Raw genomic sequence first — 42,106 nt, 5'->3', positions numbered from 1 at the left:
ATCCGCGGCGTTCTTGACGGGGAGAGGGAGCGCTTCAATCGCGCCTTTGGTAGTGGGTAAGTCGGGCACTCTTGGACGTCCTTGGACGGGTATTGGACGGATGCAGCCGTCCAGCCGCTGACATCAAGAAGCATCGTGAAACGCAATCGTCAACAAAACAAGGGTTTCGATAGTGTTTTGACACCTAGGAAACTCTCTGAAACAATTCTTCCTATAGCTTCCCAAGCTGGATGTCGTGGGTTCGATCCCCATCGCCCGCTCCAACATGTCCTCCGCTCTTCCCCGACGCTTACTGGCCGAGAACCCGACCTTCATCGGCATGACGCCCAACGAGGATCAGGCGTCGTTTTTCCGTCACGAAGCCTCTTGCATTCCGGAAGGGGATGGCGCATAAGCCGCTCATCCGCAGCGCCTTCGGGTGGCGGATACGAGAGCGGGCGGGCGTAGCTCAGGGGTAGAGCACAACCTTGCCAAGGTTGGGGTCGTGGGTTCGAATCCCATCGCCCGCTCCAGTTTTTTCCTAGTACAATTCGATGTTTTTGGACTGGCCTGCATGGCTGGTGTCGCGCTTTGCGAGGCGTCGACTGATTTGCTCGGTGTCGGCGTCTGACCGCGGCGGCTGGCGCGCACTCTCTTGCCCGTTCATCACCCGAAAAAGGCGCGAGATCGCGCATCGTCCGCCTTCGAGGGGCGCTCTGGCAGGGGGGCGTCCGTTGATGCTCGGCATGATCGCGGCTCGGCGCCGAACGCGTCAACGCCTTCCGCTCGCAGGAAAAGAGTCCGTGCGAGCGAAAGGCGCTTCTGCGTTCCTGTCCGAGGCCGCGCCGCCGGGCGTCCGTCGCCCGGCCGCTTTCGTCGAGGCGCCGGCGGGTCTCCTCCCGCCCGCGCGGTCGAATCAGGGCTGGCTGACCGCCACGCGGCGCGGTCCGTCGAAGAGGTTGGAGCCCCAGGCCCGCGCCGAGACCATGGCGGGGAAGGGGGAGGCGGGCCACTCGGCGCTCGGGGCGACGCCGAGGATCGGCAGGACGCGGGAGATGATCTTGCCGGTCACCGGCACGACGTTCCAGCCGGACGTGCGGAAGCCGTAGGTCTCGGGCAGGGGCTTGGGCTCGTCGAGGATCGTCATGAAGAGATAGCGGGGCGCGTGGGCGGGCGCGATTCCCATGAAGGCGGTCAGCACCGTGCCACTGTCATAGCGACCGTTCACGACCTTCTCCGACGTGCCCGTCTTTCCGCCGATGAAATAGCCTTCCACATCCGCCTTGCCGGCCGAGCCGACGCGGGCGTTGAGGCGCATCAGGAAGCGCAGCGCCTCGCTCGTGCGCTGCGACACGACGCCTTCTGTCACGATGCGCTCCTCTACCTCCGCGCCCTTCACGAAGGTCGGGCGCAGGAGGCGGCCCCCGTTCACGACGGCGGCGATGCCCATGCTCGCCTGAAGCGGCGTCACGGCGATGCCATGGCCGAAGGAGATCGTCGCGGTGTTCAGATCCCCCCATTTGGCGGGGTAGAGCGGGCTGGCGGTCTCGGGAAGCTCGGTGACGAGCCGGTCGAGCTGCCCCAGCCGCTTGAGGAAGGAGCGGTGATGCTCCGGGCCGACCGCCATGGCGATCTTGCCCATGACGATGTTGGAGGAGTGGATGAAGGATTCGGGAATGTTCAGCGGCCGGTTCTGGCCGCGATAATCCCGGATCGAGAAGCGCCCGAAGCGCAGCGGGGTGCTCGCATCCACCACGGAGCGCAGGTCGAACTGCCCCGATTCCAGCGCCATCGCCGTCGTCATGGCCTTGAAGGTCGAGCCCATCTCGTAGGTGCCGACATTGACGCGATTGATGCGGTCCGGCTTCAAGGCGTCCGTCGGCGTGTTGGGATCGAAATCGGGCAGCGAGGCAAGGGCGATGATCTCGCCATTCGTGATGTCCATGATCACCCCGGCGCCGGCGATAGCCTGGAATTTCTCGACGCCCGCGGCGAGCTCGACGCTCAAGGCATGTTGCGCGCGCAGGTCGAGGCTGAGCTGGATCGGCTCCAGATTGTCGCTGTCGAGGTCGAGCCCCGCGCCGCGCAGCGCCTGAAGCCCCTGGCCGTCCACCCATTTCTCGATCCCGGCAATGCCGATATTGTCGACATTCACCGCGCCGAGGACATGCGCCGCCGCGCGTCCGTTGGGATAAAGGCGGCGCAGCTCGTCGCGAAAGCCGACGCCGGGAATGCCGAGCGCCCAGAGCGCGTCGCGCTCGGCACGGGTCGTGGTGCGCTTGATCCAGGTGAAGGCGGAGCGGCTGGACAGGCGCTTCTGCAGATCCACCGGATCGAGATCCGGGAAGACCCGCATCAAGCCCTCGATCGCCTCGTCCACGTCCACCATCTTGCGCGGCTCGGCATAGACGGAGGCGCTCGGAACATCCATCGCGAGAACTTCGCCGTTGCGGTCGAGAATGTCCGGCCGCGCCTTCGAGGGCGGGGAGGGCCAGGCGACGGGCGTCGGCTCCTCCAGGGCGCCGAGCATGACGAGGCGCCCACCGATCACGAGATAGATCGCCGCAAAGAGCGCGACGACGAGACTGGTGCGAAGGCGCACATAGGCCGGGCGGCGCGTCAGGAGCTCCGGCGCGGAAGCGGGAATCAGGCGGGCAAGGAAATCGAAGCGCATGGGGAGGGCGTCCGCGAGGGGAGGTCGAGCGGCCCGGTGGGCCAACGGCATCGCGGAAGGCGCGGGGGGAAGGATGGGCTCGCGGGGATCGAACGCGTCAGGCGAGGGCCTGGCCGGGCGGGACGGGCGGACGGGTCAGGCCTCCCGTTGGGGGAGGCGTCGTCCGCAGGCGGTCCGGCCTGTTTCGATATCAGCGCGGCTCAGAGAATCCCGAGCGGTCCGCTCCGAAAGTCGGAGCCGGCGCGCGGAGGAGGGCGGTCGGGGCCGTAAAGGCGGGGGGCCGCGCCGAGCCGATGATGAAGGGACGCGACGACGGCGCGCGGCGGCGGAGACAGGTGCCAGACCGGCGGCGTCACCGCGTCGTGGCTATGCGTGTCGTCCTGATCGGCCTGGGCTTGCGCGGCATGATCGGAAAGCGGCTCGCTGTCGTGCGATGCGCTCTGGAGAAACGGTGCCGTATCGAGCGCGAAGCTGCCCGGCGACGTCACGAAGCCGACCAGCATCAACGCCGCGAAGGCGAAGAGCGTGCTGGCGATCCGGATCGAGACGCGAGCGAGCAAGGGCGACATGGCCGCAGACTCGCTCAAGTCTGGTTAACGCGCGGTAAACGCGGGCGGGCGCTTTCGCGCGCCGGCCCGCGTCGGACATTTAGGGATTGCCGCTCGGGTTGGTCGGCGCGGTCGGCTGCGACATGGAAATGCGTGCCGTTTGCGGATCGGTGGTCGGGCTGCCCGCAACGAGCGTGGTGATCATGGCCGCGAACAAGGCGGCCAGGAACGCGACGATCGCGATGCGCAGCTTCGGCCCCATGGGCTTGCCATGCGAGATCACGCGATCCTGTTCGACAGAGGGAATGGTCATCGGCTGATCCTCCAAACCGTATGGGAGGAAAACGCGAGCGCTCTTCCAAGCGTTCCATGACCGAATTTTAAGGAGTGGCTCCCCGGGCCGGATTCGAACCAGCGACCGATCGATTAACAGTCGATTGCTCTACCACTGAGCTACCGGGGAATGACGCGCTGTTACCAAGGATGACGGCGGGACGCAATCGGAAAATGACATTTTCATGCCAAAGACGATGACCCCGTCGCAGGGCTGTGTCTTGCGCAAGGTCTGCCGCCCGGCCCAGACAGACACAGTCGGGCGGAGCGGCAGGAGCCAATCCATGGGAGGACCTCGCGCCAGGACGATGACGGCTCGAGCCCCGCAAGTCCAGGCTTTTCCCGTCGGGACGATCCCGACAGGACGCCGTGTTCTCCGGTCCGATCGCCGCGAGAGCTGCGGGGAGGGAACCCTTCACCCACCGGCCGCTTTCCAGTGGGAAGCCAAGGAGAACGGTTCCATGAACGACAATCGCAAGCGCGTCGGACCGGAAGACGAGTCGCGGGAAAGCCAGGTCGAGCACGCGCCCGGCTCGTCCTCGGCGGGCGATCTCGAGCCTTCCGACGAACGCGGCCGTGTCGATCCGAAGGGCGACGGCAATCCCTATGTGACGGGCGACGTGCGCAAGGGCTGACGGCCCTCCAAACGAAACGGGGCCGCTTGGCGGCGGCCCCGATCCAGACTGCTTGAGGAGTGGCGCGTCACGCGCTGAGGCGTTCGAACGCTTCGCCGCTCGATCCTTCGGGGGCGAGGTCGAGATCGAAGCCGGAGGAAGAACGGGCCTTCGGACGCGGCGCGAGGGCGGGCGTCGCGGCTCTCCTGGTCGGAGGGCGCGGTGTGGCCTTGGGCGAGGCGGCTTCGGGCGAGGCGGCCTTGGGTTTTGCGGCTTCGCTGCGAGGCGTGGCGGCGGCATGGCCGGTCTCGGCCGCAGTCGATTCCCGAGCCTGCGTTGCGGCGATGCGGAAATAACCCGCGCGCTCTTCCAGCTGCCCGGCTTCCTCCGCGAGTTGCTCGGCGGTCGCCGTCATCTCGCCGGCCGCGCCGGCATTGGCCTGCGTCACCTGATCCAGCTGCTGAATGGCCTGGTTGATCTGCTCCACGCCGATCGACTGTTCGCGGCAGGCGGCCGAGATCTCGGAGACGAGTTCCGCCGTCTTTCGGATATCGGGCACCAGACGCTCCAGACGCGAGCCCGCTTCCTCGGCGACCACCAGCGTCTTGGTCGAGAGATCGCTGATTTCGCTGGAGGCCGCCTGGGAGCGCTCGGCGAGCTTGCGCACTTCCGACGCGACGACCGCAAAACCCTTGCCATGCTGGCCGGCACGGGCCGCCTCGATGGCGGCGTTCAGGGCGAGCAGGTCGGTCTGGCGGGCGATCTCCTGCACCACGGCGATCTTCTCGGCGATCTCGCGCATCGCCTTGGTGGACTGCGCCACGGCCTCGCCGGTCGTGCCGGCGTACTCGGAGGCCTGGGCGGCGATCTTCTCCGTGGTCGAGGCGTTGTCGGCGTTCTGGCGGATATTGGCGCTCATCTGTTCGATCGCGGCGGAGGCCTGTTCGGAGGCCGCCGCCTGTTCCGTCGAGCCCGACGACAGGCGCTCGGCGGTCTCGGCCGAGCGAGCCGAACCGGCGGCGACGAGCGAGGAGGAGGAGCGCACGCCCGAGACGATCTCGGAGAGTTTCACGGTCATGTCGCCCATCGCCCGCTGCAACTCGGCGATCTCGTCCCGGCCCTTGGACGCTTTCACGCCCTGCGAGAGATCGCCCCCCGCCATGCGCAGGACGTCCTCGCGCAGGACGCCGAGCGGGCGCAGCATCGGTCCGGTCAGGACATAGGTGAGAAGGCCGACACCGACGAGAATGGCCGCGTTGAGGACGGCCATATGCGTCAGCAACTCGTTCACGCGGCCGAGCAGGGTGGCCATCTCCACACCGACGAAGAGAATGCCGATCGTGTTGCCGGCCTCGTCCTTGATGGGATCATAGGCGGTGGAATAGGGCTTGCCGAGAATGTCCGCCATGCCGCGATAGGGCTTGCCATTCTTGAGCACGGCGTCGATCACGGCCGGCGAGGTCAGCTTGGTGCCGACCGCGCGGGTGCCGTCCGCCTTGATGACATTCGTGGCGATGCGGGTGTCGCCCGAAAAGATCGTGGCCACACCGCCGACCAGTTCCTTCACCTTGTCGACCGGCTCGAAGAATCCGTCGAGCTTGCGCAGACCGATATAGAGCTCTCCGTTGACGCTGCGGTACTGCGTTCCGTAGCGTTGGAGCACCTCTCGGGCCACCCGCAGATTGGATTCCTGCTGCGTGTCCGCCTTGGCCTGCGCGTCGTCCAGCAACGTATTGCGGACCTGCCAGAAACTGATGCCGGACAGGAGAAGCAATCCCGCCAGGATCAGCATCGTCATCTTGAGACGGACGGTCAGTCTGGGAAGCCGGAACATGGGCAGCCTTGTCATCGGGTTGGGAACACACGACCATGTGCGATACCAGGACCTCGAAGACTGCCCGCGGCTGGTTGGAACTTGATGAACGACCAGAGGCCTGTAACCACAAGTTTTGGAACAAGCCTAATGCTGCCTTACTGATCGTCGGGCGCTTCACCCATCCGCGTTCTCGCTGGCCGCTTCCGCCAGGGGTTGGCGCGTGAAGCCGGCAAGATCGCCGCTCTGCTTCAAGTCGCGCTCGATCTCCAGCGAGGACACGGCATAGGCGGTGAGAAGCTCGGCGAGCGAGCGCAGCGCGTCCATATGAATACGCTCCCAGCCGTGCGAGGCATCGACGCCGAAGGTGACGAGCGCGGTGCGCACGTCGTGCCCGGCTTCGACGGCTGAGGCGGAGTCCGAGCGGTAGTAGCGGAACACGTCCTTCTGGAAGCGAATGTCCTCGTCGCGGCACAGGCGCGCCAGCTTGCGCGTCAGATGATAGTCGAACGGGCCGGTCTGGTCGGCCATGGCGAGCGTGACGCCGAATTCCGACGAATTCTGCCCCGGCGCGCTGGTGCCGTTGTCCACCGCCACCATGGAGGCGACCTCGGGCTTCAGGATCGAGGCGGCACCGACGCCCACTTCCTCGGCGATGGTGAAGAGCCAGTGGATGTCCACCGGCGTCTGCGAACCCGCGCGCTCCATGGCGTCGAGCGCGGCGAGCATGACGGCGACGCCAGCCTTGTTGTCGAGATGGCGGGACACGATGAAGCCGTTGTCGAGGAATTCCGGCTGCGGGTCGATCGCCACCGTGTCGCCGACATCGATGCCGAGCCGCGCGACGTCGGCCGCGTCCCGCACGATCTCGTCGATGCGCAGCTCCACATGCGGCCAGCCGATCGGCGCGGTGTCCACTTCCTCGTTGAACGTGTGGCCCGACGCCTTCAGCGGCAGGATCGTGCCGCGATAGGTCGTCTCCTCGGCAAAGATCGTCGCCCGCGCGCCCTCCGCAAAGCGTGCCGACCAGGTGCCGATCGGCACGAGTTCCAGCCGCCCGTTGGATTTGAGGCCCTTCACCTGCGCCCCGAGCGTGTCGAGATGGCTGACGATGGCGCGCGCCGCCGCGCGGCGCGAGCCTTGCCGGACCGCGCGGATGGCGCCTCGGCGCGTCAGCTCCACGTCGAGGCCGAAGCGCTGAAGCTCCTCAGTGACGTGCCGCACCACCGTGTCGGTGTAGCCGGTCGGGCTCGGGATCGCGAGAAGGGTGCGCAGCTGCGCTTCCAGATAGTCGGTGTCGATGGAATGGCGGGCCATGGGCGTGAGGTCAGTCCAGACGGCGCTTCAGCCGCGCGGTGCGCGCCGAAGCGGGGATGGAAAGCGGGAACAGGAGGTCGATGAAGCGCTCGGCGGTCGGCTGCGGCTCGTGATTGGCAAGGCCCGGCCGCTCGTTCGCCTCGATGAAGACATAGGGCTCGCGCGAGGGGTCCTCGACCATGAGGTCGATGCCGCAGACAGGAATGTCGATGGCGCGGGCCGCCGCGACCGCCGCTTCCACGAGGCGCGGATGCACGATGTCGGTGACGTCGTGGATCGTGCCGCCGGTGTGGAGATTGGCGGTGCGGCGCACGGTCAGGCGCTCGCCCTCGGGCAGAACCGCGTCCATCGCAAAGCCAGCCGCGCGCACGGTGCGCTCGGTCTCGGCGTCGAGCGGCACGGTGCTTTCGCCTGATGTCGCGCTCTGGCGACGGCGCGACAATTGCTCGATCAGCTCGCGCACCGTGTCCGACCCGTTGCCGGTGACGGCCGGCGGCTCGCGGATCGCGGCGGCGACCAGCCGGAAGTCGATCACCACGAGGCGAAGGTCGCGCCCCTGGAAGCAGCTTTCCACCAGCACCCGGTCGCATTCGCGCCGGGCCGTCTCGATCGCGGCTTTGGCGTCCTCCAGCGTCGAGAGGCCGACCGAGATGCCGCGACCCTGCTCGCCGCGCGCGGGCTTCACCACGATCTGGCCGTGGCTGTCGAGAAAGGCCTGAAGCTCCGCCTCGTCGCCCGCCACGATCTGCTCGGGCACCACCACGCCGGCATCGGCCACGAGGCGGCGCGTCACGCTCTTGTCGTCGCAGATCGACAGCGCTACGGCGGAGGTGAGGTCCGACAGGCTTTCGCGGCAGCGCAGGCTACGCCCGCCATAGGTCAGGCGGAAGAAGCCGCCCTTGGCGTCGAGCAGTTCGGCATGGATGCCGCGCCGGCGCGCCTCGTCCACGATGATCCGCGCATAGGGGTTCAGCGCCTCGTCGGCGCTGGGCGTGCCAGTGAAGAGGCGCTCGTTGATCGGGTTGCGCCGCTTCACCGCGAAGGTCGGCAGGCGGTGGAAGCCGAGCCGCTCGTAGAGGCCGATCGCGGCCGCGTTGTCATGCATGACGGAAAGATCGAGCGTGCGGCGCCCAGCCTTGTGGAACCGGCCGGCGAGCCCGCGCACCAGGGCTTCGCCGAGGCCGGGATAGACGGCCTGCGCGTCGATCGCCAGGCACCAGAGCGAGGTGCCGTTGTCGGGGTCGCCGAAGGCCGCGACGTGATCGACGCCCGTCACCGTGCCGATCACCGCGCCGGTGCGCTCGTCCTCGGCCACGAGATAGGTCAGCGCCGATCCCTCGCGATGGCTCCAGAGAAAGCCGGGATCGACCTCCACCATGTTGCGCACCCGGTAGATCCGATTGATCGCCGCCGCGTCGCTTTCCCGCTCGATGGGGCGGATGCGAAAGCCCGCCGGGCTGCGCAAGGAGGGCTTCAGCGCGTCAAGATCGAGCCGATAGGTGTGCGAGGGATCGAGAAAGAGATCGATCGGCGCCTGCGCCAGAAGGACGTGCGGTTCCGAGACGTAAAAGGCGATGTCGCGCCGGGCCGGGCCTTCCTCCTCCAGCGAGCGGGCGAGATGCGCCGGATCGGCGAAGGTCTGGGCAAAGCAGAGCCGCCCCCAGCCGCAGTCGAGAGACACGTCGGCGGCCGGGCCGGCGGGGTCGGAAGCTTGCACCATCGGGTCGGGCGTCCTTGTCGCGGCCATGCTCAAAGCCCCTGCTCCTGAAGCCAGAGTTCCAGAAGCGCCACCTGCCAGAGCTCGGAGCCCTGAAGCGGGGTGATGTGGCTCGCCGGATCGGCAAAGAGCGTGTCGAGATAGGCGGGGTCGAACAGGCCGCGCTCGCGCGCCCGGGCCGAGCCCATCGTGTCCCTGACCATGTCGAGCGTCGGCCCCGACAGGTATTTCAGCTGCGGAACCGGGAAATAGCCCTTCTTGCGATCGATCACCTCGGAGGGGATGATGCGCCGGGCCACGTCCTTCAGGATGCCCTTGCCGCCGCCCTTGAGCTTCTCGGCGGAGGGAATGCGGGCGGCGAGTTCGGCCAGTTCGTGGTCGAGGAAGGGCACGCGCGCTTCGAGGCCCCAGGCCATGGTCATGTTGTCGACGCGCTTGACGGGATCGTCCACCAGCATGACCTGCGCATCGATGCGCAGCGCCTTCGCCACGGGGTCGTCCGCGCCGGGCAGGGCGAAATGATCGCGCACGAAGGCGCCGCTCGCATCCGCCCCGCCGCGCCAGCGGGGGCCGAGCTGGCGCTGCAGCGTGTCGTGCGAGCGGTCGAAGAAATGGCCGCGATAGGTCTCGAACGGGTCGGCGGCGCCCGCCATCGGCGGATACCAATGGTAACCGGCGAGAATTTCGTCCGCGCCCTGGCCGGACTGCACGACCTTGATGTGCTTCGAGACTTCCCGCGACAGAAGGAAGAAGCCGATATTGTCGTAGGAGACCATGGGCTCCGACATGGCGCGGATCGCCGCCGGCAGGTTTTCGAGAAGCTCGGAGCCGGGCACGAAGATGCGGTGATGCTTCGTGCCGTAATGCCGGGCGATGAGGTCGGAATATTCGAACTCGTTGCCGACCTCGCCATTGGCGTCCTCGAAGCCGATCGAGAAGGTCGAAAGGCCCGTCTGTCCGGCTTCGGCGAGAAGGCCGACGATGAGGGAGGAATCGACGCCGCCCGACAGGAGGACGCCCACCGGCACGTCCGCCACCATGCGCCGCTCCACCGCGCGCCGGAGGTGAGCCAGAAGCTCGTCTTCCCAGTCGCGCGTGGTCTTGCCGGCATCATCTGCCGCCGGGCCGAAGGCGGGCGCCCAATAGGTCACGTCGTCGAAGCGCCCGTCCGGCTCGACCAGGCGGGTCGTCGCCGGCGGCAGCTTGCGCACGCCCTTGAGGATCGTCAGCGGGGCGGGCACCACGGCGTGAAAGCTCATGTAATGGTGGAGCGCGTCGGGGTCGATCGAGGTGTCGACACCGCCCGCCGCCACGATCGAGGGCAGGGAGGAGGCAAAAAGCAGCCGGTCCTTGTCCTGCGAGAGATAGAGCGGCTTGATGCCGAAGCGGTCGCGCCCCAGGCAGACGCGGCCCGTTTCGCGCTCGTGGATGGCGAAGGCGAACATGCCGTGGAAGCGCTTCACGCAGTCCCGGCCCCAGGCGTGGTAGCTCTTCAGGATCACTTCCGTGTCGCCATGCGAGAAGAAGCGATATCCTATCCCTTCCAGTTCGCGGCGCAGCTCCGGATAGTTGTAGATGCAGCCGTTGAAGGCGAGCGTCAGCCCGAGATCGGGGTCCTCCATCGGCTGGGCGGACTGTTCGGTGAGGTCGATGATCTTCAGCCGGCGATGGCCGAGGCCCACCCGCCCGCGCACCACCACGCCCGATCCGTCCGGCCCGCGCGGCGCGAGACAGGAGGCCATGGCGCCCAGCGTTTCGGGAGAAGCGAAGCGGCCGTCGAAGCGGATCTCACCGCAGAGTCCACACATGAGTTTCCTTTCCGTGGGAGGTCTTTGGGATGGTCGGTCGCGCCCCTAGCTAGGGCAGGTTTCGCGGCGACCCAGAGAAAAACCGGACGTTTCGCGAAAGGGCAGGCGTGGCCATCGCGCGGCGGACGCTCTATGAACCCCGAGCGAACCGGACGTTTCAGGACAGGCCATGACCGCGACGACCGCCCCGAAGGGCCCCACTCTCGTGCCGATCGAGACCTATCGCACGCATCTCGACGGCGAGAGCTTCGTGTCCGACTGGCTGGTGGTCGACCAGCGGATGATCGACACGTTCGCCGACGCCACGCACGATCATCAGTTCATCCATGTGGACCCGGAGCGCGCGGCGGCCGAGACGCCCTTCGGCGGCACGATCGCCCATGGCTTCCTGACGCTCTCGCTCCTGTCGATCCTCGCCTATGGCGCGATGCCGGGTGTCACCGGCACGAAGATGGGCATCAATTACGGCTTCGAGAAAGTCCGCTTCATCACGCCGGTCAAATCCGGCGCGCGGGTGCGCGGCCGCTTCCGGCTGGTCGGGCTGACCGAGCGGGCCGTGTCGATCCAGTCCGCCTGGGAGGCGGCGATCGAGATCGAGAACGCGCTGAAGCCGGCGCTGACAGCCCATTGGATCACGCTCGCCGTGATCGAACCGCCCGCCGACTGAGGAGACATTCATGTCCGACGCATCCTGGCCGAAGGCCGTCCTCTTCGATCTCGACGGCACGCTGATCGACTCGCTGCCCGATATCCATGCGGCGCTGAACGAGACCCTGGCGAGCTACGGCGAGCCGCCCTTCATGCCGGAGGCCGTCGCCGCGATGGTGGGCGCGGGCGTGCAGGCCTTGATCGAGCGCGCCTATGCCGCGCTCGGCAAGGCGATCGACCCGGCCTCGCGCGACAAGGTCGTGGCGCGTTATCTGTCGATCTACGGCGCGCGCGCGACCGAGCTGACGACGTTGAACGCCGGCGCCAGCGACGCGCTCCGGCTTCTGGACGAGGGCGGCTTTCGCCTGGGCGTCGTCACCAACAAGCCGCGCGTCGAGACCGACGACATCCTCCGCCATTTCGGCATTCTCGACCGCATGGCGCTCGTGGTCGGCGGCGATGCCGGCCCGCGCAAGAAGCCCGCGCCCGACCTCCTGCTTTTTGCGGCCGAGGAACTGGCGCTGGAGCCCGCCGACATCGTGTTCGTCGGCGATTCCGAGAACGACGTGGAAGCCGCCAAGGGCGCCGGCATCAAGGTGATCGCGCTGCGCGGCGGCTACACGACGCTCGGCGCTGATGCGCTCGGGGCCGATCTCGTGCTCGATCGGCTCGACGAAATCCCGGCCCGCCTCGCCGACCTCCGGGGCTGATCGCCGCTTTTTCGCCGCAATCGGACTCGCCTCGCGCCGCCTCGCCGCTATCGTTTCTCTTGGCAAGCGAAGGAAACGGGAGAGGGCGATGACGGATACGGACGGACATGCCAGGCTGAAACGCGCGGTCGGCCTGCCGCAGGTCGCCTTGTTCGGGCTCGGCTCCATGCTGGGCGCGGGCATTTACGGGCTGATCGGCGAAGCGGCCGGGGAACTCGGCAGCGCGATCTGGATCGCCTTTCTCGTCTCCATGGTCGCGGCGCTCCTGACCGGCCTGTCCTATGCCTCGATCGCCTCGCGCTATCCCCGCGCCGGCGGGGCCGCCTATGTCACGCAGCGCGCCTATGGCCGGCCCATGCTGTCCTATCTCGTAGGGCTCGCGGTGGTCTGCTCGGGCCTCACCTCGATCGCCACCCAGAGCAATGTCGTGGCGCGCAATTTCATGGGCGTCACCGGCATCGACGCGCCGCAGAGCGTGCTCGCGATCGGCTTTCTCGTGCTTCTCGCCGGCGTCCTGTTCCGGGGCATCTCGGAATCGCTCTGGCTGAACGCGCTCTGCACCGTGATCGAAGCCTTCGGCCTCATCCTCGTGATCGCGGTCGGGATGTCCTATTGGGGCGAGGCCGATCTTCTGGAGTTCCCGACCGGCGCGGGCGGCGAGCCGCTGAGCGGGTCCGTGGTGCTTCTCGTCGCGCAGGGCGCGGTTCTGACCTTCTTCTCCTTCATCGGCTTCGAGGACATGCTGAACGTCTCGGAGGAGGTGCGCGAGCCCGAGCGCACCATGCCGATCGCCATTCTCTCGGCGATGCTGGCGGCCACCGCGATCTATATCGCCGTCGCGATCACGGCGGTCTCGGTCGTGCCCTGGCGCGAGCTTGCCGAGGCACCCGGCCCGCTGATCCTCGTCGTGGAGCGCGCCGCGCCCTGGTTCCCGACCGGCATCTATGCCGCGATCACCATCTTCGCTGTCGCCAACACGGCGCTCGTCAACTACGTGATGGCCTCGCGCCTTCTCTACGGCATGTCGCGCCAAGGCCTTCTGCCGGAGGCGTTCGGACGGGTGCATCGCACGCGCCACACGCCCTATGTCGCGATCGGCGCGCTGCTTCTGATCGTGGTCGCCCTGTCGCTCGTCGGCGATATCGGCGCGCTCGCGGCCTCCACGGTGCTCCTGCTTCTCACCGTCTTCACCGTGGTCAACATCGCGCTGCTCGTGCTCCAGCGCCGCAAGGGCGAGGCGAAGGGCCGGTTCGAGATCCCGAGCCTCGTGCCGATTCTGGGCGCGGGTCTCTGCGCGACGCTGATCGTGGTGCGCATCGCGGAAGGCGACTGGGCGGCGCCGCTGATCGCCGGCGGTCTTCTTCTGGCGATCCTCGTTCTCTACTTCGTGACGGGCGCGGGCCGGAACGGGCGCATCGACGCCTTTCTGGAATCGGAAAAGGCCGGCTAGGCCGGCCTTCGTGTCGCACCGCGATGCAACGGGCCGCCTTCGGGGCGGCCCTTCTCGTTCGAGCCAGACGCTCGTTCGGAATCAGATATCCTGGAAGTCGTCGCCGCCGAAGCCCGGATCGTCGTAACCCGCGTCCTGCATGCCGTTGCCGTCGATGCCGCTATCGAAATTGCCGCTGTCGAAATTCCCGTTGTCGGACACGTCCTGGGGGGCGGGGGCCTCGTTGATGACCTCGACATTCTCGACATTGGTGTTTTCCACGATGCCGCCTTCCGCGCCGGGATTGAGGAAGGAATGCGTGCCGCCGAACATGTTGCCGAGCATGTTGCCGAGCACCACGCCGCCGGCGACGCCCACCGCCGTCTGCGCCGCGCCGGCCAGGAACCCGCCGCCGCGCCCGCCCTGCATCGGCGGCTGGTAGCCGGCCGGCCCACTGTAACCCTGCGGCGCGCCGTATCCGGTCTGCGGCGCCCCGCCATAGGCCGGTTGGCCGTAGGGCGCGGCCTGGGGAGCGGCCTGCGGCGCGCTGCCCCAGGGGCCGCGCGGCGGCGGGGCGCCGTAGCTCTGGTCCTCGCGGCCGCGATAGCCCTGAGGGACGCCCATCGGGCGCGTGTCGCGCGGCGTGGAGGAGGAGCCGAACAAGCCGCTGAGGAAGCCGCCGCCGCCGCTGCTCGGCGCGGGGCGCTCGCGCTCGGCGCGTTCCAGTTCCTCGATGCGCGCCTGGGCGGCCTTCAGCGCCTCGTCCTGCACGATGATCGTCTGCGCCATGTAATAGGGCAGGTGCGGCGCGCTGGAGACCCGATCGCGGATGAAACCTTCCGCCTCGCCATCGCGCGGCGGGGCGCCCCGCTCCGTCTCGCTGAGGCGCGAGAAGAGGCTTTGCAGCATCTGACGTTCTTCGCTGTTCATCTCGGTCGCTCGCTCGCAAGCCGCCCCAGCGGCTTTCCCTTCGTCCTCGGCCGGGATCGGGAATCGCCGGCGGACGGGCCAGAAGATGGGCGCGCGATTGTGGCGCTTCCAGCAGCCGGACGCAGATTCTTCACAAGCGCTTGATCGGACCCTGCCCGAAGGTGGAGCCTCGCGACCCGAGCCGCGCCACGTAGGGCCTCGCGGGTGGCGCGGGGGGCGGGGCTGGTCTATCGCTCTCCCGCAGACCCCTTGCGGCCTTTCGCGACCCCCTTGGGATTCCTCAGGCCGCGCCTTGATTTCGGGAGTGCTTCGCGATGCGTCTTCGCCGAACCGGGCTTGCCGCCGCCGCTTGGGCAACGAGCGGACTTCTTCTTTTCGCTTCTGTCGGGCACGCGGCCCCGCCTTCCGCCCAAGCCCCCGTGTCGCGCGAGGCCCCCGTTTCGCGCGAGGCCGTCGTGCAGCGGGCGATCGAGGGCGTGATCCGGCCGGGCTACGAGCAGCTCGACAAGGCCGGCGAAGCGGAGGCGAAGACTTTCGCGGCCCTCTGCGCCAAGCCGAGCGCGGAGGCTTTGCGCGAGGCGCGCGAGGGTTTTGCGAGTTTCAGCGAGGCGTTCGGCGCGGTGGAGTTCATCCGCTTCGGTCCGATCATGGAAGGCGAGCGCTTCGATCGTTTCCTGTTCTGGCCGGACCGGCGCGAGGCGACGCAGCGCCAGGCGCAGATCATCGTCAACCGGCGCGACGTGGACGCGACGACGAGCGATCTCCTGCCGCGCAAGAGCGCCGCCGTTCAAGGCCTGACGGCGCTGGAATATGTCCTGTTCGGCCGGGGCTCGGACATGCTCGCCGACCGGTCCGGCGCGTTCCGCTGCCGCTACGGCGCGACGATCGTCGACAATCTCGGGCAGATTTCCGACGCGGTGGCCGAACAATGGCGCGATCCGCACGGGATTTCGGAGCGTCTTCTCAAGCCGAGCCCGTCCGATCCGAGGTTCCGCAGCGAGACCGACGCGCTGAAGGCGATCCTCGACGCCGCCATCTCGGGGCTCCGGACGATCCGCGAAGAGCGCATCGTTCCCGGCCTCGACGCGCGCGACGGCGCGACGGCGGCCAATCTCTTCCTGTTCGGCCGCAGCGGCCATGCGACGGCCATGCTCGCGGCCGATCTCGGCGGCATCCGTGCGCTACTCGAGGGATCGGGGCTTTTGGACCTCGCGTCGGCTCCCGCCCCATCGCCCGGCGCGGAACTCGGGGCGATCGCCCTGTCCTTGCGCACGCTCGGTCCCGAACTCGGCGATGTCTCGGAAACCTCGAAGGGCGAGGCGGTGCTGCGCGAGGCGCTCGCGCGGATCGAAGCGGTGGAACAGTCGCTCACCACCGAGGTCGCGCTTGCCCTGGGTCTGCCCGCAGAATCCCAGCCTTGAGGAGCGGCGGGCCGGAACGCCGGCCCGCGAAAATTTTGGTGTCAGGCGAGGGCGCGTCTCGACGAGCGTCGGAACGCCCGCTGTTCCAGGGCGCGGGCGGCGACCTGAAGCTCCAGGGGCTTGGCCAGAACCGGCAGCACCGCGCTTTCCCAAACCTGTCGCTCGTCCGGCGTCAGCCGTCGCTGGCCCTCGACCGCCACGCGCCGGGCGATCTCGATTTCCCGCGAACCGGGCGCCAGAAGACCGGCGTCGATGACATCGGCTATAAGCTGGGACAGTTCGGGGTCGGCGCGCATGGGAAACTCCGGAAACACACCCCCTTTGATGTAGGGCCGGCCTTGCGGTTTTCCACAGCGCGAGGCGGGGTTGCGACGCCGCCTCGCGCTGAATTTCCAGCCTCCTAGAACTCGATCTTGCGGGGCACGTAGCCGCCGCGCTGGACGATCGAGGCGATCGCCAGCTGTTCGCGGATCGGCTTGGCGAGAATCGGCAGGACGCGCGTCTCGAACAGGTCGCGCTCCTCCGGCGTCAGGGCTCCCAGACCTTCACTGCCGACGCGCATCGCCACGACGTGCTCGGGCGAGCCGGGCTTGATCAGCCGGGCCTCGATCACCTCACGGATCAGCGCGTTCAGTTCGGGGTCTACGATCTTCGTCATATGCGATGCCTTGCGATTGCGCAGCGAGAGGTAGCGAGCGAACGTGGCGCTGTCGAGAAAGCCGGACGGCAGTTTTTTAACGGTGCCCTCCATCGCCCTTGCGCGAAACTTTGCCGCTGCGGGGGAGCCAATCGCGCCGCGCTCCATTCGTTCCCTTGAACGCCATCACCCAGAAGGAACGCTTTCATGAGCCAGCAGACCCTTAGCGATCACGCGCTCTCCATCCTCACCTTCGCCGCCTATCACTCTCTTGTCAGCGGCGAAGTGGTGACGCGCGTCGTGCTCGACGACGGCAAGGGCCACAAGGCCGATTCGGCCGGCGTCGAGGAAATGGAAAAGGCCGGCCTCCTCGAGGCGGAAGGCGAGCGCGGCACGCTGACCGAGGCCGGCTCGCAGCGCCTCGGCCAGCTGATCGACGCCATTCGCCAGAGCGCCGCGGTCTGACACCTATCGGCAGCGCACGGCGGGCGGCGTCAGCCCTCGCCCGCGAAGTCGCGACGGCTGATGCCGTGGCGCTGGAGCTTGTCGTAGAAGGTCTTGCGCGGAATGCCGAGGGCTTCGATCGTGCGCTTCACGTCGCCATTGGCCTCTTCGAGGGCGGCGCGGATCGTGTCGGCCTCGAACGCGTCCACCCGCTCGGGCAGCGTCAGGCCGGCGCGGGCCGGCTCGCTCGCCTCCGCGAGGTCCCCGATGCCGAGCGCCACGCGCTCGGCGAAATGGACGAGTTCGCGCACATTGCCCGGCCAGTCGTGTTCGCGCAGATGGCGCGCGACGGAGGGCGAAAGCGGCGGCGGCTCGCGCCGGAATCGCTTGGCCGCCCGGTCGAGAAAGGTCGCGAACAGAAGCGGCACGTCGTCCCGCCGCTCGCGCAAGGGCGGGATCTGCACGGTGACGACGTTCAGCCGATAGAACAGGTCCTCGCGGAAATAGGCGCGCGCCTCGACCGAGCCGAGATCGACCTTGGCGGCGGCGACGACGCGCAGGTCCACCGGCCGGCGCTCGTTGGTGCCGAGCGGGTCCACCTCGCGCGTTTCCAGAACCCGCAGGAGCTTCACCTGCAGCGCCGGCGGCATGGATTCGATCTCGTCCAGAAACAGCGTGCCGCCGCTCGAATGCTCGATCCGCCCGACGCGCCGCTTGGCGGCGCCCGTGAAGGCGCCGCTTTCATGGCCGAACAGCTCGCTTTCGATGACCGTTTCGGGCAGCGCGCCGCAGTTCAGTGCGACGAACGGGCGGGTGGCGCGCCGGCTCCAGCCATGGAGAGCGCTCGCCACGACCTCCTTGCCGGAGCCCGTTTCGCCTTCCACCAGAACGTCCACATCGGCATCGGCGATCTGGCGCAGCGTGCGGCGAAGGCGCTGCATGGCCGGGCTTTCGCCGATCAGGGGCGCGTCCGCCTCGCCCCCCTGGCGGGCGAGTTCGCGAAGGCGGCGGTTTTCGAGAACGAGCCGCCGCTTCTCGCCCGCGCGCCGCACCGCGTCCATCAGCCGGGCGGCCGGGTAGGGCTTGGCGATGAAATCGTAGACGCCCTCGTGCAGGGCGTCCACGGCGGTCGCGACGTCGCCATGACCGGTGACGAGGATCACCGGCAGGTCCGGGTCCACCTCCTTCAGACGGCGGAACAGGTCGAGGCCGCTGAGACAGGGCATCCGAAGATCGGTGACGACGACGCCCTCGAACTCCGGGCCGATCGTGGCAAGCAGCGCTTCGGCGCGGTCGAACAGAAGGGGGCGATAACCGGCCAGAAGCAGCGACTGCTCGTTGGCGGCTCGAAGCTCGGCCTCGTCGTCCACGAAGGCGACGGGCAGGGAAGGGACTTCGCTCATGAGGATGATCCCGGTTCGGGCGCGCGCCGGAGGCGGGCCGTGAAGCGCGCCCCCTGGCCCGGCTCGCTTCGCGCGGTGAGTTCGCCGCCCCATTCGGCGAGAATGTCGCGCGAGATGACGAGGCCGAGGCCGAGGCCACGCGGCTTGGCGGTGGAGAAGGGCGTGAACAGGCGGGGCAGAACGGCGGGGTCGATGCCGGGGCCGTTGTCGCAGACGCTGAGATCGATCGTCTCGCCCCGTCCCGTCGCGCGCAAGGCGATGCGCGGGGCGGGACGGTCGGCCACCGCGTCGAGCGCGTTCTGAAGGAGGTTCACGAGAACCTGTTCCAGGCGGATCGGCTCGGCGAGGACGCTGGCGCCCCAGGCGTCGCCCTCGCGCAACAGTGTCACGTCGGCCCCCGAAAGACGGTTGTGTAGGAGCATCTCGGCCCCCTCCGCCGCGCTTTCCAGCGAGACCGGGCCGAGCGGCTGCGAGCCGCGCCGCGAGAAATTGCGCAAGGTCGCGGTGATCGCGCCGATGCGATCGGTGAGGCCGACGACGAGCTTCAGATTGTCGGATGTGCGCGCCATGTCGCCCCGGTCGAGAAACAGGCCCGCATTCTCGCCATAGGTGCGGATCGCGGCGAGCGGCTGGTTGATCTCGTGCGCGACGCCGGCCGCGATCTGGCCGAGCGTCGCCAGCCGGGCGGCCTGGTCGAGTTCCTCGCGCAGCTCGCCCGCCCGCTGCTCGGAGCGCTCGCGCGCGTCCATCTCCTGCCGCAGCCGCTGGTTCGCCTCCGCGATCTCGGCCGTGCGCTCACCAACGCGCCGCTCCAGCTCGGCCGCCGTCGCGGCGAGCTCGCGCTGGCGTCGCTGCGAGCGCTCGCGCCGCCGATACAGCGCGATGGCCGGGCCGGCGACGGCCAGAAGCAGGGCGTAGCCGACGAGCCGCGCCGAGCGTTGCGCTTCGCCCAGCGTGTCGTCGGCAGGCAGCATGACGTAGAGACGCCAGTTGAGCATCGGGTCGGCCAGCGGCCGGTCCGCCTCGAAGACGCGGTCGCGCATGCCTTCCTCCCGCAGGACCCAGTAGCGCCCGTCGCGCGCGGCGAGCGCCTCCAGCGGGGTGAGCGGTGCGGCGCCGAACTGGAGCGTTTCGCGAATGGCGTTGCGCTCGTCCGGGGGCAGGGGCGCCAGCGTGTGGAAGCGCCAGTCCGGCTCGGTGGTTGCGAGGATCACGCTGTCCGGGTCGGCGGCGATGATCCGGTTGCCGCTGGCGCGCCAGGTGTCCTCGACCGAATCCAGCTCCATCTTCAGGACCACGACGCCGAGCGGCACCGCCGCGCTGCCCACCCGCCGCGCGATGTAGAGGCCCGGCCGGCGGCTCACCGAGCCGAGCGCGTATTGCTCGGCCGCGCCGTTTTTCATCGAGGCGGAATAATAGCTGCGGAAGCGGTAGTCGTTGCCGACGAAGCTCTGTGGCTCGTCGTAATTGCTGGAGGCCACCGCGAAGCCCGTTCCCGAAACGAGATAGATGACGCTCGCGCCGGTCGTGTCGGTGAGGGTCGCGAGACGGCGGTTGATGCGGAAAAGGCCGGCCTCGGTCGGCCAGCGCAAGGCGCTGACCACTTCCGGGTCCTCGGCGAGGACGCTCGGCACGGCACGCTGCTTGGCGATCTCGCTGCGCAGAACGGAGGACGAGGCGGCGAGCGCGCTGTCGGCGCGGGTCGCGAGCTGCCCTTCGGCCTGCCGCCGTCCGACCTCGCCGCCCGCGATCCAGACGAGGGCGACCATCGCGAGCGCGGCCAAGGCGACAAGCGCCCGCCGGAACGACGAGCGGCGCGCGAAAGCGAAAGGGAGGGATAGGTTGCGATCCATCTGTGCGGATTATCGCACAATCATGCCGGTTCGTTGAGTGGAATTCCGCACAAGTCAGAAAAGTCCAAGGATTTTCAGGGAGCGTCAGCCTTGCGCACTGGGCATATCAGCCGTGCAGAGCAGTTGGCACGATGCTTGCAATGAGTATTGGCATGGGGCTTCGCGGGCAGCGCGCCGGCCTCCAAGACGCGATCGGGATGGATCGCGACAAAAACCCGTTGGGAGGCATTCATGGCATCCATACCCGTCGTCCGGAGCGAGCCCGCTCCGCGCAAGCCGTTCTACGCGCAGCTCTATGTCCAGGTTCTGGCCGCGATCGCCGTCGGCATCCTGCTCGGCCATTTCTACCCGCAGACCGGCGAGTCGATGAAGCCGCTCGGCGACGCCTTCATCAAGCTCGTCAAGATGATCATCGCCCCGGTCATCTTCCTGACCATCGTGACCGGCATCGCCGGCATGAGCGACCTGAAGAAGGTCGGCCGCGTCGCGGGCAAGGCGATGCTCTACTTCCTCACCTTCTCGACGCTGGCCCTCATCATCGGCCTGATCGTCGGCAACGTGATCCAGCCGGGCGCCGGCCTCAACATCGACCCGGCCTCGCTCGACGGCAAGGCGGTCGCCGACTACGCCGTGAAGGCGCATGAGCAGACCATCACGGGCTTCCTGCAGAACATCATCCCGACCACGATCGTCGGGGCCTTCGCCTCGGGCGACATTCTCCAGGTCCTGTTCTTCTCCGTCCTGTTCGGCCTCGCGCTCGGCATGGTCGGCGAAAAGGGCCAGCCGGTCATCGGCTTCCTGCAGGCCGTCTCGGCGCCGATGTTCAAGCTCGTCGGCATCCTGATGAAGGCCGCCCCGATCGGCGCCTTCGGCGCCATGGCCTTCACCATCGGCAAGTACGGCATCTCCTCGGTCGCCAATCTCGCCATGCTGATCGGCACCTTCTACATCACCGCCTTCCTGTTCGTGTTCGTCGTGCTCGGCGCGGTCTGCCGCTACAACGGCTTCTCGATCATCGCGCTCGTCCGCTACATCAAGGAAGAGCTGCTGCTCGTCCTCGGCACCTCCTCCTCGGAAGCCGCTCTGCCCTCGCTCATGGAGAAGATGGAAGCGGCGGGCGCCAAGAAGTCGGTGGTCGGCCTCGTGATCCCGACGGGCTACTCGTTCAACCTCGACGGCACCAACATCTACATGACGCTGGCCGCCCTCTTCATCGCGCAGGCCACGGGCATCCATCTCTCGCTGGGCGAGCAGGTTCTGCTTCTCCTCGTCGCCATGCTCTCCTCCAAGGGCGCGGCGGGCATCACGGGCGCCGGCTTCATCACGCTCGCCGCGACGCTCTCGGTCGTCCCCTCGGTTCCGGTCGCCGGCATGGCGCTGATTCTGGGCATCGACCGCTTCATGTCGGAATGCCGCGCGCTGACCAATCTCGTCGGCAATGCCGTGGCGACGCTCGTCGTCGCCCGCTGGGAAGGCGAGCTGGACACCGACCGTCTCCATGCCGCGCTGAACGGCAAGATCGAGCCGGTCGGCCCCGCCACGGCCGAAACCGGTCCGATCCAGGTCGTCCCGGCCGAGTGATCCGCCCGATATTCACCTGAAGACACGAGAAGGCTCGCCCCGAGCGATCGGGGCGGGCCTTTTCGTGATCCGCGGTCAGGCGCCGAGCGCGGCGGTGATCCGGTCGGGGCGCAAGGGAAGGTCGCGAAGGCGCACGCCCGCCGCCTGCGCCAGCGCATTGCCGATCGCCGCCGCCATCGGCCCCTGCGCGGCCTCGCCGGTGCCAAGGAACGGCTCGCCGACGCGGTCCACCAGATGCACCTCGATCGAGGCGGGCACGTCGGCAAAGCGCAGGATCGGATAGGTCCCCCAATCGCGCGAGGCGGGGCCGGCCGCGTCGAAGGCGACCTCCTCGAACAGGGTCCAGCTCGCGGCCTGCACGATCCCGCCCTCGATCTGGTTGCGGATGCCGTCCGGGTTCACGGCCTCGCCGCTGTCGCAGGCCGCGACGACCCGGCCGAGCCGCACGCGGCCCGTGTCGCGGTCGAGACCGAGTTCCAGCGCGACGGCGCAATAGGCCGCCAGATTCTTGTAGCGCGCATAGCCGAAGCCCCGGCCGCTCATGCCCCCGCGCGGCGTCCAGCTGTCCCAGCCGAAGCGCTTGGCCGCCGCTTCCACCACCGCGCGGGCGCGCGGATCGCTCAGATGCGCGAGGCGGAAGGCGACCGGATCGACGCCGGCCCGCAGCGCCAGCTCGTCCAGAAAGCTCTCCAGCGCGAAGACGTTGTGATAGGCGCCGAGCGAGCGCAGCGCGGACACGCGCACCGGCATCTCGGCGACGAAATGGTTGCGCACGCTGAGATTGGGAAAGTCGTAGCCGGGAATGGCGTTGCGGTCGCCGCCGCCGGCGGGCTGCGGGATGGGGCGCGGCGCCTCCATCTCGAAGGGCGGCTCGACGAGCTGGCCGGCCAGGAGATTGCCCGCCGTGCCCGGCCGGGTCGAATGGGGCATCGACCAGACATCGGTGCTCCACTCGGTTATCCGTCCCTCGCGCGACAGGCGCGCGGCGTGCTGCGAGATCATGGCGGACCCATAGGGCTCGAACCCGTGCTCGTCCTCGCGCATCCATTGAAGGCGCACCGGCCGGCCGGGCAGGGCGAGTGCCAGAAGCGCGGCGTCGGCCGCCGCGTCGTCCGCGCCATTGTGGCCATAGCAGCCCGCGCCCTCGGCATGGATCACGCGCACCTGGGATTGCGGCAGGCGGGTCAGCTCCGCGATGGCGTCGCGGTCGGGAAAGACGCCCTGCGTGTGGCTCCAGACGGTGAGCTGGCCGTCGCGGAATTCGGCGAGCGCGCAGGACGGGCCGATCGAGCCATGCATCTGATAGGCCCGGCGATAGGTGGCGGCGATCCGCTCGCCCTCCGGGGGCAGACCCGCCGTCTCGGCGATCACGTTCGTCTCGGCCGGGGCCTGCCGCAGCCACTCGTGCACCGCGCCCGGCGCAGGCCGGGCGGGCGGCGCGTCCCACTGCGCGAGGCCGATCAGCTTGCGCCGCGCCTCGATCGCGCCCCATTCGGTTTCTGCGATGACGCCCAGAAAGCTGCCGTTCCGCACGACTTTGAGAACGCCGGGCAGGGCCTCCACCTCCCCGAGCGCCACCTCGCGCAGCCGCGCGCCTTGCACGGGCGGGCGCACGACGCGGGCGTGAACGAGGCCCTCCGGGCGCATGTCCTGAAGATAGGCCTCGCGGCCGGTGAGCTTGGCGGGAATGTCGAGCCGGGGCGTCGGCTGGCCGACGAAGCGCCGCTCCGCGCCGCTGACGAGCCGCGCGCCGGGCGTGGCGTTCACTGCCAGGTCCAGCCCCTCCACCAGCGCCGCATAGGACAGGCTGCGCCCGTCCGGGGCACGGATCGCGCCGTTTTCGGCGGTGAGCGTGCCGGCCTCCGCGCCGAGCCGCCCGGCGGCGCGCGAAACGAGGATCGCGCGGACTTCGGCCGCCGCATGGCCGATCGCCGCGCCGCTTTCGCTGAGCGACTGGCTGCCGGCAGTGAAGCCTTCGTCGGGCGTCGTGCCGGTGTCGGCCGTCCGCAGCGTGAGGTCGGCGGGCTTGATGCAAAGCTGCTCCACGGCGATCTGCCAGAGCGCGGTGCGAATTCCTTGGCCGAGTTCGGCCTTGCCGGTGAAGACCGTCGCCGTTCCGTCCGCATGAAGGCTTATCCAGCTGTCGAGCCTCGGCGTGTCCGCCAGACTGCCGGGCAGTCGCCCGCCCGCCGCCGCGCCTTCGCCACCGGGGGCGTCGTCGCGGGCTAGGCCCGAGCCGGGGCGAAGCGCGAAGAACAGGGTGAGGCCGCCCCCCGCCTTCAGGAGCGAGCGGCGCGAAAGGTCGGCGCTCACCGGCCGGGCTCCGAGGCGCCGGCGGGCGGCGTGGTGACGCGCAGCGCGGCGCGCAGGATGCGCGCATGGGTGCCGCAGCGGCAGAGATGCGGCTCCAGAGCGGCGCGGATTTCGGGCTCGCCGGGCGAGGGTGTCTGCCGCAGGAGGCCTTCCACCGCGATGATCATGCCGGGGATGCAATAGCCGCATTGCGCGGCCTGCTCGGCGATGAAGGCCGCCTGCACCGCGCCGGGCTTGTCGCCCGCGCCGAGCCCTTCCAGCGTCACCACCTCGCGCCCTTCCAGCGCGGCCACCGGCAGGAGGCAGGAAAAGGTGGAGCGCCCATCCACCAGCACGGCGCAGGAGCCGCACTGACCGACGCCGCAGCCATATTTGGCGCCGTTCAGGGCGAGGTCGCCGCGAAGCAGATAGAGAAGCGGCATGGCGGGGTCGGCCTGCGTCTCGACGCGCCGACCGTTGACGGTGAAGCTCACCATGATCCCCAGCTCCTGTTCTCGCGCCCGGTCATGGCACACCCGCCCGGTCGGCGATCTCGTCGACGCTCTCGCCTAGCTTGGAAAAGGGCGGCTCGGCGGAATAGCGCGCCCGGACATAGGCCGCGATCTCGGCCACCTGCGCGCGGGTCAGAACGCCGGCAAAGCCCGGCATGGCCGGCCCCGTGTCGCCTCGGGCGGGCTGGCGACCGTGGAGAATGAAGTTCACGAGATTGCGCGGCGTCTCGGCATGGACGGTGCCGCTTTGCGCCAGCGGCAGGCCTTGCGAGGCGCCGGCGGCCGAACCGCCATGGCAACGGGCGCAGGCGCCCGCAAAGAGCGGCGCGCCGGGAAGCGCTTCGGCTTGCGCGGCCCGAGCCGGGTCGAGGGCAGGGCGCACGCTCTGGTCCATGACCGACAGGAGATAGGCCGCGATCGCCTGCGCATCTTCCTCGGGCGTGCGCGCCAGGTTGAAGCCGACCGGCTGCATGGGACCCGCGCCCGCGCCGTGGTCGCGCGCATAGCCGTCGCGCAGATAGGTCGTCAGCGTTTCCGCCGTCCAAGGCGCAGACACGGAGATCGCGCCGGCGATGGCGGGCGCCGACCAGCCGCCGGACTGGCCGCCCTCCAGCGCCTTCGAGGCGATCTCGGCCTGGATCAGGTTGCGCGGCGTGTGGCAGGCGCCGCAATGGGCCGCGCCTTCCACGAGATAGCGTCCATAATCGACGGCCGGGTCGAGCGCGGCATCGGGAACGAAGCGACCATCGGAAAACGCCAGGAGCTTCCACCCCGCCAGAAGCGGGCGGAAGCGCAGAAGGGCCGGGAGATCGTTCTCCGGCGTCTCGCGCCGCACCGGCTCGCGCGACATCAGGAAGGCGTAGAGCGCGGCGATGTCGCCGTCCGAGAGCTTGGTGAAATGGTCGTAGGGAAAGGCCGGGTAGAGATGCTCGCCGCGCGCGCCGATCCCCTCGCGCATGGCCCGCTCGAAGGCCGCGAGCGACCAATGGCCGATGCCGGTCTCCTCGTCGGGCGTGATGTTGGTGCCGTAGATCGTGCCGAAGGGCGTCTCCACCCCGTAGCCGCCGGCATAGGAGGGGCCGCCTGCCGCCGTGTGGCAGGTCTGGCAATTGCCGATCCGCGCCAGCCGCGCGCCGCGCTCGACGGCAAGGCTCGAAAGCGACGTGGGCGCGGGGCGCGGCACGGGCTCGATCGCGGTCGGGCTCAGCGCGTAGGCGAGAAAGGCGAGCCCCGCGACGACAGGCAGACCCAGAAGGATAAGGACGGTTCGAATCAAACCCGCAAGGCCTCGATGCGTCGGACGGTTCGCGCTTTAGAGCACCTGACAAGACCTCGCGGGGTCGGCTGATCGATTCTTTTCGCCAGCCGCCTCTTCGCAAATGCTCGCCGATGCTGACCTCGCATCGACTGCGCTTTGCTCCACGCGGCCTGACGAAAACCCCTCGACCATCCTCCGCCCGGAGGTCTTGTCAGGTGCTCTTAGATGCCGCAGCGGGGCGGCATGGCCAGTGGCATGCCGAAAGGGTGACGCGGCATCTCAGTCGGACACCGCGTAGAAGCGGCCGGCGATCCGGTTGCGCTCCTGGTCGTCCACCGCGAAGCCCGGCGCCAGGAAGACGAGGCCGAGTTCCGCCCCGCTCGCCCAGACGATGCGGGCGCGATGCTTGTAGGATTCGATCTCCTCGAACAGGAAGAGATCTTCCGGCAGGAGCGTCGTCACCGGCGCGAAGGCGCGAATGCGCGCGCCGCTTTGGGAGCGCTCGATCACGGTGCAGTCGCACAGGAACTCGCCGCCTTCGGTGACGAGCTTGCCCGGCCTCAGGCGCGTCTTTCGGCGGCCTTCGCGGCGCCGGTTCGGGGGCGTTTCGGCCTGCATGGTCTTGAGGGGTCTCCGGCGGAACAGAGCCGATTTATGGTTGGCTAACCCTAATCTTTGATTGAGTTCGCGTCGATGCGCCGTGCACGATCTTCGTTAACGGGCCAAGCGCAACCCTCGGGCAAGCCACGCATCGAGGACCCTGCCCATGTCGAACATCGCCTTTGAGGATCTGGACGAAAAGAAGGACCTGCCGCGAAAGCGCCTGCGCGAGCGGCTGACGGCCGGCACGTTCTCGGCGGAATGGACGCTGGCGGACTGGCTGGTCGGCACGGCCTCCGTCACGCTCGCAGTCGCCTCGGCGAGCTTCTTCTGCTGGTCCTTCGCCGTGTCGCTCCAGTCGCCCGACTATTTCCAGCAGGCCGCGCTCGCCAACATGCCGCCCAAGCTCGACCAGATCCAGACGGGCTCGATCGACACGTCGAACGCGATGCCCGCGCCCGAGATCGTGCGCCTGCGCGAGCCGACGCCGGAAGACTATCAGATCGTGATGGTGTTCAGGAACGAGGCGCTGCTGGCGACCCGCGACGAGCTGGTGCGCGTCAAGGTCGGCTCCGTAGTGCCGGGCCTCGGCTCGATCCGGACGATCGACGCCGAGGCGGGCAGCCCGACCGTCGTCGCCGAGAACGCCACGCTGCGCGGCGTCGCCAACACCAACGCCAAGCCCTGAGGCGTCAGGCCTTCTTGTTCTCCAGCAAGATCTGCCCTTCGGAGCGGATCTTGCCGGTCAGCTTGCCGGCGAGCGAGGCGAGGAAGCCCGGCAGGTCGAGTTCGATATGGACATGGTCGTCATGGATATCGAGCCGGCCGACGACGCGCTGGCCGAGCATTCCGGCGCGAAAGTCGAGATGGTCGCCGGTCCACTGATCCTCGAACTTCAACATGCCGCCCGTGGCGTCGGACCGGACGCGGTCGAACCCTTCGGTGATCCGCTGGCGCGCGACCTCGCGGGTCAGCTTGTGAGGGATGTCGACCTTCACGGTCTCGGCCATGATTCTGTCCTTGGATGGAAGCTGTCTCGTCCCTGCATATGGGGGCCGGGGCGAGAGGCGCAACATGGCAGCGCCGGTTACACAAAAGGGGCCTTTCGGCCCCTTTCGTTCGTCTGATTGAAACGGGCGATATCAGCCCGCCGCGCGCGAGCCGCCCTGGGGACGACCGCCGCGACGCCGCGGCGTGCGGTTGCGGTTCGGCTGGCTGTCGCGCTCCTCGCCGCGCGGCGCGCCGCTCTCGTTGCGCTGGGCCGGGCGGCCATGCTCGCCATGCGGGCGACGCTCGCCGGACGGCGCGCCGCGACCGCCGCGACCCGCGCCGCCGCCGGGGCGGCCGGAGCGCTGGGGACGGGGGCCGCGCTCGCCGCGCGGCTCCTCGGGCGCCGCCGAGGCGTCGGAGAACTCGTTGGTCTGCACGTCGAAGCGCAGGCCCGTGATCTTCTCGACCTGGCGCAGCTTGGAGCGCTCGGACGGATCGCAGAGCGTCACCGCGATGCCCGACTTGCCGGCGCGCGCCGTGCGGCCGATGCGGTGCACGTAGCTTTCCGGCTCTTCCGGCAGGTCGAAATTCACGACATGGCTGATGTCGTCGACATGGATGCCGCGCGCCACGATGTCGGTGGCGACGAGAACCCGCAGCTTGCCGGCATGGAACTCCGAGAGCGCGCGCTGGCGGGCGCCCTGGCTCTTGTTGCCGTGGATCGCGAGCGCGCCGATGCCGGCCTTCTCGAGATCTTCCGACAGACGGTTCGCGCCATGCTTGGTGCGGGTGAAGATGACAGTTTTTTCGAAGCCCGGCAGATGCTTGATCAGCCAGTGCTTCTTCATCTTCTGCGGCACGAGGAAGACGCTCTGGTCGATCTTCTCGACGGTCACGACTTCCGGCGTCACCTCGACGCGCACCGGCGACTTCAGGAACTTCGCCGCCAGCGAGGCGATGTTGTCGGGCATGGTGGCCGAGAACAGGAGCGACTGACGGTTGGTCGGCAGCATCTTCACGATGCGGGTGATGTCGCGGATGAAGCCCATGTCGAGCATCCGGTCCGCCTCGTCGAACACGACGTGGCTGATGTCGGCGAGCGTCAGGCCGCGCTGGTCGATGAGGTCGAGAAGGCGGCCGGGGGTCGCGATCACGATGTCGACGCCGCGACGGGCGGCTTCCATCTGCGGACGGATCGACACGCCGCCGAAGACGGTCATGTGGCGGATCGGCGTGCCGGCCGTGAAGCCCTTGACGTTGTCGGCGATCTGGATGGCCAGTTCGCGCGTCGGGGCGAGCACCAGCACCTTGGCGGAGCCGGATTTCGGCTTGCCGCCGGCGCGCAGCAGCTGGTCGATGATCGGGAGCGAGAAGGCGGCGGTCTTGCCGGTTCCGGTCTGCGCGATGCCGAGCACGTCGCGGTTCTTCAGAACGGCGGGAATGGCCTGCGCCTGGATCGGCGTCGGCACGGTGAAGTCCATCGCCGCAAGGGCGGACAGAAGCGCGTCGGCAAGGCCGAGCGCCTGGAAATTCGTCTGGGTCAAGGAATGCCTTTGACTGGCTTCGGCCTCTGAAAGGCCGATAAACGGCTGACCGTTCCTGCGCGGGAACAGATCAACGCGGACCGCGGCTGGCAAATGCGACCAGCAGGCGTCCGGCAAGATCGAACCCGAGATTCGGGAGAGGGCGGACGCAGCGCAAACGCGGCGAATACGGCCCTCATATCGGCGCAAGCACGCCCGCCGTCAAGTTCTTTCGGCGCAAGCCCCCAATCCACAAGAGGATCTTATTTCTTCCAGGCTAGCGAGCGTTCCGCCGCCGACTCTTCCCTTTCACCCCGTCATGCGGAATAAGGAAAGGGAGGGACGTCTTGAAAGGCAGGCCAAGGTTGTCAGAAGAAACGGTGCCGTGCACCGGCGACGACGCGAGCCCGGATTTCCTCAAGGGGGGAGGCGAGTCCGGCGCTTTGATCCGGTGCTTCGACTGGTGCACCACGTCGCTCGGACCTGTCCAAACCTGGCCGCAGAGCCTGCGCACCGTGGTCGGCATCATGCTCGGCTCGCGCCAGCCCATGCTCGTGGTCTGGGGGCCGGACCGGATCACCCTCTACAATGACGGCTATGCCGCGATGTGCGGCCAGCGGCACCCGCGAGCGCTCGGGCGTCCGTTCCAGGATCTCTGGTTCGACCTGTGGGATGTCGTGGAGCCCATTCTCGACCGGGCCTATGCGGGCGTGTCCACGCATATGGACGACATCGAGTTCACGATGCACCGCAACGGCTATCCCGAGGAAACGCATTTCGCCTTTTCCTATACGCCGGTGCGCGTCGAGAACGGCGACGTCGGCGGCATGTTCTGCGCCTGCACGGAAACCACCGGCGAGGTGATCGCCCGGCGCGAGGTGCTGGCTGAGCGCGCGGGCTTCAAGGAGATGTTCCAGCAGGCGCCGAGCTTCATGGCCATGCTGCGCGGCCCCGAGCATCGCTTCGAATGGATCAATCCGACCTATCAAAGGCTGGTGGGCGCAAGGCAGATCGTCGGGCGCACCGTAGCCGAAGCGCTGCCCGACGCGATGCAGCAGGGCTATGGGACGCTGCTCGACGAGGTCTTTGCGAGCGGCAAGGCGCAGACCCGGACGGGCGCGCGCTACGCCATCCAGGTCGAGCCCGGCGCGGCCCCGGTGGAGCGCTTTCTCGACTTCGTCTACCAGCCCGTGCGCAATCAGGCCGATGTGGTCACCGGCATTCTGGTCGAGGGCTACGACGTCACCTCGCGCATCATGGCCGATCAGCAGCGCATCGTGCTGATGCGCGAGATGGCCCATCGCATGAAGAATTCCATGGCCATGGTCCAGGCCATCGCGAGCCAGACGCTGCGCCAGGTCAAAACCGTCGAGGAAGGGCGCGAGGCCATTTCCGGGCGGATCGCCGCGCTCGCCCGCGCGCAGGACGTCCTGACGCGGACCGATTGGGAAACGGCCGACATCCGCGAGGTGATCGACGTCGCGCTCGGCGCGCTCGATCATGCCCGCAGCCGGTTCCACCTGTCGGGCGGGCAGGTCATCCTCGGCAGCCAACAGGCGCTCGGCCTTTCGCTGGCGCTGCACGAGCTCGCCACCAATGCCGTCAAATACGGCGCCCTTTCCAACGACACGGGCGAGGTCGAGCTTGCCTGGAGCGTGACGGGTGATGGGGTGTTCAACCTCGAGTGGCGGGAGCGGGGCGGCCCGCCCGTCGTCGCGCCGGAGCGCAAGGGGTTCGGAAGCCGCCTGATTCAGCGGATCGTCGCCCCTTATTTCGATGGTTCGGCGTCCATGAATTTCACAACCCAGGGTCTCTATTTCACCCTGTGTGGAAAGGTGAGCGCAAGCCAGTCGTAATAGGGTCCTCTTCAACCAAGGCGGCGAGGGCCGACCTTTCCTTAGTCGAAGGAACTCCCCTTTGAGCCGTTTCAGCCTCTCCCAACGCTTTGGCGCCGTGATCGTCGACGACAACACGCTTCTGATGATGGACGCCATGGATCTGGCGGAAGAGGCCGGGCTGGTTTCCTATGGCGCGCGCAACGCCGACGAGGCCATCCGCCTTCTGGAAACGCAGTCCGACATCCGCATCCTCTTCACCGACGTGCAGATGTCGGGTTCCATGGACGGTTACCGCTTGGCGGCGACCGTGCGCGAGCGCTGGCCGCTGGTGCGCATCATCGTGACATCAGGCGTGCGCCCGCCGCAGGCCGACGATCTGCCCGAGGACAGCCTGTTCTTCTTCAAGCCCTACCCGCACAACGCCGTGGTGGACGCCATGGCGCAGATGACGCACTGAGCGGAAGGGGCGCTCCCCGCAGACAAGGGTCGATCTCGCCCGGCCGTCACTGGAAATGGCCGAGGACCGTGTTCTGAATGCGCTGGAAAAGGCTGGCTTCCTCGATGGCGCGCGCCGCATAGAGCGGCTCTTCCCGCAGCACCTTGCCGCCCTGCAGAACCTTCAATTGTGCCACGCGCCGCCCTTCGGGAACCGGCGCATCGATAATGCCGATCGGCACGATCTCCTTCGTGACCGGGCCGCCGCTCTCGCCGCGCGGTTGCAGGAAGCGGATGTCGCCGCCCGTGCGCACCGGCACGCTCGGCTCCGCGCCGTTCTTCACGGGAACGTCGCCGAGCGCCTCGCCGGCCTTGGCCACCGTGATCGATTCGAAGCCGCGAAGCCCCGCCGTCATCATGGCGCGGGCCTGTTCGGCGCGCTCCTTCACGCTCTTCATCCCGGTCAGGGCGAAGACGATGCGCCGGCCCGTGTCGTCCTTGGCGGAGGCGACGAGACCGTAGCCGGCCTCGGACGTGTGGCCGGTCTTCAGCCCGTCGGCGCCGAGCGGCAGGAGCGGGTTGCGCGAGCGCTGCGTGATGCCGTTGAAGGTGAAGCTTTCCTCCGAGAACAGCGGATATTGCTCGGGAAACTCGCGGATCAGGTAGCTTGCGAGCGTCACGAGATCATGCGCCGAGACATATTGGCCGGGATCGGGCAGGCCGTGCGGATTGACGAAATGCGAATGGGTCAGCCCCAGTTCGCGCGCCTTGCGGTTCATCATCTCGGCAAAGGCCGGCACGGAGCCGGCGATGCCTTCGGCGGCGACGATCGTCGCGTCGTTGCCCGACTGGATGGCGATGCCCTTGATGAGATCGCCAAGGCTGACCTGCGAATTGAGCGGCAGGAACATGGTGGAGCCGCCGGAGGCCGCGCCGCCGGTGCGCCAGGCATGTTCGGACACGGCGAAGGTCTCGTCGAGGCGCACGGAGCCCTTGCGCAACTCGTCGAAGATCACCGCGAGCGTCATCAGCTTGGAAAGGCTCGCCGGCGGCACTTGCTGATCGGCGTTCTTTTCGAACAGAACCGTGTCGGAGCCGAGATCCACCATATAGGCGGCATGCGCCGTCGTCTCGATCGCATGGGCCGGCTGGCCGAGAACGAGAAGGAGACCGGCGACGCCGAAGAGCCGGGCCACCATTCCTCGCGGCGAATCGATCCTCGCGCCCGTGTGCATGGCCTGTCTCCCTCGCTGCCGCATTCTCCGCCGGTTCCGGCGGTCCTGCGGAAAGTGTGCATCGCGGGACGCAAAAGGAAAGCGCTCATCACGCACGATCTCGTTGGGCGGGCGCAGCCTGTGTATGAACGGCAACGGATCGACGCTTCGGGGAGACGGATCGCATGAGCATCGGATTGATCGCACTTCTGGACGATGTCGCGGCCCTGTCGAAAGTGGCGGCCGCCTCGCTCGACGATGTCGGCGCGCAGGCCGCCAAGGCGGGCGCGAAGGCCGCCGGCGTCGTGATAGACGACGCGGCCGTCACGCCGCGCTATGTCGTGGGCTTTGCGGCCGAGCGCGAACTGCCGATCGTCTGGCGCATCGCCAAGGGCTCGGTGCGCAACAAGCTCCTGTTTCTCCTGCCGATCGCGCTTCTGCTCGAAGCCTTCGCGCCTTGGGCGATCACCCCGCTTCTGATGCTCGGCGGCTGCTATCTCTCCTATGAGGGCGCCGAGAAGATCTACGAGAAACTCGTGCCCCATGCCGCGCATGGCGCCGCCGACCACGCCGCCGCGCCGGTCGCGGCCGATGCCGCGCTTCTGGAAGAGCAGCGCGTGGCGAGCGCGGTGAAGACCGACTTCATCCTCTCGGCCGAGATCATGGCGATCACGCTGGCCGGCCTGCCGGACGGGAGCATCTGGACCAAGGCCGTGGTCATGGCGATCGTCGCGGTCGGCATCACCGCCGTCGTCTACGGCGCGGTGGCGCTGATCGTGAAGGCGGACGATGTCGGCATCGCTCTCGCCCGCCGGGGCACGGGCGCGCTCGCCGCCTTCGGGCGCGGGCTCGTGCGCTTCATGCCGCATTTCCTGCGCGCTCTCGCCGTGGTCGGCACGGCGGCGATGGTCTGGGTCGGCGGCGGCATTCTCGTCCACGGCTTGGCCGGATACGGCATCGACGGGATCGAACACGTGATCCACGACACCAGCCTCACCGTTGCGAATCTCGCGCCCGGCATCGGCGGCGCGCTCGGCTGGTTGGTCACCGCGCTCGGCTCAGGTCTCGTCGGCCTCGTCGTGGGCTTCGCGCTGATCCCGATCGTCGGCCGGGTGATCGCCCCGGCCTGGAAGGCGGTGAAGGGCGTCCGAGCGTAAAGCTCGGCCGGGCTGAACGGTTCGGGTTCAGCCTTCCATCTCGGCGCGGAGCATTTCCAGCTCCAGCCACTCGTCCTCGGCCTTGGCGAGCGCCGCGCGGTCCTTCTCGCTGGCGCTCGCCAGCTTGGCGAAGCGATCCGGGTTCTTGGCAAAGAGCGCCGGGTCCGCCATCTCGGCTTCCGCCTTGGCGATCGCCGCTTCCAGCTTGGCGATCTCCTTGGGCAGGTTCTCCAGCGCGAATTTCTGCTTGAAGGAGAGTTTCGTCGCGGCCGCCGCCGGCTTCGGCGCGTCCTTCGCGGTCGTGCCGGTGCTTGCCGTCTTGGGCTTCTCGGCCTTGCGCGCTTCCTTCTGCGCGCCGCGCCGCTGCGCCACCATGTCGGAATAGCCGCCGGCATAGTCGAGCCAGCGTCCGTTCTCCTCCGGCGAGATCGTGCTCGTCACCGTGCGGTCGAGAAAGTCGCGATCGTGGCTGACGAGAAGCACCGTGCCGGGATAGTTGGCGATCAGCTCCTGCAGGAGGTCCAGCGTCTCCATGTCGAGATCGTTGGTCGGCTCGTCCAGAACGAGAATGTTGGCGGGCGTCGCGAGCGTTTTCGCCAGAAGCAGGCGCGCGCGCTCGCCGCCCGACAGATTGCCGACGGGCGTGCGGATCTGCTCGGCCTGGAACAGGAAGTCCTTGAGATAGCCCGCGACATGGCGCGGCTCGCCATTCACCATGACCTGATCGCCGCGCCCGTCCGTCAGCGCGTCGGCGACGGACAGTTCGTCGTTGAGGCCGGCGCGCTTCTGGTCGAGAAAGGCGAGGTCGAGATTGGTGCCGAGGCGCACCGTGCCGGAATCGGGCTCGGCTTCCCCGATCAGGATCTTGAGCAGCGTCGTCTTGCCTGCGCCGTTCGGGCCGACGAGGCCGATCCGGTCTCCGCGCTGGATGCGGGTGGAGAAATCCTCGATCAGGACGCGCTCGCCATAACGCTTGGAGACGTGCTTCGCCTCGATCACCAGCTTGCCGCTTTCGCGCGTTTCGCCGACGGCCATCTCCACCGTGCCGACGGCGCGGCGGGCGTTCTTGCGGTCGGCGCGCAGCTGGTGCAGGCCGGCCAGACGCCGCTCGTTGCGCGTGCGCCGGGCGGTGACGCCGTAGCGCAGCCAGTGCTCCTCGCGCACGATCTTGCGGTCGAGCTTCTGAAGGTCGCGCTCTTCCTCCTCGAGGATCTTGTCGCGCCAGGCCTCGAAGCCGGCAAAGCCTTCGTTCAGGCGCCGCGCCGAGCCGCGATCGAGCCAGACGGTCGCCTCGGTCACGCGCTCCAGAAAGCGACGGTCGTGGCTGATCGTGACGACCGCCGAGCGCATGCCGCGAATTTCCTCTTCCAGCCATTCGATGGTCGGAAGGTCCAGGTGGTTGGTCGGCTCGTCCAGAAGCACGATGTCGGGTTCGGGCGCGAGCACGCGGGCGAGCGCGGCGCGGCGCGCTTCGCCGCCGGAGAGATCGCCCGGCCGCGCGTCGGGGCGAAGGCCGAGGCCCTCCATCAGGCGCGTCACGCGATAGGGATCGTCGGCCGGCCCGAGCCCGGCCGCGACATAGGCCTCCACCGTCTCGGCCGCGCCGAAATCGGGCTCCTGCGCGAGATAGCGGATGGTCGCGCCCGGCTGGCGGAAGACCTCGCCGCCATCGGGCTCGACGATGCCGGCGGCGATCTTCAGGAGGGTCGACTTGCCCGAGCCGTTGCGCCCGACCAGCGCGATCCGGTCTTCCGGCAGGACGCCGAGTTCCACATGGGTGAGAAGGGGGGTGCCGCCGAAAGTGAGGCGCACGCCGTCGAGACGAAGAAGCGGGGGAGGGGCCATGGCCGGCTTCTACCCGATCCCTTCCGCGCTTGAAAGATCGCCGTCCGCCGTCGGGAAATGCGAGAGCAGCCAATCTCGAAAGGCGCGGATTTTGGGAACAGTCCGCCGGGCCGTGGGATAAACGAGATAGTAGCCTCGTCCGATCGGATAGAGTTCACGGAAGGGCTGGACGAGACGGCCCGCCGCGATCTCGTCGGCATAGAAGAAGGGGGTCAGCAAGGATGCGCCCTGACCCGCAAGAGCCGCGACCGCTTCCAGGTCTTGGCTGCCCAGTGTGGGACCCGACCTTCGGTCAATGCCTTGCTGGGTGATGCCCATCATCGAGAACCAGAGGTCCCACCATTCGTGCGTCGTGTTCACGAGCGGAAAGCGTAGCAGCTCCGTGGCCGACTTCGGCAGCCCTCCGAAGCGGTTCGCAAGATCGGGACTGAGCATGGGCGTGTAATCGACGGCGACCAGAAGATGCGCCGTCAGGCCCGGCCAGGACCCCGTGCCGGCACGGATCGCGATGTCCACCGGCTCGCGTTCGAAGTCGGTGACGTGCCGGGTGCTCGTCAACTGCACGGCCGTCTCGGGATGTTCGAGCTGGAACGATCCGAGATGGCGGGCGAGCCAATATGTGGCGAAGGTCGGAACCGAACTGATCGACAACATGCCCGCCGCCGACCCGCGGAGGTCGTCGTAGGCCGCCGACAGGCGCTCGAACGAGGACGTGCATTCCGCGGCAAAGCGCGCCCCCTCCGCCGTCAACGCGATCTGCCGCCGGCCGCGCAGAAACAGGGGCGTGCCGACGCGCTCCTCCAGCACCTTGATCTGGTAGCTGACGGCGGCCTGCGTCATGCCGAGCTCCTCGGCGGCGCGGGTGAAGCTGAGATGCCGCGCGGCGGCCTCGAAGGCGCGGAGCGCGGCGAGCGGCGGCAGGTGTCGGGCCATGATGCATAAACTCCCCTTATGCATCATGCGGGAGCTTCGATTGGACGGGCAAGCCCTCCCGCGCGATCTGTGAGGCCGCATAGAGCGGAGAACGAGAACATGTCGACCGGATCGATCGAACGGGCGGGCGTGCCGAGCGCGCGCGGCCTGACGGGTAAGCTCGCCTTATGGATGGCGTTCCTGCGGCAGCGTTTCGTTCTTCGCGCGCAGACCTGTCGCGAGGACGAGATGCCCGACTGGATCCAGCGCGACATCGGCTGGCGCGACGGCCCGGCCGACGCGCCCCGCGCCGTGGTGGAGGGCTGGGATCGCCCGGCCGCGAAAGCGCCGCGCCGGTCGCGCTGACGCTCGACGCTTAGGGGAGACGAAGGGCGGGGCGATGCCCGCCCGGCCCGTCAGCCGCCGCCCATGCCCGCCTTGAGACGGCGCGAGAGTTCCTCGAAGGGCCGTTCGCTCGGCCCGTCCGCCGGCCCCTGCATCAGCCCGCCATAGACATGGGGCACGAGGTCCACGGCCTGGTCGAGCGTCTGGTCGGCGCCGCGCTGGTAGCCGCCGAGAAGCCGCAGGTCGCGCGTGTCCTCGAACCTTGCGATCATGGCGCGCAGCCGCGAGACGAGCTCCCGCTCCTCCGAACTCCAGGAGAGGTCGGCAAGGCGCGAAATGGATTTCAGGACGTCCACCGCCGGAAAGCGGCCTTCCTCGGCGATCGCGCGGTTGAGCACGATATGCCCGTCCAGCGTGCCGCGAATGGAATCGGCCACCGGCTCGTTGTGGTCGTCGCCGTCCACCAGCACCGCGAAGAGGCCGGTGATCGTGCCGCCGTCCGGCGCGCCGGGGCCGGCGCGCTCCAGAAGGCGGGGCAGTTCGGAAAAGACGCTCGGCGGATAGCCGCGCGCCACCGGCGGCTCGCCGGCGGCGAGCGCCACGTCGCGCGCGGCATGGGCGAGGCGCGTCACCGAATCGACGATGAGGAGGACGTGGTCGCCCCGGTCGCGGAAATATTCGGCGACCGTCATCGCGGTCTTGGGCGCCAGACGACGCATCATCGGGCTTTCGTCGCCGGTCGCGACCACGGTCACGACGCGCTCCAGCTGGCCCGCCATGGTGACTTCCAGGAACTCGCGCACCTCGCGGCCGCGCTCGCCGACCAGCGCCACGACCACCGTATCGAAGCCTTCGGCCCGCGCCAGCATGCCCATCAGCGTCGACTTGCCGACGCCCGAGCCCGCGAAGATGCCCATGCGCTGGCCCCGGATCAGGGGCGTGAAGATGTCGATCGCCTTGACGCCGGTGGACACCTTGTCCTTGACGCGGCCGCGCCGCATGGCCGCGTCCGGCAGCGTGTCGGTGAGATAGGAGACGGGACCCTGTTCCAGGGGGCCGAGATCGTCGCAGGGACGGCCGAAGGCGTCGATCGTGCGCCCGCGCCAGCTCGGCGAGGGCGCGACGGTGACGGGGCCGGTGCGCCAGGCGAGCGTGCGCACGCCGCTCTGGAACCGCACGGCGAAGGGCTTCACCGTCGCCGCCGCTTCCTCGACGCGCACGATCTCTCCCAGCTCCTCGCCCTCCGGCCCGTTGCACACGACGCAGTCGCCGAGCTTCACGAAGGGACTGAGGCCTGCCACGCGAAAGGCCTGCGCCGAGACGTCCACGATATGGCCGCTGACGCGGATGAGCGGGCCGCCGAGCGCGCTCATGTCCACCTTCTGCCGCTGACCCGTCATTACTTCGTGGTCCCGAGCTGGGTCACGGCGGTGTTGAGCGAGGTCTCGGAGGTCTGGATGAGGTTGGCGGCCTGTTCGAAGGCGCGCTGCACTTCAATGAGGCGCGTCATTTCGAGGATCGGGTTGACGTTGGAGCCCTCGACATAGCCCTGCACCACCGAGGTGTTCTCGAAATCGACGATCGGCTGGGCCGCGCGGTCGGGAACGACGCCGGACGTGCCGGCGCGCTGGAGATTGGCGCCGACCGGCATCTTGAACAGGCCGACCGCGCCGACCTGCACGTTCTTCTGGGTGATCATGCCGTCATGCGCGATGGAGATCGGGCCGCCCGACGGGTCGATCAGCAGCGGCGCGCCGCCGACGTCGAGGAAGGGCTCGCCATTGACGGTGACGAGTTCGCCGGTGGTCTTCATCTGCATGCGCCCGTCGCGCGTATAGACGGTGCCCTTCGGCGTCTGGATGGCGAAGAAGGCCTCGCCGTTCACCGCCATGTCCAGCTTGTTGCCGGTCTGGGTCATCTCGCCCATGCGCGTGGAGAGATAGCGCTCGCCGCCCGAGGTGAAGGCGACGCTCTCGGGCGCCGTGCGCGACAGGTAGCTTTCGAATTTCACCTCTTCGGCGCGAAAGCCGACCGTGCGCAGGTTGGCCAGATTGTTGGCGATCGTATCGAGGCGCTTTTCCGTGGCGAGCTGGCCGGAAAGAGCGACGGGAAGCGAAGTCTGCATGGGAAGGGCCTTGGGTCGCGAGAGGATGCCGGCTCTTCGCGGGGAAGACCCGACCGACGCATCCGCCGGGGGCGGGACGTTCCGTTCACCGCCAGTTAACCCGCTGCAAATGGCCCGAAGCTGACCCCGGCACGGAACGTCTGGAACCTTTCGCAACGCACAGTCTCGCGCAAGTCGGCGACCCTATGCGTTAACAAATTCCTTCTTCTTCAGAGGCACCCGATGGGTATTCTTCTCGGCCTTATCGTCACCATCGGCTGCGTGTTGGGCGGTTACGTCGCAGCCGGCGGCCATCTCTACGTTCTCTGGCAGCCTTACGAGCTCCTGATCATTCTGGGCGCCTCGCTCGGCACGTTCCTCGTCGCCAACAACATGAAGGTGGTCAAGGACACGGGCAAGGCGCTGGGCGAGGCCTTCAAGGACGCCGTTCCCAAGCAGCGCGACTATCTCGACCTTCTCAGCCTTCTCCATTCGCTGATGCGCGAGATGCGCTCCAAGTCGCGCTCGGAAGTGGAAGCCCATGTCGACAACCCGGCCGAATCGGCGATCTTCAGCGCGTTTCCGAACATCCTGAAGAACCAGGCGATGACCAACTTCATCTGCGACTATTGCCGCCTGATCATCATCGGCAACGCTCGTCCGCACGAGATCGAGGCGCTGATGGACGAGGAAATCCACACCGTCCAGCACGACAAGATGAAACCCAAGCACGCGGTTCAGGAAGTCGCCGACGGTCTTCCCGCGCTCGGCATCGTCGCGGCCGTTCTCGGTATCGTTCACGCCATGGGCGCGCTCGACCAGTCGCCCGAAGTGCTCGGCCATCTCGTCGGCGCGGCGCTCGTCGGTACCTTCGCGGGCATTTTCTTCTCCTACGGCGTGTTCGCGCCGCTCGCCGCCAAGATCAAGTCGGTGCGCGAGAAGCAGATGCGCATGTACATCATCATCAAGCAGACGCTGATCGCCTACATGAACGGCGCTCTCCCGCAGGTCGCGCTCGAATACGGCCGCAAGGCGATCTCCGCCTATGACCGTCCGACGATCGACCAGGTCGAGGCCGAGACCATCGGCGGCGGCGCGCCGGCACCGGCGGCATAAGGAGGCTCCATGGAAACCGTTACCGACCGTCGCATCGGGGAGCGGCTTCGCTCGGCGGCCCGGATCGAGCCGGACCGCTATCCCCGCCTCAAGGTCATCGGCGCGAGCTGGGCCGAGGCCGCAAGCGCCAAGCTGAACGCCTCCTACGCCTCGCCGCTGAAGATCGAGTTCGCCGACCTGTCGAACTTCACCTTCGACGCCCGCGCGATGGAACAGGCCGATACGCAGATCGTCCTCACCGTGCGCTCGCCCAAATGGCGCGAGACGGTTCTGGTGGCCGGCGGTGCGCTCTTCGCCGACACGGTGGCCGAAGCGGCCTTCGGCGGTGACGGGCGCAACAAGCTGGATGCCGGCCGGCCACTCACCAGCGTCGGCAAGTTCTTCGCCGACACCGCGCTGCGCGCCTTCGTGGACACCGGCAATGCCGTGTTCGGCGACATCGCGCCGATGCAGATGGCGCCGGACCGGCTCGTGGTGGAGGAGATCGGCGCCAAGCTCGACGCCCTGGTTCCCGCCGACGCGCGCCAGTTCGTGGAGTTCCGCTTCGAAGTGTCGATCGGGCGCTGCGTGGCGGCGCTGCGGATCGCGATCCCCGAGGCGGTGCTGGCGCTGCACAAGCGCGCGCTCGCCGTGCTTCCCGACAACAGTCCCTCGATCGTCGACGAAAGCTGGACCAAGGATCTGGAAGCGGGCTTCCAGAAGGCGGACATGCGCGTCAGCGCGCTTCTGGCCGAGCATCCGACGACGCTCGGCGAGGTCGCCACGTTCCAGATCGGTCAGACGATCCCGCTCTCGGTGACCATGGAAAGCCTGCTCGTCCTCGAATGCGAGGGCCAGCGCCTGTTCCGAGGCCATATGGGCCGCTCGCGCGACAGCTACATGGTGCGGATCGAGGAAGCGGTCGACCCGACGGAGGAGTTCATCGATGACATCCTTGCTGATTGACGCCCTGCTCGTCGCGGCCCTCGTCGTCACCAGCTGGCGCACGGGCTCCATGTATCGCGAACTGCGCCGCCTGCGCTCCGACGAAACGGCGCTTCGCGGCGCCCTCGTCGAGGCCGACCAGTCGATCAACCGCGCGGCCAACGCCGTGGTGCTTCTGAAGACCGAGGGCGTGCGCACGCTTCAGGCGCTGGAAGAGCGCATGGCCGAGGCGCAGGACCTGGCCGAGCGCCTCGACATCATTCTCGACAGCTACGAGCGCCGGCGCGTGGCGCCTGCCAACGACGCGGACGCCGTGTCCCGCTTCGCGTCAGTTCCAGTCGCTATTCGTTAATAAATAGGGTCGCTTCGACCCGGAGATTTTCCGAAGGACCTGTTCTCCCATGGCCAACCAGACGATCGACCTCGAGACCGAAACGACCTTCAATCCGACGTTCGGCGTGGAGGACACCGAGTTCACCGACGAGACCGAGAGCGAGATGGAGTTCGGCGCCGAGAACGGCTTCATGGCCGAAAGCTACGAGGACGCGGCGCCCGCCGCCGACCTTCCGCCGGTTCAGCCCAATCTCGACGTCATCATGAACATCCCGGTCACGATGCAGGTCGTGCTCGGCTCCACGGTGATGCCGGTCGCCAACCTGATGAAGCTCGGACGCGGCGCCGTGGTGAAGCTCGACACCAATGTCTCCGACCCGGTGGACCTCATGGTGAACGGGCGCATCGTGGCGCGCGGCGAGGTCGTGGTGCTCGAGAACGAGGACCAGCGCTTCGGCATCACGCTGACGGAGATCGTGTCGCCGGCTGCTCGCCAGCCGCGCTCGAAGTCCGCCGGCGCCGTCTGACGGTATCGCCATGTTGGGGGCCTACACACCACTGGAACTCGAGGGTCCGCAGAAGTCGGGCGCGGCCAAGGCCGCCATCCTGCTCCTGACGCTCGGCGGCGAGGGGGCGGCCAAGCTCCTCAAGCACTTCACCCCGGACGAGATCCGCACGTTGCGCCAGGGCGCCTCGCAGCAGAAGCCGGTCAGCTCCATCGAACTCGACGCCATCGTCGCCGATTTCCAGGACGCCTTCCGCTCCGGCCCCGGCCTGATCGGTCTCGACACGGAACTCTCCAAGCTCCTGCGCTCCTCGCTGTCCAGCGAGGAACAGGCGCTGGTCTTC

The 42,106-nt window shown here is 68.1% G+C and carries 40 protein-coding genes and 2 tRNA genes (1 of these 42 running past the window's edge); 18 read left to right on the top strand and 24 right to left on the bottom strand.

Annotated features, from left to right (window positions below; translation table 11 throughout):
* Nucleotides 1-437: 437 nt before the first annotated feature.
* Nucleotides 438-512, top strand: a tRNA-Gly gene (locus B146_RS0113620).
* A 383-nt stretch (nt 513-895) separates the two neighbouring features.
* Here B146_RS0113620 and B146_RS26100 read toward each other — a convergent pair.
* The 4 genes from B146_RS26100 to B146_RS0113600 all read right to left on the bottom strand — a co-directional run bounded on the left by B146_RS26100 (nt 896) and on the right by B146_RS0113600 (nt 3,664).
* On the bottom strand, nt 896-2,653 hold the full coding sequence (locus B146_RS26100; protein WP_019997004.1) for a peptidoglycan D,D-transpeptidase FtsI family protein: 1,758 nt from the start codon (nt 2,651-2,653) through the stop codon (nt 896-898).
* Between the two features lie 200 nt (nt 2,654-2,853).
* Nucleotides 2,854-3,222 (bottom strand): hypothetical protein, encoded by a 369-nt coding sequence (locus tag B146_RS0113610; RefSeq protein ID WP_019997003.1) that lies wholly within the window; start codon nt 3,220-3,222, stop codon nt 2,854-2,856.
* A gap of 79 nt (nt 3,223-3,301) precedes the next feature.
* Nucleotides 3,302-3,514 carry a hypothetical protein gene (locus tag B146_RS0113605; protein ID WP_155897495.1) on the bottom strand — a complete coding sequence of 71 codons (213 nt, stop codon included), beginning with the start codon at nt 3,512-3,514 and terminating at the stop codon, nt 3,302-3,304.
* Between the two features lie 75 nt (nt 3,515-3,589).
* Nucleotides 3,590-3,664: transfer RNA gene (locus tag B146_RS0113600), tRNA-Asn, on the bottom strand.
* 331 nt (nt 3,665-3,995) lie between these two features.
* Between B146_RS0113600 and B146_RS29020 the strand changes: the two genes are divergently transcribed.
* Complete coding sequence (locus B146_RS29020; protein WP_019997001.1) at nt 3,996-4,169, top strand: hypothetical protein; 174 nt, start codon at nt 3,996-3,998, stop codon at nt 4,167-4,169.
* A 67-nt stretch (nt 4,170-4,236) separates the two neighbouring features.
* Here the strand turns inward: B146_RS29020 and B146_RS26095 are convergent, their stop codons facing one another.
* The 4 genes from B146_RS26095 to B146_RS0113575 form a co-directional block, all read right to left on the bottom strand.
* Nucleotides 4,237-5,982: a cache domain-containing protein gene (locus B146_RS26095; protein WP_019997000.1), complete on the bottom strand. Its 1,746-nt coding sequence runs from the start codon at nt 5,980-5,982 to the stop codon at nt 4,237-4,239.
* A 156-nt stretch (nt 5,983-6,138) separates the two neighbouring features.
* The gene (locus B146_RS0113585) at nt 6,139-7,278 is read right to left on the bottom strand and encodes an osmoprotectant NAGGN system M42 family peptidase (protein WP_019996999.1); all 1,140 of its coding nucleotides are present in this window, start codon (nt 7,276-7,278) and stop codon (nt 6,139-6,141) included.
* Between the two features lie 10 nt (nt 7,279-7,288).
* Nucleotides 7,289-8,998 (bottom strand): N-acetylglutaminylglutamine synthetase, encoded by a 1,710-nt coding sequence (ngg, locus tag B146_RS26090; RefSeq protein ID WP_019996998.1) that lies wholly within the window; start codon nt 8,996-8,998, stop codon nt 7,289-7,291.
* A gap of 29 nt (nt 8,999-9,027) precedes the next feature.
* Nucleotides 9,028-10,803 carry an N-acetylglutaminylglutamine amidotransferase gene (locus B146_RS0113575; protein WP_019996997.1) on the bottom strand — a complete coding sequence of 592 codons (1,776 nt, stop codon included), beginning with the start codon at nt 10,801-10,803 and terminating at the stop codon, nt 9,028-9,030.
* 169 nt (nt 10,804-10,972) lie between these two features.
* On the opposite strand from B146_RS0113575, the gene B146_RS0113570 reads away from it, so the two are divergent.
* The 3 genes from B146_RS0113570 (at nt 10,973) to B146_RS0113560 (ending at nt 13,611) form a co-directional block, all read left to right on the top strand.
* Nucleotides 10,973-11,470: a MaoC family dehydratase gene (locus tag B146_RS0113570; protein WP_019996996.1), complete on the top strand. Its 498-nt coding sequence runs from the start codon at nt 10,973-10,975 to the stop codon at nt 11,468-11,470.
* Between the two features lie 10 nt (nt 11,471-11,480).
* Entirely contained in the window at nt 11,481-12,161 is a 681-nt protein-coding gene (gph, locus tag B146_RS0113565) for a phosphoglycolate phosphatase (protein WP_019996995.1), read from the top strand.
* A gap of 88 nt (nt 12,162-12,249) precedes the next feature.
* Nucleotides 12,250-13,611 carry an APC family permease gene (locus B146_RS0113560; RefSeq protein WP_019996994.1) on the top strand — a complete coding sequence of 454 codons (1,362 nt, stop codon included), beginning with the start codon at nt 12,250-12,252 and terminating at the stop codon, nt 13,609-13,611.
* An 81-nt stretch (nt 13,612-13,692) separates the two neighbouring features.
* Here the strand turns inward: B146_RS0113560 and B146_RS0113555 are convergent, their stop codons facing one another.
* A complete protein-coding gene (locus B146_RS0113555; protein WP_019996993.1) occupies nt 13,693-14,520 on the bottom strand; it encodes a DUF2076 domain-containing protein in 828 nt (275 codons plus the stop codon).
* A 419-nt stretch (nt 14,521-14,939) separates the two neighbouring features.
* Between B146_RS0113555 and B146_RS27820 the strand changes: the two genes are divergently transcribed.
* Nucleotides 14,940-15,941: an imelysin family protein gene (locus tag B146_RS27820; protein ID WP_019996992.1), complete on the top strand. Its 1,002-nt coding sequence runs from the start codon at nt 14,940-14,942 to the stop codon at nt 15,939-15,941.
* Nucleotides 15,942-15,982: 41 nt separating this feature from the next.
* Here the strand turns inward: B146_RS27820 and B146_RS0113545 are convergent, their stop codons facing one another.
* Entirely contained in the window at nt 15,983-16,237 is a 255-nt protein-coding gene (locus B146_RS0113545) for a hypothetical protein (protein WP_155897493.1), read from the bottom strand.
* Nucleotides 16,238-16,341: 104 nt separating this feature from the next.
* A complete protein-coding gene (locus tag B146_RS0113540; protein WP_155897492.1) occupies nt 16,342-16,746 on the bottom strand; it encodes a hypothetical protein in 405 nt (134 codons plus the stop codon).
* A gap of 39 nt (nt 16,747-16,785) precedes the next feature.
* On the opposite strand from B146_RS0113540, the gene B146_RS0113535 reads away from it, so the two are divergent.
* The gene (locus tag B146_RS0113535; RefSeq protein ID WP_019996989.1) at nt 16,786-17,043 is read left to right on the top strand and encodes a hypothetical protein; all 258 of its coding nucleotides are present in this window, start codon (nt 16,786-16,788) and stop codon (nt 17,041-17,043) included.
* Nucleotides 17,044-17,072: 29 nt separating this feature from the next.
* Here B146_RS0113535 and B146_RS0113530 read toward each other — a convergent pair whose 3' ends face one another.
* Nucleotides 17,073-18,425 (bottom strand): sigma-54-dependent transcriptional regulator, encoded by a 1,353-nt coding sequence (locus B146_RS0113530; RefSeq protein WP_019996988.1) that lies wholly within the window; start codon nt 18,423-18,425, stop codon nt 17,073-17,075.
* Nucleotides 18,422-20,209, bottom strand: coding sequence for a sensor histidine kinase (locus B146_RS0113525; RefSeq protein ID WP_155897491.1), 1,788 nt, complete (start codon nt 20,207-20,209; stop codon nt 18,422-18,424). The genes B146_RS0113530 and B146_RS0113525 overlap by 4 nt, the downstream gene beginning before the upstream one ends.
* A 300-nt stretch (nt 20,210-20,509) precedes the next feature.
* On the opposite strand from B146_RS0113525, the gene B146_RS0113520 reads away from it, so the two are divergent.
* Nucleotides 20,510-21,859, top strand: a complete 1,350-nt coding sequence (locus tag B146_RS0113520; RefSeq protein WP_019996986.1) for a dicarboxylate/amino acid:cation symporter — start codon at nt 20,510-20,512, stop codon at nt 21,857-21,859.
* A 75-nt stretch (nt 21,860-21,934) separates the two neighbouring features.
* On the opposite strand, the gene B146_RS0113515 is transcribed toward B146_RS0113520, so the two are convergent.
* The 4 genes from B146_RS0113515 to B146_RS0113500 all read right to left on the bottom strand — a co-directional run bounded on the left by B146_RS0113515 (nt 21,935) and on the right by B146_RS0113500 (nt 26,539).
* Nucleotides 21,935-24,172, bottom strand: coding sequence for a xanthine dehydrogenase family protein molybdopterin-binding subunit (locus B146_RS0113515; RefSeq protein ID WP_019996985.1), 2,238 nt, complete (start codon nt 24,170-24,172; stop codon nt 21,935-21,937).
* Nucleotides 24,169-24,648, bottom strand: coding sequence for a (2Fe-2S)-binding protein (locus B146_RS26080; protein WP_019996984.1), 480 nt, complete (start codon nt 24,646-24,648; stop codon nt 24,169-24,171). The genes B146_RS0113515 and B146_RS26080 overlap by 4 nt, the downstream gene beginning before the upstream one ends.
* Nucleotides 24,649-24,676: 28 nt before the next feature.
* The gene (locus B146_RS26075; protein ID WP_019996983.1) at nt 24,677-25,939 is read right to left on the bottom strand and encodes a cytochrome c; all 1,263 of its coding nucleotides are present in this window, start codon (nt 25,937-25,939) and stop codon (nt 24,677-24,679) included.
* A 261-nt stretch (nt 25,940-26,200) separates the two neighbouring features.
* A complete protein-coding gene (locus B146_RS0113500) occupies nt 26,201-26,539 on the bottom strand; it encodes a hypothetical protein (RefSeq protein WP_019996982.1) in 339 nt (112 codons plus the stop codon).
* 148 nt (nt 26,540-26,687) lie between these two features.
* On the opposite strand from B146_RS0113500, the gene B146_RS0113495 reads away from it, so the two are divergent.
* Nucleotides 26,688-27,209, top strand: a complete 522-nt coding sequence (locus B146_RS0113495) for a hypothetical protein (protein WP_019996981.1) — start codon at nt 26,688-26,690, stop codon at nt 27,207-27,209.
* Between the two features lie 4 nt (nt 27,210-27,213).
* On the opposite strand, the gene B146_RS0113490 is transcribed toward B146_RS0113495, so the two are convergent.
* Both B146_RS0113490 and B146_RS0113485 read right to left on the bottom strand, forming a co-directional pair.
* Nucleotides 27,214-27,531, bottom strand: coding sequence for a polyhydroxyalkanoic acid system family protein (locus B146_RS0113490; RefSeq protein ID WP_019996980.1), 318 nt, complete (start codon nt 27,529-27,531; stop codon nt 27,214-27,216).
* A 132-nt stretch (nt 27,532-27,663) separates the two neighbouring features.
* On the bottom strand, nt 27,664-29,055 hold the full coding sequence (locus tag B146_RS0113485) for a DEAD/DEAH box helicase (protein ID WP_019996979.1): 1,392 nt from the start codon (nt 29,053-29,055) through the stop codon (nt 27,664-27,666).
* Nucleotides 29,056-29,399: 344 nt separating this feature from the next.
* On the opposite strand from B146_RS0113485, the gene B146_RS26070 reads away from it, so the two are divergent.
* Complete coding sequence (locus B146_RS26070; RefSeq protein WP_019996978.1) at nt 29,400-30,890, top strand: sensor histidine kinase; 1,491 nt, start codon at nt 29,400-29,402, stop codon at nt 30,888-30,890.
* 61 nt (nt 30,891-30,951) lie between these two features.
* Nucleotides 30,952-31,329 (top strand): response regulator, encoded by a 378-nt coding sequence (locus B146_RS0113475; RefSeq protein ID WP_019996977.1) that lies wholly within the window; start codon nt 30,952-30,954, stop codon nt 31,327-31,329.
* Between the two features lie 46 nt (nt 31,330-31,375).
* On the opposite strand, the gene B146_RS0113470 is transcribed toward B146_RS0113475, so the two are convergent.
* Nucleotides 31,376-32,542, bottom strand: a complete 1,167-nt coding sequence (locus B146_RS0113470) for a D-alanyl-D-alanine carboxypeptidase family protein (protein ID WP_155897490.1) — start codon at nt 32,540-32,542, stop codon at nt 31,376-31,378.
* Between the two features lie 164 nt (nt 32,543-32,706).
* Between B146_RS0113470 and B146_RS0113465 the strand changes: the two genes are divergently transcribed.
* Complete coding sequence (locus B146_RS0113465; protein ID WP_019996975.1) at nt 32,707-33,678, top strand: DUF808 domain-containing protein; 972 nt, start codon at nt 32,707-32,709, stop codon at nt 33,676-33,678.
* 27 nt (nt 33,679-33,705) lie between these two features.
* Here B146_RS0113465 and B146_RS0113460 read toward each other — a convergent pair whose 3' ends face one another.
* Together B146_RS0113460 and B146_RS26065 are read right to left on the bottom strand one after the other, a co-directional pair.
* Nucleotides 33,706-35,523 carry an ABC-F family ATP-binding cassette domain-containing protein gene (locus B146_RS0113460; protein ID WP_019996974.1) on the bottom strand — a complete coding sequence of 606 codons (1,818 nt, stop codon included), beginning with the start codon at nt 35,521-35,523 and terminating at the stop codon, nt 33,706-33,708.
* A gap of 9 nt (nt 35,524-35,532) precedes the next feature.
* Nucleotides 35,533-36,456, bottom strand: coding sequence for a LysR substrate-binding domain-containing protein (locus tag B146_RS26065; protein ID WP_019996973.1), 924 nt, complete (start codon nt 36,454-36,456; stop codon nt 35,533-35,535).
* Between the two features lie 99 nt (nt 36,457-36,555).
* Between B146_RS26065 and B146_RS0113450 the strand changes: the two genes are divergently transcribed.
* Nucleotides 36,556-36,801 (top strand): hypothetical protein, encoded by a 246-nt coding sequence (locus tag B146_RS0113450; RefSeq protein ID WP_019996972.1) that lies wholly within the window; start codon nt 36,556-36,558, stop codon nt 36,799-36,801.
* Between the two features lie 50 nt (nt 36,802-36,851).
* On the opposite strand, the gene B146_RS0113445 is transcribed toward B146_RS0113450, so the two are convergent.
* Both B146_RS0113445 and flgF read right to left on the bottom strand, forming a co-directional pair.
* Nucleotides 36,852-38,180, bottom strand: coding sequence for a FliI/YscN family ATPase (locus tag B146_RS0113445; protein ID WP_019996971.1), 1,329 nt, complete (start codon nt 38,178-38,180; stop codon nt 36,852-36,854).
* Entirely contained in the window at nt 38,180-38,905 is a 726-nt protein-coding gene (gene flgF, locus B146_RS0113440; RefSeq protein ID WP_019996970.1) for a flagellar basal-body rod protein FlgF, read from the bottom strand. The genes B146_RS0113445 and flgF overlap by 1 nt, the downstream gene beginning before the upstream one ends.
* Before the next feature lie 222 nt (nt 38,906-39,127).
* On the opposite strand from flgF, the gene motA reads away from it, so the two are divergent.
* The 5 genes from motA to B146_RS0113415 form a co-directional block, all read left to right on the top strand.
* Nucleotides 39,128-40,000 (top strand): flagellar motor stator protein MotA, encoded by an 873-nt coding sequence (gene motA, locus B146_RS0113435; RefSeq protein ID WP_019996969.1) that lies wholly within the window; start codon nt 39,128-39,130, stop codon nt 39,998-40,000.
* 9 nt (nt 40,001-40,009) lie between these two features.
* A complete protein-coding gene (locus B146_RS0113430) occupies nt 40,010-40,945 on the top strand; it encodes a FliM/FliN family flagellar motor switch protein (protein WP_019996968.1) in 936 nt (311 codons plus the stop codon).
* The gene (locus B146_RS0113425; RefSeq protein ID WP_155897489.1) at nt 40,926-41,276 is read left to right on the top strand and encodes a hypothetical protein; all 351 of its coding nucleotides are present in this window, start codon (nt 40,926-40,928) and stop codon (nt 41,274-41,276) included. The genes B146_RS0113430 and B146_RS0113425 overlap by 20 nt, the downstream gene beginning before the upstream one ends.
* A 172-nt stretch (nt 41,277-41,448) precedes the next feature.
* Nucleotides 41,449-41,784: a flagellar motor switch protein FliN gene (fliN, locus tag B146_RS26060; RefSeq protein ID WP_051091571.1), complete on the top strand. Its 336-nt coding sequence runs from the start codon at nt 41,449-41,451 to the stop codon at nt 41,782-41,784.
* A 10-nt stretch (nt 41,785-41,794) separates the two neighbouring features.
* A protein-coding gene (locus tag B146_RS0113415) for a FliG C-terminal domain-containing protein (protein WP_019996965.1) crosses the window boundary here: on the top strand, nt 41,795-42,106 show its beginning. 711 nt of this gene lie beyond the right edge of the window; the window shows 312 of its 1,023 coding nt (coding positions 1-312); its start codon is at nt 41,795-41,797; the stop codon falls past the right edge of the window.

The organism is Aureimonas ureilytica DSM 18598 = NBRC 106430 (assembly GCF_000382705.1).
In the GTDB taxonomy this organism is placed as follows: Bacteria; Pseudomonadota; Alphaproteobacteria; order Rhizobiales; family Rhizobiaceae; genus Aureimonas; species Aureimonas ureilytica.
This window is presented reverse-complemented; position numbering and strand designations above follow the sequence as displayed.

What these genes read in the sequence shown, in the direction of transcription:
- B146_RS0113445 (WP_019996971.1), bottom strand. Translation starts at nt 38,180, where the DNA reads ATGACGGGTCAGCGGCAGAAGGTGGACATGAGCGCGCTCGGCGGCCCG.
- B146_RS0113555 (WP_019996993.1), bottom strand. Translation starts at nt 14,520, where the DNA reads ATGAACAGCGAAGAACGTCAGATGCTGCAAAGCCTCTTCTCGCGCCTC.
- B146_RS0113605 (WP_155897495.1), bottom strand. Translation starts at nt 3,514, where the DNA reads ATGACCATTCCCTCTGTCGAACAGGATCGCGTGATCTCGCATGGCAAG.
- B146_RS0113460 (WP_019996974.1), bottom strand. Translation starts at nt 35,523, where the DNA reads ATGGCCCCTCCCCCGCTTCTTCGTCTCGACGGCGTGCGCCTCACTTTC.
- B146_RS0113495 (WP_019996981.1), top strand. Translation starts at nt 26,688, where the DNA reads ATGTCGAACATCGCCTTTGAGGATCTGGACGAAAAGAAGGACCTGCCG.
- B146_RS0113520 (WP_019996986.1), top strand. Translation starts at nt 20,510, where the DNA reads ATGGCATCCATACCCGTCGTCCGGAGCGAGCCCGCTCCGCGCAAGCCG.
- B146_RS0113560 (WP_019996994.1), top strand. Translation starts at nt 12,250, where the DNA reads ATGACGGATACGGACGGACATGCCAGGCTGAAACGCGCGGTCGGCCTG.
- B146_RS26100 (WP_019997004.1), bottom strand. Translation starts at nt 2,653, where the DNA reads ATGCGCTTCGATTTCCTTGCCCGCCTGATTCCCGCTTCCGCGCCGGAG.
- B146_RS0113570 (WP_019996996.1), top strand. Translation starts at nt 10,973, where the DNA reads ATGACCGCGACGACCGCCCCGAAGGGCCCCACTCTCGTGCCGATCGAG.
- flgF (WP_019996970.1), bottom strand. Translation starts at nt 38,905, where the DNA reads ATGCAGACTTCGCTTCCCGTCGCTCTTTCCGGCCAGCTCGCCACGGAA.
- B146_RS0113425 (WP_155897489.1), top strand. Translation starts at nt 40,926, where the DNA reads ATGACATCCTTGCTGATTGACGCCCTGCTCGTCGCGGCCCTCGTCGTC.
- B146_RS0113500 (WP_019996982.1), bottom strand. Translation starts at nt 26,539, where the DNA reads ATGCAGGCCGAAACGCCCCCGAACCGGCGCCGCGAAGGCCGCCGAAAG.
- fliN (WP_051091571.1), top strand. Translation starts at nt 41,449, where the DNA reads ATGGCCGAAAGCTACGAGGACGCGGCGCCCGCCGCCGACCTTCCGCCG.
- B146_RS0113575 (WP_019996997.1), bottom strand. Translation starts at nt 10,803, where the DNA reads ATGTGTGGACTCTGCGGTGAGATCCGCTTCGACGGCCGCTTCGCTTCT.
- B146_RS0113540 (WP_155897492.1), bottom strand. Translation starts at nt 16,746, where the DNA reads ATGGAGCGCGGCGCGATTGGCTCCCCCGCAGCGGCAAAGTTTCGCGCA.
- B146_RS0113430 (WP_019996968.1), top strand. Translation starts at nt 40,010, where the DNA reads ATGGAAACCGTTACCGACCGTCGCATCGGGGAGCGGCTTCGCTCGGCG.
- B146_RS0113610 (WP_019997003.1), bottom strand. Translation starts at nt 3,222, where the DNA reads ATGTCGCCCTTGCTCGCTCGCGTCTCGATCCGGATCGCCAGCACGCTC.
- motA (WP_019996969.1), top strand. Translation starts at nt 39,128, where the DNA reads ATGGGTATTCTTCTCGGCCTTATCGTCACCATCGGCTGCGTGTTGGGC.
- B146_RS0113535 (WP_019996989.1), top strand. Translation starts at nt 16,786, where the DNA reads ATGAGCCAGCAGACCCTTAGCGATCACGCGCTCTCCATCCTCACCTTC.
- B146_RS0113585 (WP_019996999.1), bottom strand. Translation starts at nt 7,278, where the DNA reads ATGGCCCGCCATTCCATCGACACCGACTATCTGGAAGCGCAGCTGCGC.
- gph (WP_019996995.1), top strand. Translation starts at nt 11,481, where the DNA reads ATGTCCGACGCATCCTGGCCGAAGGCCGTCCTCTTCGATCTCGACGGC.
- B146_RS0113450 (WP_019996972.1), top strand. Translation starts at nt 36,556, where the DNA reads ATGTCGACCGGATCGATCGAACGGGCGGGCGTGCCGAGCGCGCGCGGC.
- B146_RS26080 (WP_019996984.1), bottom strand. Translation starts at nt 24,648, where the DNA reads ATGGTGAGCTTCACCGTCAACGGTCGGCGCGTCGAGACGCAGGCCGAC.
- B146_RS0113490 (WP_019996980.1), bottom strand. Translation starts at nt 27,531, where the DNA reads ATGGCCGAGACCGTGAAGGTCGACATCCCTCACAAGCTGACCCGCGAG.
- ngg (WP_019996998.1), bottom strand. Translation starts at nt 8,998, where the DNA reads ATGGTGCAAGCTTCCGACCCCGCCGGCCCGGCCGCCGACGTGTCTCTC.
- B146_RS0113465 (WP_019996975.1), top strand. Translation starts at nt 32,707, where the DNA reads ATGAGCATCGGATTGATCGCACTTCTGGACGATGTCGCGGCCCTGTCG.
- B146_RS29020 (WP_019997001.1), top strand. Translation starts at nt 3,996, where the DNA reads ATGAACGACAATCGCAAGCGCGTCGGACCGGAAGACGAGTCGCGGGAA.
- B146_RS0113545 (WP_155897493.1), bottom strand. Translation starts at nt 16,237, where the DNA reads ATGCGCGCCGACCCCGAACTGTCCCAGCTTATAGCCGATGTCATCGAC.
- B146_RS26095 (WP_019997000.1), bottom strand. Translation starts at nt 5,982, where the DNA reads ATGTTCCGGCTTCCCAGACTGACCGTCCGTCTCAAGATGACGATGCTG.
- B146_RS0113530 (WP_019996988.1), bottom strand. Translation starts at nt 18,425, where the DNA reads ATGAGCGAAGTCCCTTCCCTGCCCGTCGCCTTCGTGGACGACGAGGCC.
- B146_RS0113470 (WP_155897490.1), bottom strand. Translation starts at nt 32,542, where the DNA reads ATGCACACGGGCGCGAGGATCGATTCGCCGCGAGGAATGGTGGCCCGG.
- B146_RS26065 (WP_019996973.1), bottom strand. Translation starts at nt 36,456, where the DNA reads ATGGCCCGACACCTGCCGCCGCTCGCCGCGCTCCGCGCCTTCGAGGCC.